The sequence below is a fragment of the Domibacillus enclensis genome (assembly GCF_900156125.1).
In the GTDB taxonomy this organism is placed as follows: Bacteria; Bacillota; Bacilli; order Bacillales; family Domibacillaceae; genus Domibacillus; species Domibacillus enclensis.
This window is the reverse complement of sequence record NZ_FTLX01000005.1, coordinates 57,672-113,517: the sequence shown is the minus strand read 5'-3', so window position 1 is coordinate 113,517 and position 55,846 is coordinate 57,672. Positions and strand designations below refer to the sequence as shown.

64 protein-coding genes and 1 pseudogene (2 of these 65 only partly in view) are annotated in these 55,846 nt (G+C 47.2%); 22 read left to right on the top strand and 43 right to left on the bottom strand.

Annotated elements, in window-relative coordinates; all coding sequences use genetic code 11:
- The 10 genes from BW952_RS11715 to BW952_RS11670 form a co-directional block, all read right to left on the bottom strand.
- Nucleotides 1–1,217: the 5' portion of an amidohydrolase family protein gene (locus tag BW952_RS11715; protein ID WP_045849266.1), read on the bottom strand. 88 nt of this gene lie to the left of the window's left edge; the window shows 1,217 of its 1,305 coding nt (coding positions 1–1,217); it begins with the start codon at nt 1,215–1,217; its stop codon lies beyond the left edge, outside the window.
- 12 nt (nt 1,218–1,229) lie between these two features.
- Nucleotides 1,230–2,477 carry an amidohydrolase family protein gene (locus BW952_RS11710; RefSeq protein ID WP_045849265.1) on the bottom strand — a complete coding sequence of 416 codons (1,248 nt, stop codon included), beginning with the start codon at nt 2,475–2,477 and terminating at the stop codon, nt 1,230–1,232.
- Entirely contained in the window at nt 2,470–3,816 is a 1,347-nt protein-coding gene (locus BW952_RS11705; RefSeq protein ID WP_052698339.1) for an FAD-binding oxidoreductase, read from the bottom strand. The genes BW952_RS11710 and BW952_RS11705 overlap by 8 nt, the downstream gene beginning before the upstream one ends.
- A 13-nt stretch (nt 3,817–3,829) precedes the next feature.
- Complete coding sequence (locus BW952_RS11700) at nt 3,830–4,651, bottom strand: creatininase family protein (RefSeq protein WP_045849264.1); 822 nt, start codon at nt 4,649–4,651, stop codon at nt 3,830–3,832.
- 14 nt (nt 4,652–4,665) lie between these two features.
- Nucleotides 4,666–5,703 carry an ABC transporter substrate-binding protein gene (locus BW952_RS11695; RefSeq protein WP_045849263.1) on the bottom strand — a complete coding sequence of 346 codons (1,038 nt, stop codon included), beginning with the start codon at nt 5,701–5,703 and terminating at the stop codon, nt 4,666–4,668.
- Nucleotides 5,704–5,737: 34 nt separating this feature from the next.
- Nucleotides 5,738–7,084: an FAD-binding oxidoreductase gene (locus tag BW952_RS11690; RefSeq protein ID WP_045849262.1), complete on the bottom strand. Its 1,347-nt coding sequence runs from the start codon at nt 7,082–7,084 to the stop codon at nt 5,738–5,740.
- Nucleotides 7,085–7,346: 262 nt separating this feature from the next.
- Nucleotides 7,347–8,912 (bottom strand): S-layer homology domain-containing protein, encoded by a 1,566-nt coding sequence (locus BW952_RS11685; protein WP_139325444.1) that lies wholly within the window; start codon nt 8,910–8,912, stop codon nt 7,347–7,349.
- Nucleotides 8,913–9,016: 104 nt separating this feature from the next.
- Entirely contained in the window at nt 9,017–9,217 is a 201-nt protein-coding gene (locus tag BW952_RS11680) for a hypothetical protein (RefSeq protein WP_045849261.1), read from the bottom strand.
- A complete protein-coding gene (locus BW952_RS11675; protein WP_045849260.1) occupies nt 9,210–9,902 on the bottom strand; it encodes a DUF3221 domain-containing protein in 693 nt (230 codons plus the stop codon). The genes BW952_RS11680 and BW952_RS11675 overlap by 8 nt, the downstream gene beginning before the upstream one ends.
- Complete coding sequence (locus BW952_RS11670) at nt 9,899–11,125, bottom strand: DUF3221 domain-containing protein (RefSeq protein ID WP_052698337.1); 1,227 nt, start codon at nt 11,123–11,125, stop codon at nt 9,899–9,901. The genes BW952_RS11675 and BW952_RS11670 overlap by 4 nt, the downstream gene beginning before the upstream one ends.
- Before the next feature lie 183 nt (nt 11,126–11,308).
- On the opposite strand from BW952_RS11670, the gene BW952_RS11665 reads away from it, so the two are divergent.
- Nucleotides 11,309–11,782: a DUF2798 domain-containing protein gene (locus tag BW952_RS11665; RefSeq protein ID WP_045849259.1), complete on the top strand. Its 474-nt coding sequence runs from the start codon at nt 11,309–11,311 to the stop codon at nt 11,780–11,782.
- Between the two features lie 293 nt (nt 11,783–12,075).
- Here BW952_RS11665 and BW952_RS11660 read toward each other — a convergent pair whose 3' ends face one another.
- The 7 genes from BW952_RS11660 to BW952_RS11630 form a co-directional block, all read right to left on the bottom strand.
- A complete protein-coding gene (locus BW952_RS11660; protein WP_052698336.1) occupies nt 12,076–12,357 on the bottom strand; it encodes a hypothetical protein in 282 nt (93 codons plus the stop codon).
- A complete protein-coding gene (locus tag BW952_RS11655) occupies nt 12,354–12,665 on the bottom strand; it encodes a hypothetical protein (RefSeq protein WP_045849258.1) in 312 nt (103 codons plus the stop codon). Before BW952_RS11655 ends, BW952_RS11660 begins: the two co-directional genes overlap by 4 nt.
- Nucleotides 12,666–12,686: 21 nt before the next feature.
- The gene (locus BW952_RS11650; protein WP_045849257.1) at nt 12,687–13,277 is read right to left on the bottom strand and encodes a hypothetical protein; all 591 of its coding nucleotides are present in this window, start codon (nt 13,275–13,277) and stop codon (nt 12,687–12,689) included.
- Complete coding sequence (locus BW952_RS11645; protein ID WP_045849256.1) at nt 13,274–13,867, bottom strand: hypothetical protein; 594 nt, start codon at nt 13,865–13,867, stop codon at nt 13,274–13,276. Before BW952_RS11645 ends, BW952_RS11650 begins: the two co-directional genes overlap by 4 nt.
- Before the next feature lie 13 nt (nt 13,868–13,880).
- Nucleotides 13,881–14,297, bottom strand: a complete 417-nt coding sequence (locus tag BW952_RS11640) for a hypothetical protein (protein ID WP_045849255.1) — start codon at nt 14,295–14,297, stop codon at nt 13,881–13,883.
- A 15-nt stretch (nt 14,298–14,312) separates the two neighbouring features.
- Complete coding sequence (locus BW952_RS11635; protein ID WP_045849254.1) at nt 14,313–14,519, bottom strand: hypothetical protein; 207 nt, start codon at nt 14,517–14,519, stop codon at nt 14,313–14,315.
- Nucleotides 14,520–14,606: 87 nt separating this feature from the next.
- Nucleotides 14,607–15,098, bottom strand: coding sequence for a hypothetical protein (locus BW952_RS11630; protein WP_082084518.1), 492 nt, complete (start codon nt 15,096–15,098; stop codon nt 14,607–14,609).
- 176 nt (nt 15,099–15,274) lie between these two features.
- Here BW952_RS11630 and BW952_RS11625 point away from each other — a divergent pair, with 176 nt between their 5' ends.
- The 3 genes from BW952_RS11625 to BW952_RS11615 all read left to right on the top strand — a co-directional run bounded on the left by BW952_RS11625 (nt 15,275) and on the right by BW952_RS11615 (nt 17,463).
- The gene (locus BW952_RS11625) at nt 15,275–16,093 is read left to right on the top strand and encodes a YwqG family protein (RefSeq protein ID WP_045849252.1); all 819 of its coding nucleotides are present in this window, start codon (nt 15,275–15,277) and stop codon (nt 16,091–16,093) included.
- 276 nt (nt 16,094–16,369) lie between these two features.
- A complete protein-coding gene (locus BW952_RS11620; RefSeq protein ID WP_045849251.1) occupies nt 16,370–16,708 on the top strand; it encodes a PadR family transcriptional regulator in 339 nt (112 codons plus the stop codon).
- Nucleotides 16,693–17,463: a VanZ family protein gene (locus BW952_RS11615; RefSeq protein WP_045849250.1), complete on the top strand. Its 771-nt coding sequence runs from the start codon at nt 16,693–16,695 to the stop codon at nt 17,461–17,463. The genes BW952_RS11620 and BW952_RS11615 overlap by 16 nt, the downstream gene beginning before the upstream one ends.
- Nucleotides 17,464–17,519: 56 nt before the next feature.
- On the opposite strand, the gene BW952_RS11610 is transcribed toward BW952_RS11615, so the two are convergent.
- The 7 genes from BW952_RS11610 to BW952_RS11585 form a co-directional block, all read right to left on the bottom strand.
- Complete coding sequence (locus tag BW952_RS11610) at nt 17,520–18,059, bottom strand: hypothetical protein (RefSeq protein WP_169714104.1); 540 nt, start codon at nt 18,057–18,059, stop codon at nt 17,520–17,522.
- Complete coding sequence (locus BW952_RS19475; RefSeq protein WP_169714103.1) at nt 18,059–18,199, bottom strand: hypothetical protein; 141 nt, start codon at nt 18,197–18,199, stop codon at nt 18,059–18,061. The genes BW952_RS11610 and BW952_RS19475 overlap by 1 nt, the downstream gene beginning before the upstream one ends.
- Before the next feature lie 22 nt (nt 18,200–18,221).
- Nucleotides 18,222–18,644 (bottom strand): immunoglobulin-like domain-containing protein, encoded by a 423-nt coding sequence (locus BW952_RS11605; RefSeq protein WP_045849248.1) that lies wholly within the window; start codon nt 18,642–18,644, stop codon nt 18,222–18,224.
- 13 nt (nt 18,645–18,657) lie between these two features.
- Entirely contained in the window at nt 18,658–19,044 is a 387-nt protein-coding gene (locus BW952_RS11600; protein ID WP_045849247.1) for a GNAT family N-acetyltransferase, read from the bottom strand.
- A gap of 10 nt (nt 19,045–19,054) precedes the next feature.
- Nucleotides 19,055–19,366 (bottom strand): hypothetical protein, encoded by a 312-nt coding sequence (locus BW952_RS11595; RefSeq protein ID WP_045849246.1) that lies wholly within the window; start codon nt 19,364–19,366, stop codon nt 19,055–19,057.
- Nucleotides 19,359–19,745: a DUF4830 domain-containing protein gene (locus BW952_RS11590; protein WP_045849245.1), complete on the bottom strand. Its 387-nt coding sequence runs from the start codon at nt 19,743–19,745 to the stop codon at nt 19,359–19,361. Before BW952_RS11590 ends, BW952_RS11595 begins: the two co-directional genes overlap by 8 nt.
- A gap of 217 nt (nt 19,746–19,962) precedes the next feature.
- A complete protein-coding gene (locus BW952_RS11585; protein WP_139325443.1) occupies nt 19,963–20,424 on the bottom strand; it encodes a hypothetical protein in 462 nt (153 codons plus the stop codon).
- Between the two features lie 136 nt (nt 20,425–20,560).
- Here BW952_RS11585 and BW952_RS11580 point away from each other — a divergent pair, with 136 nt between their 5' ends.
- Nucleotides 20,561–21,076 carry a hypothetical protein gene (locus BW952_RS11580; protein WP_045849243.1) on the top strand — a complete coding sequence of 172 codons (516 nt, stop codon included), beginning with the start codon at nt 20,561–20,563 and terminating at the stop codon, nt 21,074–21,076.
- Here the strand turns inward: BW952_RS11580 and BW952_RS11575 are convergent.
- Together BW952_RS11575 and azlC are read right to left on the bottom strand one after the other, a co-directional pair.
- Complete coding sequence (locus BW952_RS11575) at nt 21,017–21,352, bottom strand: branched-chain amino acid transporter permease (protein WP_045849242.1); 336 nt, start codon at nt 21,350–21,352, stop codon at nt 21,017–21,019. The genes BW952_RS11580 and BW952_RS11575 overlap by 60 nt on opposite strands.
- Entirely contained in the window at nt 21,349–22,047 is a 699-nt protein-coding gene (gene azlC / locus BW952_RS11570) for an azaleucine resistance protein AzlC (RefSeq protein WP_082084517.1), read from the bottom strand. Before azlC ends, BW952_RS11575 begins: the two co-directional genes overlap by 4 nt.
- A 102-nt stretch (nt 22,048–22,149) precedes the next feature.
- On the opposite strand from azlC, the gene BW952_RS11565 reads away from it, so the two are divergent.
- Genes BW952_RS11565 through BW952_RS11560 form a run of 3 tightly spaced genes read left to right on the top strand, consistent with a single transcriptional unit; the run spans nt 22,150 to nt 23,162 of the window.
- The gene (locus BW952_RS11565; RefSeq protein WP_045849240.1) at nt 22,150–22,395 is read left to right on the top strand and encodes a hypothetical protein; all 246 of its coding nucleotides are present in this window, start codon (nt 22,150–22,152) and stop codon (nt 22,393–22,395) included.
- A gap of 32 nt (nt 22,396–22,427) precedes the next feature.
- On the top strand, nt 22,428–22,595 hold the full coding sequence (locus BW952_RS19470) for a hypothetical protein (RefSeq protein ID WP_156149402.1): 168 nt from the start codon (nt 22,428–22,430) through the stop codon (nt 22,593–22,595).
- Between the two features lie 36 nt (nt 22,596–22,631).
- Nucleotides 22,632–23,162: a hypothetical protein gene (locus tag BW952_RS11560; RefSeq protein ID WP_045849239.1), complete on the top strand. Its 531-nt coding sequence runs from the start codon at nt 22,632–22,634 to the stop codon at nt 23,160–23,162.
- A gap of 522 nt (nt 23,163–23,684) precedes the next feature.
- Here the strand turns inward: BW952_RS11560 and BW952_RS11550 are convergent.
- The 6 genes and pseudogenes from BW952_RS11550 to BW952_RS11525 form a co-directional block, all read right to left on the bottom strand.
- Nucleotides 23,685–24,494, bottom strand: coding sequence for an HAD-IIB family hydrolase (locus BW952_RS11550; RefSeq protein WP_045849237.1), 810 nt, complete (start codon nt 24,492–24,494; stop codon nt 23,685–23,687).
- Nucleotides 24,495–24,510: 16 nt separating this feature from the next.
- A complete protein-coding gene (locus BW952_RS11545) occupies nt 24,511–25,071 on the bottom strand; it encodes a sugar O-acetyltransferase (protein WP_045849236.1) in 561 nt (186 codons plus the stop codon).
- Nucleotides 25,072–25,091: 20 nt separating this feature from the next.
- Entirely contained in the window at nt 25,092–26,309 is a 1,218-nt protein-coding gene (locus BW952_RS11540) for an MFS transporter (protein WP_045849235.1), read from the bottom strand.
- 228 nt (nt 26,310–26,537) lie between these two features.
- Complete coding sequence (locus BW952_RS11535; protein WP_094031975.1) at nt 26,538–27,542, bottom strand: ROK family transcriptional regulator; 1,005 nt, start codon at nt 27,540–27,542, stop codon at nt 26,538–26,540.
- 16 nt (nt 27,543–27,558) lie between these two features.
- Nucleotides 27,559–27,737 (bottom strand): annotated as a pseudogene (locus tag BW952_RS19680) (cupin domain-containing protein); the annotation flags it as partial.
- Entirely contained in the window at nt 27,738–28,463 is a 726-nt protein-coding gene (locus BW952_RS11525) for a MurR/RpiR family transcriptional regulator (protein WP_045849233.1), read from the bottom strand.
- 210 nt (nt 28,464–28,673) lie between these two features.
- On the opposite strand from BW952_RS11525, the gene BW952_RS11520 reads away from it, so the two are divergent.
- Nucleotides 28,674–30,008 (top strand): 6-phospho-beta-glucosidase, encoded by a 1,335-nt coding sequence (locus tag BW952_RS11520; protein ID WP_045849232.1) that lies wholly within the window; start codon nt 28,674–28,676, stop codon nt 30,006–30,008.
- 280 nt (nt 30,009–30,288) lie between these two features.
- Entirely contained in the window at nt 30,289–31,152 is an 864-nt protein-coding gene (locus tag BW952_RS11515; RefSeq protein WP_045849231.1) for an SDR family oxidoreductase, read from the top strand.
- Between the two features lie 207 nt (nt 31,153–31,359).
- Here the strand turns inward: BW952_RS11515 and BW952_RS11510 are convergent, their stop codons facing one another.
- The gene (locus tag BW952_RS11510; RefSeq protein ID WP_052698335.1) at nt 31,360–33,429 is read right to left on the bottom strand and encodes an amidase family protein; all 2,070 of its coding nucleotides are present in this window, start codon (nt 33,427–33,429) and stop codon (nt 31,360–31,362) included.
- A 197-nt stretch (nt 33,430–33,626) separates the two neighbouring features.
- Between BW952_RS11510 and BW952_RS11505 the strand changes: the two genes are divergently transcribed.
- Nucleotides 33,627–34,469 (top strand): STAS domain-containing protein, encoded by an 843-nt coding sequence (locus tag BW952_RS11505; RefSeq protein ID WP_045849287.1) that lies wholly within the window; start codon nt 33,627–33,629, stop codon nt 34,467–34,469.
- Nucleotides 34,470–34,521: 52 nt separating this feature from the next.
- Here BW952_RS11505 and BW952_RS11500 read toward each other — a convergent pair whose 3' ends face one another.
- The 8 genes from BW952_RS11500 to BW952_RS11465 form a co-directional block, all read right to left on the bottom strand.
- Complete coding sequence (locus tag BW952_RS11500; RefSeq protein ID WP_045849286.1) at nt 34,522–36,453, bottom strand: fructose-bisphosphatase class III; 1,932 nt, start codon at nt 36,451–36,453, stop codon at nt 34,522–34,524.
- 101 nt (nt 36,454–36,554) lie between these two features.
- Complete coding sequence (locus tag BW952_RS11495; RefSeq protein ID WP_045849230.1) at nt 36,555–36,908, bottom strand: hypothetical protein; 354 nt, start codon at nt 36,906–36,908, stop codon at nt 36,555–36,557.
- Nucleotides 36,908–37,075 carry a 2-thiouracil desulfurase family protein gene (locus BW952_RS19150; protein WP_175607579.1) on the bottom strand — a complete coding sequence of 56 codons (168 nt, stop codon included), beginning with the start codon at nt 37,073–37,075 and terminating at the stop codon, nt 36,908–36,910. Before BW952_RS19150 ends, BW952_RS11495 begins: the two co-directional genes overlap by 1 nt.
- A 13-nt stretch (nt 37,076–37,088) precedes the next feature.
- Entirely contained in the window at nt 37,089–37,466 is a 378-nt protein-coding gene (locus tag BW952_RS19235) for a hypothetical protein (protein ID WP_052698334.1), read from the bottom strand.
- A 69-nt stretch (nt 37,467–37,535) separates the two neighbouring features.
- A complete protein-coding gene (locus BW952_RS11480) occupies nt 37,536–37,763 on the bottom strand; it encodes a YczF family membrane protein (RefSeq protein WP_045849229.1) in 228 nt (75 codons plus the stop codon).
- Entirely contained in the window at nt 37,760–38,881 is a 1,122-nt protein-coding gene (locus BW952_RS11475) for a GerAB/ArcD/ProY family transporter (RefSeq protein ID WP_045849228.1), read from the bottom strand. Before BW952_RS11475 ends, BW952_RS11480 begins: the two co-directional genes overlap by 4 nt.
- Nucleotide 38,882: 1 nt before the next feature.
- On the bottom strand, nt 38,883–40,118 hold the full coding sequence (locus BW952_RS11470; RefSeq protein WP_045849227.1) for a Ger(x)C family spore germination protein: 1,236 nt from the start codon (nt 40,116–40,118) through the stop codon (nt 38,883–38,885).
- The gene (locus tag BW952_RS11465) at nt 40,111–41,715 is read right to left on the bottom strand and encodes a spore germination protein (RefSeq protein ID WP_045849226.1); all 1,605 of its coding nucleotides are present in this window, start codon (nt 41,713–41,715) and stop codon (nt 40,111–40,113) included. Before BW952_RS11465 ends, BW952_RS11470 begins: the two co-directional genes overlap by 8 nt.
- Before the next feature lie 147 nt (nt 41,716–41,862).
- Here BW952_RS11465 and hemG point away from each other — a divergent pair, with 147 nt between their 5' ends.
- The 8 genes from hemG to BW952_RS11430 all read left to right on the top strand — a co-directional run bounded on the left by hemG (nt 41,863) and on the right by BW952_RS11430 (nt 51,813).
- Nucleotides 41,863–43,245, top strand: coding sequence for a protoporphyrinogen oxidase (gene hemG, locus BW952_RS11460; protein ID WP_045849283.1), 1,383 nt, complete (start codon nt 41,863–41,865; stop codon nt 43,243–43,245).
- Between the two features lie 5 nt (nt 43,246–43,250).
- The gene (locus tag BW952_RS19465; RefSeq protein WP_156149401.1) at nt 43,251–43,391 is read left to right on the top strand and encodes a hypothetical protein; all 141 of its coding nucleotides are present in this window, start codon (nt 43,251–43,253) and stop codon (nt 43,389–43,391) included.
- A gap of 268 nt (nt 43,392–43,659) precedes the next feature.
- Nucleotides 43,660–44,064: an RDD family protein gene (locus BW952_RS11455; protein ID WP_045849225.1), complete on the top strand. Its 405-nt coding sequence runs from the start codon at nt 43,660–43,662 to the stop codon at nt 44,062–44,064.
- 65 nt (nt 44,065–44,129) lie between these two features.
- On the top strand, nt 44,130–45,242 hold the full coding sequence (locus BW952_RS11450; protein ID WP_045849224.1) for a CdaR family transcriptional regulator: 1,113 nt from the start codon (nt 44,130–44,132) through the stop codon (nt 45,240–45,242).
- Between the two features lie 47 nt (nt 45,243–45,289).
- On the top strand, nt 45,290–46,702 hold the full coding sequence (gene glcD / locus BW952_RS11445) for a glycolate oxidase subunit GlcD (RefSeq protein ID WP_045849223.1): 1,413 nt from the start codon (nt 45,290–45,292) through the stop codon (nt 46,700–46,702).
- Nucleotides 46,699–48,039, top strand: a complete 1,341-nt coding sequence (locus BW952_RS11440; RefSeq protein WP_045849222.1) for a (Fe-S)-binding protein — start codon at nt 46,699–46,701, stop codon at nt 48,037–48,039. Before glcD ends, BW952_RS11440 begins: the two co-directional genes overlap by 4 nt.
- Nucleotides 48,040–48,393: 354 nt before the next feature.
- Nucleotides 48,394–50,046: a sensor domain-containing diguanylate cyclase gene (locus BW952_RS11435; protein WP_052698333.1), complete on the top strand. Its 1,653-nt coding sequence runs from the start codon at nt 48,394–48,396 to the stop codon at nt 50,044–50,046.
- A gap of 114 nt (nt 50,047–50,160) precedes the next feature.
- On the top strand, nt 50,161–51,813 hold the full coding sequence (locus BW952_RS11430; RefSeq protein WP_052698332.1) for a sensor domain-containing diguanylate cyclase: 1,653 nt from the start codon (nt 50,161–50,163) through the stop codon (nt 51,811–51,813).
- Here BW952_RS11430 and BW952_RS11425 read toward each other — a convergent pair.
- The gene (locus BW952_RS11425) at nt 51,803–53,233 is read right to left on the bottom strand and encodes a potassium/proton antiporter (RefSeq protein ID WP_076496293.1); all 1,431 of its coding nucleotides are present in this window, start codon (nt 53,231–53,233) and stop codon (nt 51,803–51,805) included. The genes BW952_RS11430 and BW952_RS11425 overlap by 11 nt on opposite strands.
- Before the next feature lie 137 nt (nt 53,234–53,370).
- Here BW952_RS11425 and BW952_RS11420 point away from each other — a divergent pair, with 137 nt between their 5' ends.
- A complete protein-coding gene (locus BW952_RS11420; RefSeq protein WP_045849221.1) occupies nt 53,371–53,508 on the top strand; it encodes a YvrJ family protein in 138 nt (45 codons plus the stop codon).
- Between the two features lie 57 nt (nt 53,509–53,565).
- On the opposite strand, the gene BW952_RS11415 is transcribed toward BW952_RS11420, so the two are convergent.
- Nucleotides 53,566–53,880 (bottom strand): winged helix-turn-helix transcriptional regulator, encoded by a 315-nt coding sequence (locus BW952_RS11415; protein WP_045849220.1) that lies wholly within the window; start codon nt 53,878–53,880, stop codon nt 53,566–53,568.
- Nucleotides 53,881–54,011: 131 nt separating this feature from the next.
- On the opposite strand from BW952_RS11415, the gene mgrA reads away from it, so the two are divergent.
- Entirely contained in the window at nt 54,012–55,013 is a 1,002-nt protein-coding gene (gene mgrA / locus BW952_RS11410) for an L-glyceraldehyde 3-phosphate reductase (RefSeq protein ID WP_045849219.1), read from the top strand.
- On the top strand, nt 55,013–55,846 hold the 5' portion of the coding sequence (locus BW952_RS11405) for an NAD-dependent epimerase/dehydratase family protein (protein WP_045849279.1). It continues 15 nt past the right edge of the window; only the first 834 of its 849 coding nucleotides appear in the window; the start codon lies at nt 55,013–55,015; its stop codon lies beyond the right edge, outside the window. Before mgrA ends, BW952_RS11405 begins: the two co-directional genes overlap by 1 nt.

The window sequence follows — 55,846 nt, the reverse complement described above, 5'->3', positions numbered from 1 at the left end:
GTTTGCGGCAGCTGGGCGAAAAGCTCTGCCACTGAATAGGCTTTAATGAGCATAAAGCTTGCTTCCTGACCGATCTGAATACCTTTATTCGTTTGCCCGATAATGGCCGCCGGCTCGTCTGTGATCATTCGAAGCAGGTCAATGACGTCTTCCGTTCCGCCCATATGTGCCGCATAGCCGGTAATTTGAGCAATCTGCAGCAAATCGCCGCGGCCAAATGGATGAAACGGGTCACAGACGTTATCGGAAGCGGTGGCAACCGGAATACCCGCTGCCCGCAGCTCCTTTACACGCGTGACGCCGCGCCGTACCGTCCCTTTATCACCACGGCCCTGTAAGTACAAATTGGCGGCCGGCAATGTGACAGCTGTTAACGATGCCTGCTTCATTTTCCCGATTACATCATCCGCCTGCTTCTGATTCATTGCGGCAAGCGAGCACAGATGACCGACGTTGACCCGTCCTTCGTAGCCGTGCTTAATGGTTTCATCCACAATCGTTAAAATCGTGTTGGTCTGCGGGTCGTCACTTTCATCCGTGTGAATATCGAGCGCCAGATTGTGCTTTACCGCGTAGCGGAAAAGCTCGCGCACTCCTTCATGGGGATCAGCGCTAATATGCGGAGCACCGCCAATGCCGTCGATATCCATCGTGAGAAGCTGTTCAATGCGGGTGCGATCCTGTGCGTCGTACGGATAATACGGCAGCATCGGGAACACTTGAATATCCACAACTGATTGGAACTCTTTCCGCAATTCCAGCGCCATTCGAACTCCACGAAACGTTACGTCTTCCTCCAGACGGGTGTGAAAATCAATATGTGTGCGGATCGAGCGGGTGCCATGCGCAAGCGCTGACAGCACCGTTTTTTTCATTCTCTCTTTCATGTTTTCATCTGTAACGGACTGAGAGGCCCGTCCATAGCTTTCAATCGCCTCTTGAAGCGTTCCGCTGATGTTCCCTGCAAAAGGAAGAGAATGTGATTTATCCAGGTGCATATGAATGTCAGAAAAGGACGGGAGCAGGATCACACCCTCCACATCCACGACCGTTCCCTTCCTTTCTTCATCTGCCGCTGCAAACGAAAATGGCTCACCTCCGCTTTGCAGATGTTCATGGCCGTCAACCGACACGATTTTCCCGTCCTGTATAGCCACGTTGTAATACAAGTCCGCATTCCAAATCGGAACACGAGCATTTAAAATCGTCATCTCCATCCTGTTCACTCCTTATGTACAAGTCTGTCCAATCAAATACGTTGTTTGCGCCGGCACCGTTTCACAAATGATTTGTCCATTTGAAACGACCAGCTCTGTGACCGGCTGACGCCGAAGCAGGTCGTGGGCACTTTCGGCCGAAACTAAAATAAAGTCAGCACGATGGCCTTCCTGAATGCCATACCCTTCGATGTTCATCACACGCGCAGCATTCGCTGTCATCATCTCATACACCGATTCAAAATCCCGCGCACCGGTCATATGAGCCTGATGAAGCAGCATATGGCCGGCTGATAAAAGAGAGCCTGTTCCAAGCGGATAAAATGGACTTAAAAAATCATCATGGGCCACCGCCACATTTACTCCCGCTTCGTGTAAATCCTTCACCCGCGTGATGCCGCGCCCCTTCGGCCACGCATCGAGCCGCCCTTGAACAGCTGTGCTGATCAGCGGACACGTCACTACGTTGATGTCTGACGCCTTGATCAAACCGATCAGCTTGCGCACGTACGCTTCCGGATAATACGCCATCGCATTTAAATGGCTGACCGTGACACGGTTCCCCATGCCATATTCAGCTGCAAGCAACGCTACTGTCTCCACAAAACGAGAAGCACCGTCATCGATTTCATCGCTAAAAATGTGGATGTCTTTATCGTATTCATTGGCCAGCTCAAAGCATATATACAGCGATTCGATCCCTTTTTCATGTGTCGGGTCCAGGTGCGGTACGGCGCTGATGCCGTCTGCGCCGAGTTCGATTGCTTGCCGCAGCGCCTCACCTCTATCTGCCGTGAGTCCATTTTGCGGAAAAGCGATCAGCTGAAGCGTCAGAAAAGGCGCAACCGCTCTCTTTACATCAATCAGTGCATGCAATGCGGTCAGCTGAGGATCTGATACGTCGACCATGCCGCGCATATACAGGACACCATGCTTTACCATTTCTTCAATGACGGCATGCGCCCGTTTTGTGACGTCCTCTTTTGTTAAATAACGTGTTCGGTATTCATTCCAGAGCTCAATGCCTTCCAACAGCTCCCCGGACTCATTCAAGCGCGGCACCCCGCTTGTAAGCGCCGTATCGAGATGAATATGCGACTCGACGTAGGGCGGAAGCACCGTCCTGCCTCCTCCCTCCATTACGCGGTTTGCAGGAGCGGACAGCTGGCCGATTTTCGCTATTCGTCCATCTTGAACGGCAATATCACACATTGTGTCCGAAAACGCAGGCCGCACATTTCGAAGCAGCAGATCATACATGCTCCGCCACCTCCATTCGTTTCGTCTTGCCTGGATTCAGCAAGCTGTAAGGATCATTTTCCCGCTTCGCCTGGCAAATATGATCAATCCAGTCATCCTTCCCGCCTTCTTCAAGCAGGAACGTATGCGGATTGCTGACGCGGACGCCGGTCCTGCGGCAGTGATCCATAATCGCAAACAAACGCTCATCGGTCGTGTAACGAATGACCGGCTGAGAGCTTGGCACAATGTGACCGCCCGATTTGATCCATTCGACGTGCATGAGCACTTCCCCTGGAAAAGACCGTGACAGCTCCTGCATTTGAACCTCATACGTGTCCGGATGAAAGCGCGCCTGTATATACGTATCATCTGGATGATCCTTCAACCGCCATAGGGTCACATGATTCCAGCTGAAATCCGTTGCCCGAAGCCTCTTGGATGCGGTGAAGGCTTGAAAACCATCAATCCATCTGGCACCGCAGGACAAGCCTGATTGATGGATTTCCTCTACATGTGAGGGTGCCGCTTGAATCAATACAGTGTGCTTATCGCCGGATAAAACAGGACGAAGCGGCTGAAAAGAAGCCGAAAGCGGTGCTTCACAAACAGAAATGAGTCTTTTTCGCACCGTTTCTTTTTTAGCCATTTGTTCAGAAAAAACAAGCGCATCCCGCCAGTCGTCAAACTCAGCAAGCAAGTCCTGCCAATCGGTTTTCGGCGCCAGCGCAATGGTCGCATCTATAATCACCCCGGATAAGCCGTAGTTATGAATGTATTTTGCGAGCTCTTCCTTGCCGCGGACGTCGAGCCGTTTCGGTTTTTCTTCCATCGTCATGATCGTCAGCTCAAGCACATTGCCTTCGTCCCAGAGCGTGCCGTACTCGATCGAGCCAATCCCGCCCGTTCCTCCGGCAATAAACCCGGCAAGCGTTGACTTCATATACGTTGATGGGAAAAACCGCAGCTCCTGACCGCTTCCCTTTAAAATGCGCGTCAATTTGCCAAGAGTGATCCCCGCTCCGAATGTGCCGGCGCCATCGTCGATTCGTTTAACCGTATTCAGCTTCATCGTATCCAGCACAATTCCGCCGTGTAACGGAATAATCTGTCCGTAGTTGCCGGTACCTCCTCCTTTTGGCACCAAAGGAATCCGGTGACGGACCGCAAACGAAAGAATAGCCGCCAGCTCCTCTTCATCACGCGGAATCGCCACACAGTCTCCCGCATAGCCGTCCAGCTGTTTTTTCAAAACAGGAGAATACCAGTAATAGTCACGCGATCTTTTTTTCACATACGCTTCGTCCAGCCGAATCACGTCTTCGCCGAATGTCTGCTGCAGTTCAAGTGCACGGGTCATTCTCGCACCTCCTTTATGTGGTTGATGGCACCGGCTTTGAGCGGAAGGAGTCCATTTCAAATGAGCTGATCTCCTGAAGCGTGCCGGCCATTTTTTGGCTGAGCCGATCGATCGTCTCCATTCCTTTTTCCTTTGTCGCAAGGGCAGCTTCACCGGAAATGCCGGACGCGGACAAATCATCGATGAGCCACGCCGCATAGGGACCGCCTTTTATATCCACCGGCTGGTTGTAGCTGTAATATTCTACTGGCGCTTTGTCCATCTGCACCCAGCTTTCTTCAATCGCAAGAATCATCGACGTCTCCACATCCCCGCCGTGAATCCCATATTGCAGCTCTTCTGCAGAATACAAGTCCTCAAGCTCCGCTTTAAAATCCATCGCATTCATACGAAAAACCATCAAGCCTGTTTCAATTCGAATTTCCCTCGCCATCATATTTAACACATCGATGTTGCCCCCGTGCGTGTTAAACAGAACGAGGCGGCGAAAACCGCTTGCTTTCACGCTTTTACCGATATCGAGAATGACCTGCTGCAGCGTCTGTGCGGACAATGTCATCACACCTGGCTTGCCAAAATGCTCATTGCTTTTCCCATAAGGCACCGGCGGCAAAAGCCAGATGTTATCCTCCGGTGTGAAATGTTCAAATATACTCGTGACCATCCCTTCCGCAATCAATGTATCGGTATAAACCGGCAAATGCGGACCGTGCTGCTCTACAGCACCGATGGGGAGAACAACGACTCCTTTTTCTTTATCCAGCGCTTGAATATCTGTCGTGGCAAGACGCGGCAGGAAATAATCCTGCCACGCCTTGTTCTGCTGCTTCCTCATTTGCACCGCTCCTTTTACTCTGCGTTTTCCAGAAATTCTGTTGTATACACGTCAGACGGCTCCATTTTGTTTTCAATTAAATCGAGCTCATACACCTGGTCAATCAGTGTCTGCCAGCGTTCTTCTGTCATCGTGCCGACGCCGCTTTCCGCTGCATCGCCGCCGAAGACAAGCTCCTCCATTTCACCTGTTGCATATTCCATCTGCTCATCTGTTTTTTCCGGATCTAATTCTTTAATGTAGTCGTATACCTTTGCTGGTTCTTCATGATACGCATCCCAGCCTTTTTTCGTCGCATTCACATAGGCCTGGACCATTTCCGGGTTTTCTTCCATAAATTCTTTTGTTGTAAATAGAACGTCGCCGTAAGGAGAATAGCCGGAATCCGCGATTAACAGATGGCCTGTTTCGATGCCCTCCTGTGCTAAATAATACGGCTCAGACGTGACGTACATTTGTGAAGCGGCCTTTTTGTTCGACATAAAAATCGTGTTGTCTCCTGTATAACTGCGTGCCTGCGACTCGTCAATATCGTACTCGTTCACAAGATATTTCCAATACCCGGCACCAGGAGCTGAATAAATCTCGTAATCCTTCCCTAAATCATCGAACGTTTCAATCGGCTGATCTTTATGGAACATGATGCCCTGCGGTGTCTTCTGGAAATTGGCGAAAACGGCGACAAGCGGAATGCCTTCATCAATCGCATACAGCACCTGATCGGCCTGCGCCATGCCAAACTGCGCCTGGCCGGAAGAAACGATGGAGATAGAAGAAACCTGCGGCCCGCCCGGCTCCGTCGTCATCTCAATTCCTTCGTCTTCATAAAACCCTTCCATTTGCGCGTAATACTGCCCCGCATTTTCCACCTGGGGGAACCAGCTTGTAATCTGCTTCATTTCAAACAGCTCGGCGCTTTCTGCTTCTGCTGTTTCTTCCTCGCCGGATGAACTGTCTGACGCAGTGCCGCTGCATGCGGCAAGCGCACTGATCGACAGAACCGCCACCGCTGACCGTAATGATTTCCACTTTAAAAATGATAAATTCTCCATTAATTCATCCTCCTCTTTCTCTCTTATGTAGGGTTTAAACGTTCGTCGTGCCGCGGATAGATGCCGCATCCGGTATTTTCTCCTGATTCAGCAAGCCAAAGGGATCGTTTTCCTTCTTTTTCTGCGCAATGGCTTCCATCTGCATATCCCATCCGCCCGCTCCAAGCAAATACGTATGCGGATCATTGGTTGAAGCACCTATTTCGTTGAAAAAGCGGATCACGTCATACAGCTGCTCCTTCGATGTGAATTTCACGAGCGGCAACGCAGCCGGAACCAGGCGCCCCTTATCACGCAGCCATTCAAAATGAAGCAGTACGTCATCTCCGTAACGATCTTTAATTTGCCTCACCTGATGATGAAGATCATCAATCGAAAAGAAATTTTGCAGGTACGTCCACGTCTTGTCCGACTTCAGTGCCCACAGCGTCGTGTGATTCCAGGTAAAGTCCGAGATGCCGATGCCTTTCCGGTACTGATCGGCTGATACCGTATAAATAGCTGCTCCCCGGTAAGCGACCGCTTCTTCCTCCAGCCGTTCTTGATTGCTTTCGTCAATTTCAATGAGCACAAGCGCCTGATCAGCTGCGCCAATCTGCTTTTTCAACGGCTTGAAAAAAGCGGAAATCGGGGCTTCCATCACCGAAACAAGCCGTTTCTTCCATTTGCCCTGCTCTGAAACCGTCCGGGAAAAATCAAGTGCATCCGTCAAATTGTCGAATGCATAAATTTGCTGCACCCAGCGGGATTTTGGCTTGATCGGAATGGTCACTTCCGTCATGATGCCCGTTGTCCCGTAGCTGTGGATATATGGCTCCAGTTCGGGGCCTGACACTGTCAGCTCGCGAAGCTCATTTTCCATCGTGATCATTTTGGCGCTGATGATATTGCCATCCCATAAGTTCCCCCATGTAACAGACCCGATGCCGCCTGATCCCCCGGATACAAATCCGCCGACTGTTGCTTTTACAAATGTAGAAGGGTAAATCGTCAGCTCCTGGTCCGTTTCATGAATCGCTTTTTCAATTTCACGCAGTCTCGCTCCTGCCTGCACCCGGACAAAGCCGTCACCGATTTCCAGAATCTCGGTCAGCTTGCTTACATCCACAACCAGCCCGCCCGTCATCGGAACCGCCTGTCCGTAATTGCCCGTTCCGCCGCCACGTACGGTGACAGGGATTTTTTCGATGACCGCTGCCATCACTGCTTGCTTTAACTCCTCTTCCGTTTCCGGGACGATCACATAATCCGCCGTTTTGCCAGCAAGCTCCTGCTCCAAAACGGGAGAGTACCAGTAGTAGTCCTTTGACAGCCGGGCAATGGCGGCTTCCCCTTCTACAAAGGCCGATTCACCGACGGCCTGGCGCAGCTTTTCACTCATACACCTCACCCCTCCTTTATAATCTAAACATTCAGAAAATAAGTTAGTGATCTCTCCCTTCATTAATGTTACTTCTATTAACATCATAGATTCCCACAACTCCTCTCTCAATGGTTATAATCACTAAACAATAAAAATGACTATTAGAAGAATCGCCAATTTTTTTAAAAAATCTGCCATAAATCCAATGATTGCTGAAGATTTTCTGTCATATTTTATTACATAAAAAAAGCGAGGACGTATGAACCGCCCTCGCTTTTTCTTATTCTTCTGTATCGAAGTAAATGACTTCTAAGCCTGTAAATGGAACAGTTGATTTTCCTAACTGAACAGCAGTAAAAGCAAGCAGTGTATTGCTGTTTGGATCGTAGAACATTTTCTTCACATTCCCGTATGTGGTAAACTGGCCGCTCGCTTCCATTGTTTGATAATCATATGCTTGAATGAATTTCTGGCTGTTCGCCGTATACAATTCACCATAATTAACATCAAACGCAATAGATGAATAGGCACGGTCGAGCTTTCCAACATAAGTCATATCTGATGTCACGCTGGCCGCTGAGCGGAAGAAGCGTCCTGTGCTGTTAAAAATGTATTTGCCATCAGGTGATAAAGTCAAATCTTTGCCCAAATCGTATTCTCCATGATACGGTGAATCCTTCTCAGGACCAAGAACACCATCTGTAATTGAATACACACTTAAATCCCGTGGGGAAACCAGCGTGGTGATGGAATAAAGCTTTGTTTGTGCTTCGTTTAACTCAATTAGGTTCTGATCATTTATACGCTGCGAACTCAGCACAGCACCCGTGCTGCTGTTATAGCTCTCGACGCGTGTATGCTGGCCCGATCCGGATGAAATATATACAACTCCTTTATCGTCTGCTTCGATATCATATGGATCAAGCGCAATTTGAATTGTTTTTTCGATTTTTAATGTCGATGCATTCACAACTGTAAACGCACCTTCCTGATCTTCATCCCACCAATATGGGCTATGCGGCTTTTTGTGCTGCGTGACATAAATCTTTCCATTCGCATAAGCCATCCGTTCAGCAGGGAGTGCCAGCTCGTCCGAAGAAACTACATCGAATGTTTCATAGTTAATCGCTGATACATCATTCGTCGCGCCATCTAATACAAAAATGATCGGTTCTGTAGGGTGCATCTTATAATCAATGATGTCCATATCAAAAAGTGCTTCTAAGTACGTGTCAGCAACCTCAGGATTTGACGGCTGGAATGACGGCTCAATAATTCGTGTCATAAATGCCGCAAAATGTGCGCGGCTGATCGTTAAGGTCGGCTTAAATGTACCGTCTTTATATCCAATGGTAATATTATTCGCTGCAAGTGCTGAAATATAGGGAGAACCCCAGTAATTCAAGGATACGTCTGTGAAGCCTTTAGGATAAATCCCAGTTAAGTGATATGTTCTCACGAGCACTGTCGCCATTTCCGCTCTCGTTAAATTTCCATTCGGGTCAAACACATTGCCAGGCTTGCCGGAAATGATGCCGAGTTCCACGGCTTTCGCTACTTCATCGTACCCTTTTGATCCGACAGACATGTCTTTAAAGTTCGGGTTCGGCGCATCGCCAAGCGGCTCTTGCAGTTCGCGCATAATCATACGCACTGCGTCTACACGCTTAATTGGCAGGTCCGGACGGAAAGTGCCATCGGGGAATCCCATAATGATACCGGCGTCGGTTAAATAATCAATTTCTTTACTAAATGTGCCGGCATCCTTAAATGTAGCGGCAGAGGCAGATGGAACGAGAGACAGAAGCATAATTAGAGCGAGTACACTCTTAAACAATCTTTTCAACTAGTGCAGTCAACCTTTCATTGTAAAATAGAACTAAATTATACAATAAAAGAAAGGCGTTTCCTATATAGAAAAAGGCCAAATTTGTCTTATTTTAGAACTTTTTATTTTCGTTTTGTAAAATTCCCCTTTAGCTTTCCTGTCGGTCTTTCAGCTTCCCTAATAGTTAAGACACTTCCACCATTCATCGGTTCAGACAGCCCCAGCATCTCGTGCTCTACTTTCACATATTCTCCAACATCAAATTCCTGACTGCACGAAGCCAGGAATAGAAAAGCGGCTGCTACGTAGATTATTTTATTCATTACTCCCTCCAAATTCTTCTCCATTCAATACCTTTACCGCCTCCAGCGTTAAGATTCCTGGTTCCGAATGCGGCTTTTCCGCATCCCACCAGACCGTCATGAACTCACCCTTTTCTCTTTTTTCAAATTCCATGTTTTCACTTGTAAACCAAATGGCATCGGTGATTTCGATCGTTTCAGTGACCTTCCTGTAGTTCAGAGTACGTGCCTGCTCTTTCGAAATGCCACTCACAATAAGCGCTTTGGCCATTCCATCCTCATTTGTTTTTTCAACCAAAAACCCTTGAAACGCTTCGAGCGACTGGGCATTTGGCTGGTCGTGAAGCGGGTAAATCTGCCGAATGGTTTCAACGGCTTCCGGGTCTTCTGTTCTGTAGCGCTTTCCGTTATGCTCAAACATGACGCTTTGATCATCCAGCCAAACAGGATAGGCCTGTTCATCTCCTTCGTCTGAATATACATACAGCTTAAACGTTTCACCAATGGCTGTAACAGGTCCTTCTAGCTTTTTAGCGTCATTCAAAACAGCTGCTGTCCGGTGGATTAGCTCGTTCTCCTCAATTACCCAGCCATTTCGCGACTCTCCATTTTGCACGCGCATGCTTTCCGGATTTTCCGGAAGTAATGCAGCACGTTCAGTGCATCCTGCCAGCAGCAATAGAATCATAAGGAGTAATTTTTTCATTGCTTCTTCTCCTCCTGATCAGATACACGAATTTCAACAGCAGTCGGCTCAGCTTCCATTGAATCCACAAACGTCACCGTCCATTCACCTGTTTCTTTATCAAATAGGATGTGACGGATACCTTCTATATGCCCCGTGTCCCCGCGTTTCTCAAGCGCTTTGCGGACCACTTCTTCTTCTGTCAGCTCTGCTCCGTCCGGCTGATAAGCAGGCAGCACAGTGACAAACTTGGCACTTCCCTGTCCCGGATAGGATTCCATAATGGGTCCCGACGCCTCAACGATGACCCGCTGGCCGATCTTCAGTTTTTCCTCTGCATTTGGAAATGAAAAATATGTGGCGCCATAATACTCACTATCTCCACCATTTTCTGAAAAGTCCTTCGAAACCGCACTGACAATCAGCATGCTGTCCGCAGAAACGTCCATCACCCAGCTGCCTTCATTTGTCCGTTCATTTGTGACAGGCTCATCCGGGTATTCCACATCCGGTTCTCCCGGCAACGGCAGCATCCGGCCTTCTTGAACAAACGCAATCTCGTACTCGTTAAATTGATTCTTCAGCTTTTTCATTTGCTCCTCTGTTAAAAAATCATGACCAATCTCAATCGTTCGTGTGATCGTATCGACACTGATGCTGTTGGCCACACGGTCCGGCTCCGGCATCGCATCTCTCATCGGCTTGATTGCTTTTGACACCTCATACATCAAGTCCTGATTATCTTGATCACTATATTCACTGACAAACAAGTGGATGTATTTCGCGACTATTTTCCCTTCATCTACATACACCTGAAGGCGGCGCGCCAATTCATCGGCCCGTTCATCCGGGTTTTTAATGCCGACCCAGACACCAGGCTCTTCTGCACCATCTGCACTGTTTTTTAAATACAAAATACCGTCATCATGAAAATCACCATAAATGCTTTGAATGGCTTCTGTCACTGTATAAAACTCAATAGACTGCACGCCAAAATCCTCTTCCAGCTCCGGTGTGATCTCTCCCAAATACCCGCCCGTCAGCGTCTCGCTTTTTAGTGCTTCTTCGTAAGCGGCATTGCGCAGTGCAGGGTCATCCGTTGTTTGCTCAAGCGTCACGAAAAAATTCTTTTCTTGTTCAGCTGTTTGTTCCTTTTTCTCAGGCTTTTCCGGAACAGACGATGTTCCTTCTCCACAGCCCGCAAGAATGACCGCTGCCGCTAACAAAAGCAGAATCTTTTTCATTCGAAGCCCCCCTTTTTTTCCAGCTTACCACCAAAAAATGAGAATTTGTTGAGAACGCATTCCTTTTTTCTTTCTAAAAGATAACACCGCTTTCAAAATTGTTCACAAAATGGTCACTTATGAAAAAAATTCCGAATCGATATAATGACGTGTATCTCAAAAAAAAGGAAGGGTGTTTTTCATTTGCCTAGCAATAAGAAAGAGGGCATTATTTTTGCTTTATTCATGTGTTTTGGAATGGTGTTTATTATGACGTTTTATAATACGGCACTGCACGGATTCGAGTCTGTTACAGCAGGAGCGCTGTTCATTCAATTTATTGTGACGCTGGTCGTTGCCTTTATGATTGAATCCATTGTGGAACCGAAAGCCCGCAAGCTGGCGCTGTCTTTTCCTTATGACCACTCCAAGCCGCGCAACATCATTCTTGGGATTGCGCTTTGCATGGTCCCATCCATGGTGCTCATCATGTCCGTTTACGGTCTGCTTCTGACGGCTTTTATGGGAAGTATCGAAGGACCGCTTTTAGCCGCTTACGCGAAAACTGTCGGACTGAATCTGATCGTCGCCCTGCCAGCACAGCTTCTCATTGTCGGTCCGATTTCCCGCTGGCTGCTCGTGAAATTCGTGAAGCCAGCTGCACCATTGAATGCATGACAAACTTCATCCCTTTTCTATTAGAGGATGCAGAGTTGCGTAGATCGCCGATATATTCTATTTATCGCTGATACGACGCAGTCTAACGCCGGTATAGGTCATTTATCGCTGATATGCAACATGCTAACGCCGATATTCTGGAATACCGGCGTTAGCCGGATGGATATCGGCGTTATGTTCATTTTACCGGCGATCGGCTTTGTTAACGATGGAATTAAATGGATATAAGCAGCTGATTTAACATGCACTTCTTTGAAACAAAAAAACGAACAGCCAAATAGGTGTTCGGTTTATTAAATCATTTTTCGCTTCCAGTATATCCATATAACTCCACTACACAAGGCGGCGACGGCAAGATAAGAGAAAAGTAAAGACCAGGGAATACCCGTTGCAATAACACCAAACGCCACCTCATTTTGCAGGTACTGTACATTCGTCCAGCTCTCACTCAAGTCTGGCACATAAAGGACTGTCAAAATATAACCATACAAAAACTGCAAACCGTAAAAAGAAACATGCAGCAAAAACGAACCCGCTAAAGCAAGAACGACAAGCTTCCATTTCTCATTCTTCACTTCGTGTTTTCCTCCCCTAAAATCGTTTCCCTATCCATTCCAATATACACGATGAGTTCGCCCAGTGACTCCGTTTCCGTATGATGAAACGTCACCTTGTGCGCCCACTCTCCTCCATACCATTCGCGCTGTACAGTGGAATCTTTCGGACTAACGGTAATCCGGTCTTGATCTGCTTGTGATAGGCTATTTACCGCCGTCAGCTCCACACGAATATTATGCGCCTTCACATATACCTGACCGTAATAGCCGGCGACGCCGATGAACACAGCTGCAATAAAGATGATGCCAAGCCAATTTTTCTTCATTTATCCCACTCCCAAACCAGGTTATTGAACAGCTTCAACATACACAATTAATGCCCAAGGTGACTGCTTTAGCTCGTCTTCACTACCCGGAGACGTTTTTCCTATTTCAGTAGCCGCGTATCCCCATACCGCTTTTTTCTCTCCCGGCTGAATAATGGCTTCATCAATTCCGAGCAGCTGCACTGCTCCATGGGCAACCGGTTCGGGTTCGGTTGGCAGCCCCGGCAATTCTGTCGTCATCACTGCACTATCCGGAAAAGAAATAGAAAAGGTTTGCTTGCCCAGTTCTTTTGCACTTGGCCGCAGAGCAAACGAAACACTTTCAGCTGGATCAACAGAAGGAAAAGTACCTCCAGGGTCAATGGCCGTTCCATTTTGCCAGAGTTCATAAGACATCACCACACTGGAGGGCTCCGCAAATGTCACAGCCCCGCTCCCAGTCCAGTTCAAGTGAAGTTTCAACTCCGTTTGGTCGGGGTCCAATAATGAACTTGCCTGTACGCTCACTTCTTTCGGCGGACTGCTCTCGTTTCTTTCATTCTCGTTATTTGAGCAGCCAAACAGGAGCAAGAATAAGCCCCCAACCGCGATCAATCGGTTTCGTTTCATCATTCCTCAGGCTCTCCTTTTTGAATGAAAACAAGAACACCGTATTCCGCTTTCTGAACGTCTTCTGGTTTTCTTATTAAAATGGTGTCTTCATCTGTCGCAGTGTACCCCCACACCGGTTTTCGTTCATCTCTGGACAATGTATCTTCTTTCTCCACTAGCATCGTTGAACTTCGAAATGATTCCGCTTCCGGTTCAGCAGCAATGTCGTTCGATGACGCAGATTCGTCATTGTACACAAAGGTGAGCGTTTTCTTTCCAATTTCCATAGAGGATTCACGCAAGGAAAAAGAAATAATCTCGATTTCTCCATCTTGAAAATGTCCGCCCCCCCCTTCAATCAACTTGCCGTTGCTCCACACTTCATAAGAAGCTGAAGCTTGCACAGGCTCGCTTATTCGAACAGCACCGCCATCCAGCACATCCATATGAGACAGAATCAATCGATTTTTCTCATCGTTAAATAAAGGATACTCACTTACTGTCACTTCATCTGTCGACTCCACTTCCTGCTCATCTGGCGGACTCGCTTCTTCTGAACACCCGGCAAGCAGCATCCCGGTTACAAAAAGGAGCATTCTCCATTTTCTCATCCAAACTCCCCCGTTATTCTACTTCAATTTGAAAAAAGGAACTGGCATTTCCCTGTTCCCAGCTTCCGTTAACATAATAAACATAAACCCCGGGCTCTTCCGGAAGCGTGACAGCGGCTTTGCCGTCTTTTAGCTCCAGCTCCATCGTTTCTTCCGTCCCATCTCGGTAAATACTCAGTGCATCAGGGTCACCCCAGTAGGAAAGAACGGCTTTACTTCCGGCCTGTACCGTTTTTGGCTGATCGTCTCCAATGACCATGTCAGGACCGCCCGAATCGGCACATTCTCCCCGCCCCATCATCTCCCAGCAATAGCTTCCCTGATACGTTTTGAGCGCTTTTCCATCTGCTTTCACTGACAAAACCGGTGGATTTGGCTGGCAGGCCGACAACAGCAGAATGAATGGAATAAAAAGCAGTATTATTTTCATCTACATCACCCATTTCTAAAGGCGTTTATCGTTCTCGTTCTCAGGTCGTTGCTCATATTGCACCTCATGCGTCGGCTCCTCGCGCTTGGAATCAAACGGACGCCCAAGCTCAATATCATCGTGCGGTGTATACTGATTGTTCGGAAGTGATTTCTTTCTGAACGCTTTAACGATTAAAAAAAGGACGATGCCAATGATCATCGCAATAAAAAAATAAGGCATAATGGTTCTCCTCTCTGACAGTTAAGTTTATTGACCATATAGTTGGTAAAACAATCATTTCCCATTCCGAAAGAGTGATTTCTTTTTCTAAGCAGCAGAACTCCTTTTCCGTTCATCCCCTACATCAAGCAGCACATACAGAACCGCAAAAAGAAGAGATGCGGTGAGAAACATGAAGAACGTATTCACATTAAAAAACTGGTTATTAATATGGATCGACATACCGGTTGTAATAGCCTGCACGTAATTTTCCTCCACTACTCCGCCCCGATCCATGATGGCCTGGCGAATCACATTTCTGTATTCTTCGAGCCGGTGATATTGATAGAGAAACGCTAAAATGTGATGACCGGCAATGACCAGGATGCCAATGATAAGCCATGCGGCTGGAACCATATACACTTTTAACAAATGTACCCAGTGAAAAACGATCACAAGAAAAAGCGGCACGAGAAGGAGAAACAACAAAATAGCAGGATTCCCATTACCTGAAGAAGTTCCCGGCGCCGGAGTCATTTGATTTCCTATCCAAAAAAGAAAGGAAACGATCCCACTCAAAACTAACAGTGAAATACTCACTCTCTTCACCTCATCACCTCTTTTTCATTTTACCATTTTGTACAAATAAAGAAAAATTATTCTAACAGATCGTCGTCTTTTGTTACAAGAAATTAGGTTCAGGTAAATAATTGGGTTTATACTGCGAATTTGATATGATTCATATAGAAAAAATACCCAAAATACGAGGTGTTCTCATGGACAATATTGAAAAACAAGTAACAGAGCTTTTCCCGAAAGAGTGGCAGGAGCCATTTTTGGCTACGAAAAAAGAAGTGATTTCTTTTTCTTTTCAGCCCGACGGCGAGCTCCCTTTGTCCACAACGAAGGCAGGCGGTATTGGCTATGTGCCAAAAACCATGCTCTTCCCAGTAAACCCCGACGGAAAGCCACTTTCGCTTTTGGCACAGATTAATTTTGCGGAAATGCCTGCGCACGAATTGTTCCCAAAGCACGGTCTGCTGGCATTTTATGTGGATTATTACGATGATTTAATCGGAGCTGACTTCGATGATTACAGCAACCGTGACGGCTACCGCGTTTTTTATTTTGACTCCTTTGACGAAGAAAGCTATTCCAGAGACGAACAGCTGGCCATGCTGAAACCATTCCACGATGAAGAACAGTATCCGATTGTGGATTCCGAGCTGGCGATGCTTCCAGCCCTCCAGCAGGAAATTTTAATGACTGACTCCATTGAATTTGAGCGGACATTTGGTAAAGGCAAGTATGATTTTGAAGGCTTTGATGCATACGAAGAAAAATACGAGGAGTTGGTCAGCAGCGGCACGAAGCTCGGCGGCTACCCCTTTTTCACCCAAACCGATCCGCGTGAATACATGCAGGATGAAAAGAAAAATGACATATTGCTGTTTCAGCTTGACTCCTCTTTTGGACGCGATCAAGACTGGGAAATCATGTGGGGTGACGCTGGCATCGGCAACTTCTTTATTTCGCCGGCTGATTTAAAAGCGGGGCGTTTCGATAAAGTCTGGTACAACTGGGACTGCTCCTAATACAAATACCCCCTGCGATCATTCGGGTCGGAGGGGGATTTTCTTTAACAACTTTTTCTTCTTCATTATGACATGCCATTATCCACTATTCCAGGTTGTCTTTTTTTGCCAATTCTTCACTTTCTTCATTTCTACAAATAGAGATATTTCCTATTAAATCTCTTTCAAGCTTTGTTTTCGCCTTCCAATTAATATAATTTATTCCATCAAACCTTGTTATACGATGCACATTGTAATACAATGTATTAAGCATTTAGTACAAGAGGAGGGAAAACAATGGACAAGGAAATTATGAAAGGCAGTATCGATATTTTACTTCTATCTCTATTACACCAAAAAGATATGTACGGGTACGAAATGGTCAAAGCGCTAAAGAAAAACAGCAATGAACTATACAATATGAGTGAAGGCACACTATACCCTGCTTTAAAGAGACTTGAAAAAAAGGGCTGGATTCAGTTTTACTGGGAATTATCAGATTCCGGAACCAGACGGAAATATTATCGAATGACTGAAGAAGGTAAAAAAGAATTAAATAAAAAGCTACAGGATTGGCAAAAAGTCAGTGAATTAATTAAAGCGAATTCGGAGGGGCTAATATGGATAAACGCATAGATACTTATATTAATAACATTGTCGCTGAAATAGACTGCGGCAAGGACGAAAAAGAAGAGATGGCAGAAGAAATGCGGGATCACTTGATTCTTTTAACGAACGAATATAAAGAAGCGGGACATACAAAAAAAGAAGCTGTTCAAAAAGCGCTCGAATCCTTTGGTGAGTGCAAAAAAATCCGCGACCAACTGCAAACGTCGATTTCTCCGTTCCATAAATTATTCCGGTGGGCACTTTGGACGTCTTTTGCTTCTTATCTATTTTTAATGTTAGTCGAATTGTTATTCAATCGTTTGTATCGAAACGCAAATAGCGATTACAATGAATACCTTACTTTATTGGCTCATCACAAAGACAGTCCATTCATTATTTTTAACAGCGAAGTTTTTTCGTTAAACACAAATTTCATTCCTTTTGGAAATATATACATGTATCTCACTGGTTTTGATAGTTTTAATTCAGATATTATTTGGTCGAATATGTTTGGAAACATCCTCATTTTTATTCCGATCGGTTTATTTGTTTCATTGCTGTTTGCCAAAAAAATCGCTTATTTTAAGGGAATCGCGTTCTTTTTCTCACTTAGTTTAATCATTGAAACGTCCCAGTACCTTCTGAGAGTAGGACAATTTGACATAGACGATATTATTCTTCATGTAGCAGGCGGAATTGTTGGCTCCATTACCGGCCACTTTTTAAGAGAAACTGTATTTTCTTCACGGAGAAGGCCCGCCCAGCTCGGAATGAATAAATAAGTGATGAACAATTGAGTTTCTTTCTAAATTCCGTGAGATCAGAATACCCCCCGCGATCAATTCGGATCAAAGGGGGTATTTGTATCGTCGATTAAGGTTATATCTGCAAATGTCTGCTCGTTTATCTCCTCAGGCAGCTTTTGGACAAGAAAATAATACGGGCCGGGTGAGACCTGTTCCTCAAATGAAAATGGAGCATTTTGCAGCTCTACTTTCACAGCCTGGACCCGGCCATCCGTATTCTTCCCCCGGACAATCCCATAGCTGCCTTTGCTCGTTTCAGTAGAATCATAGCTTGCATCACTATTCCCTGAACTACTTCTCACCAATTTCAGCCTGCCACTAATCCCTTCTTTTAAGAATGCAACAGCCGTATCTTCGCCTTTCAAGTAAAAGATCGCATATGTGTCCGATTTTCCGAGCTGGAGAATATCCATTAGCTTTGGCTCAGGGCTGTCAGGATCACGTGCTTCCCACTCAACCAAAGCTTCCTTAATATCCTCCTCGGTGTTTTTTACCGGGTATTCGTACCAGCTGTAAAAAGCGAAAGTCAAACCAGCCATTAATAGGAGCGAAACAGCTTTTTTCCACTTCATCATGCATGATCCTTTTCGCTAATTTCCCCTAGCAATTCAATGATTTTTTCATTTTGCTCAATCATCGTTTCATTTTGCTTGCGGAGTTTTGCGAAATCGAATAAAAAAACAAGTAAGATAATAAGCACTAAAATAATCATAAGAGAATCCTTTCTATTTCTATCATTCCACCTTGAACGGTGCAGCCAGACTGCTGATTCTGCCTCTGTACTCTCCAGGCGTCAGCTCATTTTTCAATTCATCCATCGACACACCGACTCCAGATGATTCTCCTGGCAGTACTGCTATCGCTGCTTCTGTGAAATGGTCCCGGTCGTACGGAAACTCATGCCATACACCGTCTATTTTTTTTTCTAAAAACAAGTGAGTGCCCATCGTGAATTCTTCTTCACTGTCATTTTGAACAAGCACGACCACCTTTTCTGTTTCGGTCGAGTAAACCTCTCCCTCTGCCGTAACAGTGATTCCATTTTCCGACTGCGGCATGTCTTGAACGTGCGCCTTTTCTGTCAGCTTCTCCTCCTGTTGCGATTGGCATGCGGTTAAAAGAGCCAAAAATGCTAAAACCACTGTCCACTTTTTCATGACATCCTCCTTCTTATTCCTTTCTCCAAACACCACCGCCACTTATATGAAATCCGCATTTTTCATAAAATCCGGCTTTTTCCGGCTCGAAGGTTAGCGTAACGATGTCTATCCCGCTGCTCGATGCTTTATCCAACAGCGCCTTCACAATCTGGCTTCCGATGCCCTGACCTTGATACGCAGGGTGCACGAGAATATCTTCCATATATCCATGCTGCAGCCCCATGCCGCATACGTAGCCAAACGCAATAAGCCCGCCTTCATCCGAGCGCAGACCCGCCCAAAAATTGCACCGCTCAAATAAAACCGGGTAGTCTTGATCGCGCCGGTCCCATCCTACCTTCTCGCGCAAGGCTGGGACTTCATTATGTTCAATAAATAGATTGAGTTGGACGTTCATCAATGCTGCCTCACCCTCCCATTACCTTCGCAAATCCATAAAAAGCGAACATTGCGATGAGCAGACTCGTGCCTGCTGCCAGAATGCCGATGGCTAAAATAAGCGTTCGAGCAGGTTGTTTTTTCAGTGGAAAAAGAGCGGTCAAGGCGACGACCAGACTGCCAGAGACCCACCCCGTCACAAGCCATCCCTTTCGAAAAACAAGAGTGCTGTCGAAAATGAAAAGCACAATGAGCAAAGACAATACACCTAAGAGCAAAGTGAGCAGCCCATTCTTTCTTTTCTCTGACTTATTTGAGTGGACATCTTCCCCTTTACTCATGCTCAATGATCCCCTCTCCTGTCAACTCATCTTTTTTCTTCGGATCAAACGAACCTGGAGACCAATTAGCAAGAGATCCTGAAGCCCCAATGATGTTGTTGTCAATGACGTAAATGGATAAAAAGAGGTCGTCCCCACTGACTTGCTTCTCCTTTAATTTATACGTTGTGACTTGTGCTTCCCTTCCTTCATAAGGCGCTGTGTCAAAAAAGGATGTCGAAATTCCCTGTGTATCCGCTTCTTTTTGTATAACAACTGTTTCTTGACCTTCCAGTGATTCAATTTGCCAGCCATATGCTTCAGCGTATTCTTCGTGCTCCATTGGTATGGCCGGGCTGCAGCCTGCGAGAAAGAAGATAACCAGAAACCAATTCTTCATTATTGCTATGCTCCTTTTTGAATGTACTATAGAGCCCTCCCCTCAAGCGATACAGCTCGTGGTAGATAAATTTTATATCCATGTAGCCTCATCTTATTTTTTATCATCGAAATAAGAAAACCCCTGAACAGCTAAAGCAGACACAACTTCGCCAGCCAATTTGAAAAGTGCCACTAACAGCTCCATTGTCAAAACCCTCCTCTTCTTTTCATGACGGTTACGGTCTCGTTTCCTTTACACTTGCTAAGGGGCTTCCTGTTAGCGCCTGGAAAAGAGCATTCGACTCTTCACTTGTTAACTGGGCGTATTTAGATTCACCGTTCACCACGAGCTCCACCTTGTCTTTAAACGGACTGATCCAAAACGAGTAAGTCGGCGATGGTGCTTCGGCTGATCCGGCTTTTCCAAAATGAAAACGCCCATATGGAAATTCCGCCATGCTGACTTCCGCCTGCTCCCATTCAATTCCATCCACTAATTCCTGAACCTGCTCCACCGTTGCATCATTTTGGATCACATGCAATAATTCAAAATCCATTTTGATATCGACATACTGCTCAACAACTACCTTATCATCGCTTTGCTCCTGTGCTTTTGGAGCGGGCTCCTCCGCACATCCTGTTAACAGAAAAAGTACTGCGGCAGTTGGAAAAAATCTTTTATTGAAAAGAACCATCATTCTCTCCCCCTTTCCATTTATTTGTATCACGGAAAAATGAGAATACCATGAGAGCTTCTGGATTGTACGCCCTAATAATTCCTATGTTAAACTAAATTGTATCATTTTGGAATGTATATGGAGAGGAGAATCTTTCATGCGTCCCCTATTTTCTTTTTTTCTTATCTCGTTAGCCGCGATTGTTTTGTTCGGTTGCTCCGATGATGCTCATTTAAACCAGCTCACAAGAATCGATATACAGGAATTAAACGCAGACTCCGACAATCCATTGATGATTACGGAAGAAACAGAACTTGAAAGAGTTCAACAGGTCTTTCAACACATCGACTGGCAACCAAATACGCTGGTGGATATTAAAGGTGAAAAAATGATAGAAGCTACTTTTTTCTATCAAGAGGAAGAACAGTTGCCAGAGCGGTTATCCGTGTATGACGTGTATTTGATGGAAAACGGAAAAGTGGCGATTCAAAGTGATCGATCTGAAGAAGGGTTTGGAGAATTAAGCAACGAACAGGCTGAAGCCGCTCAGCGAACTTTTCTTTACACAAAAATGACCGGTAAATCAGCTTTACCAGTCATTTCGATATATATTTTAGCTGAAAACAGCTTGTACAAGGACCATGTAAACGACGGTCCCAGCTGCCATCGATAACATCATATTTCTTTTCCAAAGGTGAAGCACCGCGACAACTGTCACGCCGATCAGCTCTGGAATGCCGAACGTTCCTGCTGTGAACGTGACATCTTTAAAGCAATAAATAACGAGCAGCCCCAGTACTGCTGGGGGCAGAACTCGTCCGAGGTATTGAACATACAAAGGAGTCGTTCTGTTTGCCGGGAACAGAAGAAACGGCAGAAAGCGGGTCGCCATCGTTCCGAAAACGACCATCGCAATGGTAATGATCTGCTGTGTAAGTGTCATCGTCATGATACTAGCTCATCCTTTCGTTCAAGCGGCTGCCTCATGACGGTCAGCGCAAGCAAAATGGCGATCATCGCCGGAATGATAAAGTGGCTGCTGCCGAAGATTATCAAGCTCAAAGCCGAGAGGGCAAGTCCCGTCATCGCACTCGTATGATGCTTATCGTTCATCCACTGCTCCATAAACAACACGACAAACAGCGCAGTCATCACAAAACCGAGCCCTTCTGTGTTGAATTGGATGTAAGAGCCAAACAGCGCACCAATCGCGGAGCCCGCCACCCAGTAAAGCTGATTTAAAGCTGTCACGAAAAACATAAACCAGCCCTTGTCGATCCCCGCCGGCACCTTCGCCGTATAATTAATCGAAAACGATTCGTCACAAAGCCCGAAGATTAAATAAGGCTTTAAGCGGCCTGTTCCTTTATACCGGTCAAGCATGGACAGCCCGTAAAACAAGTGCCGGGCATTAATCATTACCGTCAGCAGTATTGCGCTGAATGGATTAAAAGCGGCAAGCAGCATCGCCGCTGCCACAAACTCCATCGAGCCCGCAAAAATAAACAAGCTCATTAAAATTGGATAGATTGCGCTGAATCCGAGTGAATGCATATAAATGCCATAGGCGATGCCTAAAAACAAAAATCCCGCCAGAATCGGCAGGGTGTGCGGGAATGCCGCAAGAAACGCTTTCCTTTTCAACGGTGTCACTTCCTGTACCTTTACTTTCTTTTACTTTAGCACAAAAAATCCATACAATTAATAGCTGAAACGAATATAGTAATGTAGACAGGTGGGAATCGAATGGTAAAATATTTCATCGCCGTAACGTACGAGGTTTGTGAGCATAATCATATTTGTTTAGACATGAACGAATATAGTGTAGACCCCTTGAAGGGTTTAGATGAACAAATAAGGGAATTTGCCCGGATAGATGTTGCGCCGCTGGTTAAAGTATACGAATCGAACACAGACGGCTTCAATGAGTGCAGTTTGTACAAAGAATACACGTTTAAAGAGTATGAATGCGGCTGCAACGACCATCAATGAACTAAATATAAGAAAGTGCAGAGAACATTTTTATGTTGGTGGACCGAATTATTCGCCAAATAGACCGGAATCCAATGGCCGATGACCGGAAAACGATGAATCCGGTCATTGCACTGTCTAATCCGGTCCACTTCTCTCTTTTTCCGGTCATTTCTCGTTCAAAATACATAATAAATTCAAAAGCTACTTTTACATGGTAAAATAATGGTAATAAATTTTAATCAAGGAGTCTTTTTATGAAAAAACAAATCCTCTTCTGCGTAGTGGCGTTATCGCTTTGCCTCGCAATGGGCATTGCCATGCTCTGGCAGCATCAGAAAATAAAAAAAGAACTCATCCGCGATTTCGCGCTGGAGCATGGCGTAGTCGAATACAGCTTGCGGGAGGCGCTGAATGAATACGAGGCATCTGGAAACCAATCATCGCTTTCGGACAGTCTTTATAGCGTGCAGCGTCAAGTTCACAGAGCCTCTGACTGGCCGCGAATCACCCAGTTGAATGGCACGGAGTATACAGAGACGATTCCATATTTAGAAGAAATCGGAGCAAATCTGGACTTCAGTCTGCACATTGTCCTCGGCGATGCCGCCTTGAGCGCCCGCCACGGAACATTAACGGACCGTCATCTTCAAGAGCTGTCTGATTATTCGACGCTTTTCACTGATTTCACGAAAGACATGATCACGAAGGATTTTGAAGACAAAAGCTTGAGTGAGCTCGAGAAATCGCTCGCTTCCTTCTACTTAGGTTATGAACAGTTGCCATAATGCTAGAAAAAGCTTAGGAAATAGATTAATTCCTATGACTCTTCCTGGCGTAAAAAAAATTCGTCAAGAAAAACCCAGCGAAAAACGAAAGACCAAAACTGGAAATCAGTCTCAAATAACTTCCGCCTAACCCATAATTATAATAGGTGTTTTCTTTGAAGAATAGGAAACGGGTTGTTATTTCTAAAACCAGGATAGAAGATAGTAGAAACACCAGGAACCCTGCGCCTATGGATGGACTAGATGATTTGTACTTTCTTGCAAGCAGAAATGTCGTGAAGAGAACAATCGTTACGAAAAACAGCCCTATTATAATTGCAGCTGTAATATTATTAGATTGATTTAGTAGGCTTAAAATACTTACCACCCCTTTTTCCTTATTATACCACCAATGCTTCTTTGGAAGTATATTAAACAAACGAGAATTTTCCCAGTTTGTCCGATAGTATATTCACCAGTCTTTTCTCTCCGAAATTAAAAAAAGCAAGGGGAAATGCCTTCTCCCCCTTGCCAGAAATAATGTTAAACAGGAACACTCTGCAGCGATAACAATTGAAGAATCGTTTTCATGACCGCATCGTCGTCGTTAGATCCCGTAATAAAGCGCGCGGCATCCTTTACTTCTGGAAATGCATTGCGCATTGCGAAGCTGTAGGTGCCGGAAGCAAGAAGCTCCAAGTCATTGTAGCCGTCTCCGAATACCATTGTTTCCTCAGGTGCGGCATGCAGGAGCTGCTGCAATTGCGCAATGGTTGTGCCTTTATGCACATTGGCGTTTGTAATGTCGATCCAGGCTGCTTCTGACGCAACGATGTAGGCTTGATTAAAAAAGAACGATAGCTTTTCACGTGTCTCCATGCAATTTAGTGCCGGATCGTGAATGGTAATCTTCACAAAGTCATCAACAATTTCACTGAACTCTTTGACCTGCCCTACCTTTGCATAGGAGCGGCGGACGATGGCATATTCCTCTGCAGGAATCGTTTCTTTGACGAATGCACCGTTTTTCGTGCAGGCGATAATGGTGTGATCAAGACTAATGTCTTCCAGCTTCTTGATGATCGACTGCCCTGTTGCATTGGCGAGCAGTGATTCATACTTAAACTGGCCTTTGTGCTTGATCCGTGTAGCGCTGTCTCCTAGAATCCATAGATCGCGGGCATCATCGCCGAACAGCTCCTCTACTCGTTCACACTGCTTGCCCGTGCACGCAGCAAATACAGCTCCCTTTTTTTGTATTTCTTGTTTCGTTTGCTGAAACAGCTCCCGGTTGAATTCTCCCTGACTGTTTAAAAAAGTCCCGTCCATGTCGGTAATAATCAGCTTAATCATTTTTCTTCCTCCTGCTTTATAGTTCGATTCGCTTAATGATTTTTGCCGGATTGCCGCCGACCACTGTGTTCGAGGGCACATTCTTCGTCACAACGGCACCCGAGGCAATGACAGCATTGTCGCCGACCGTGACGCCCGGGTTGATGATCGCTCCGCCGCCAATCCATACGCTGTCCCCAAATGTAACGGGTTTTCCGTACTCCTTCCCCGAGTTTCGTTCTGCCGGATGAAGCGGATGCGTGGCGGTGTATATATGAACACCAGGGCCGAGCATGCAGTTGTCCCCGAACCGGACTTCACAAACGTCCAGAATCGTACAGTCGAAATTGGCAAAAAAGTGCTGGCCGACGTGAATGTTGCTCCCGTAGTCAAAGCGGAGGTTCGGCTTCATATGAATGTGGCTGCCGGCTGTCCCGAGCAAATCCTTTAATAGATTCGTCCGAAGCGCCGTTTCGGTATCTGCGGTTTCATTAAACATCCGTAAGAGCCGCTTTGTTTTTTCTCTATCCTTCACCAGCTCCGGATCAGCCGGATCGTACATTTCTCCTGCAAGCATTTTTTCTTTTTCCGTTTTCATGTTCATCAGCTCCCGCCAGATTAATAAGAGGATGATCCTGCTTCATTGTGCGCCATAAGCTGTTTTTTCTTGATGATCCGGTTTAACTTCTCCGAGCTGAACAGCATGAGTGCGGTAAAGGCGAACACACAAATCGGGAAAATACCCAGTGTAAACGTCGCAGCCAAAAAGCCGATCAATGGCGGCATAAAGGTGCTGCCGGTATAAGCAACGGCCATCTGGTAGCCCATGATCGATTGAGCATGCGTTTTTCCAAATCGCGCCGGTGTTTCATGGAGCATACATGGAAAGATAGGCGCTAGACCCAGCCCGATCATGATGAACCCAGCTAATGAGACCGCCGCTGGAAATGGCAGAAGCAGAAGCAGTGCACCCGTGATCGCAAGAAGCTGTCCGGTCCGGATTAGGGTACGGTTGCTGATTTTAAATGTAACAAAGCCGGTGATGAAACGGCCGACTGTAATGCCGGCATAATAAAAGGAGACCCACTGGGCCGCCGCTGCGACTGGCACACCTTTCGTCTCGACCAGGTAGCTGCTTCCCCATAGCCCAACTCCCGCCTCCACGCTGCAATAAAACAGAAAGGTTAAGAGAGCAAAAGGGACACCCTTTATTTTCAACGGCGAGACGTTCTTTTGGTCCGAAATGGCCTCTTCGTCTGTCATATCCTGTTCAAACAAAGGCGACTTCCGCACCTTGCCCCATAACGGCAATGTCAGCAAAAGAATAATGACTAATGAAAATTGAAGGCCTGAAATTGCCATGTAACCGCTCGTCCATGACGACTGTCCGGCGATGTAATGAGCCATCACAATCGGTCCGAGAGTGGCCCCGACTCCCCAAAAGCAGTGCAGCCAGCTCATATGATGTGCTTTGTAATGAGAAGCCACATAATGGTTCAAGCCCGAATCAACTGCACCTGCTCCAAGTCCAAGCGGAATGGCACAGGCAAACAGCCAGATGAGGGAAGGGGCAATGGAAAATCCGAGCAATGCCACAGCTGTCATCAAGCAGCTGACGAGCGTGACTTTCCCCGTGCCGAACCGTTTCAGAATGGCTCCGCTGGCCAGACTGGAAATAATCGTACAGCCTGCAATCGTCATAAATAGATACCCGGCTGCTTCGAGAGGAACGCCAAAGTCCGGCTGCATCACCGGCCAGGCTGCACCCAGAATGGAATCCGGCAGTCCAAGGCTGATAAACGCTAAATAAATGATGACTAATAGAAATAAAGCCATTTCACACCCCACTTTTTCAACATTAATAGACTCCCTGTTTTTTAGAGCAATTATGGCGAGTACGACGCAATTAGCAGCTAATTGCGCCAAACTCCTTTTAATTGCGCCGTAAAATCGCTAATTGCGCCCTATCTATACTTTTTAAACGCATTTAAAAAGATCACCGTTACTATACCATATCTTTTTTCGGACAACAATAAAAAGGAGAAAGCGTCAAGCCTTCTCCTTTTACGACTGCTCCAGCATCATAACCAGCCCGAGGCACTGTAATCCGTGAAGATAATCCCTTCTCCAATTGCTTGCAATCAGCTTCGGCAAATGCTCAGCCGGAATATAGCGCTCGCTTCGCAGACGGATGTCCTCCAGCATCTCTTCCCCGATTTCTTCCGCTGAAAACAAAACAGCATACGGATTTAAGATCGCCGCAAAAGTGGCCACCATTCTGCTGATTGCATCTACTTTTTTTTCGCCGAGCTCCGGCTGCTGTTGAAGGGCCTGCTGAAAAGTAAGTTCATCATACTGCGGAACAAACGAAACCTCTCCTGAAAAAAACGTCCCGCCCCGCACAACGTCCCCATTAACTAATATTCCAGCCCCTGGTCCATTTTTGCCCAAATACAGATACGCTAACGAATGCTCTTTTTCTACCTTTTCGGTCTGCTGATAGCCGAGCACCGCTGCATTCATATCATTTTCGACAACGACTGGTATTCCACAAGCCGCCTCTATATATTCTTGTAACTGAACATGTTGAAAATCCGGATATTCCGGCATAAAAAAAATGCGTCCATTTTCAACAGATCCCGGTACACCGATTGCAATCGACTGAATGCGGGGATCATCCAAACAGATTGACTGAATCCGGCCTGCGAGCAGCTCCAGTCCGCCGCCAGCTAAAACAGTGGGTACTTGTTCTTGTTTCTTCACTTCCCCCGCACAGTTAAAAACCGTATAGCTCGTCTCGGTTTTCTCTAAAAAAATGGAAAGACCCCGGCGGAAGTCCACATTGTATTCATACCGTTTCGCTCTCCTGCCGCCACTGGAATCATCCATGCCGACCAATCGGACTTCTTCCTTCTCTTCCATTTGCTTCAGAAACTTCGTCACAGTCGGAAAGCTGATGCCAAGCCGCTGACTAAGCTCTGCTTTTGTGGAACTGCCGAGCTCCAGCAGCGTTTTGCGGATGCCAGTTACAATGGCCTGCTGAAGCTCTTTCGGTGTCGCTTGCACCATTCATCTCCTCCATTCATTAAAAAGAAGGCGGCGTGACGGAAAACAAAATGCTCGCCTCGCGCGCTCCCCTGTTTTCCCATCTGTGCTTTGCATAAGCAGGAATTTTCACACTGTCTCCGGTTTCTAATTCATATTCATCCTCAAGCAGCGTTAAATGAATCGGTCCTTCTAAAAAAAAGCGACTTCTTCTCCTTTTCAAAACGACTGAAGGACCTTCATTTCTCTCGCAATCGCTTCGATAAAATAAAGAACCGGCAGCTGAGTGGTAATGTTCGTGTACCGGTAGCGCTCCTCTGTCATGTAATACGAAATATTCACTTCGGACATTTTCGCGAGGGTACACGTTTTGTTGTTGGTTATGCTCACAAGCCGGCTTCCTTCGTTTTGCAGCTTGGCCGCCAGCTGAATGATCTGCCTCGTTTCACCGGTATTTGACAGCACAATTGCGGTCGTGTGGCGCAGATCGTCATACACGGGAAAGTATGGGTCGCTAATATAGGTTGAAAACTTCCCTACACCCGAGAAATAATGAGCGCCGTATTGAGCAAGAATGCCCGAGCTGCCACCACCGGCAAAAATAATGCTTTTCGAAGCAGCCGCAATTTCCGCCACTTCTTTAATAATATCCCGAAACCGTCCGTCCAATGTTTTTTCGGCAAACTCGGCGAAAATCTGCTCCGGGCTGGTCAAGGCTGTTGCCCGCTCCCCTTCGCCCGCAAGCTTGATTTTCACCTTTAATTCCGCAAATCCTTCACAGCCCGCTTTGCGGCAAAAACGCAAAACGGTCGAAGGAGACACGTGGGTAGCATCAGCCACATCCCGAATCCTCATGCCTGTCACCCGATCGCGATTATGAATGATGTATTGATAAATACTTGTTTCTAATTCGTTAAAGGACGCTATTTGTTCCTGCGTAAACACGTGAACCACTCTCCCCTGACACCATGCTAGAAAAAGTATATCACGCCTCGCTTTAATGAGCCGCTTCCTCTCCCTTTTCATTGTAACACTACGTTTCACTTATGTAACAAATCTCTTTCAGCGGTACGTTCACCGAAACGCTTCCAGTGTATTTACCCGATTCCTGTGAGCCGATATGATAAAAGCATCAACTGACGGAGGTGCTTTAAGATGGAAAAAGGCATTAAAATTGCAACAATTGGCGGCGGGTCCAGCTACACGCCGGAATTAGTGGAAGGATTCATTAAGCGGTACGATGAGCTGCCGGTGCGTGAATTATGGCTGGTCGACATTGAAGCCGGCAAGGAAAAGCTTGAAATCGTCGGCAACCTGGCGAAGCGGATGATTGAAAAAGCCGGCTTGCCGATTGACGTTCACTTGACACTCGACCGCCGGGAAGCCTTGAAGGATGCAGATTTCGTCACAACGCAATTCCGGGTCGGTCTTCTCGATGCACGCGCGAAGGATGAACGTATTCCGATGAAATACGGCGTGCTTGGACAGGAAACGAACGGACCGGGCGGGCTGTTTAAAGGACTGCGCACAATCCCGGTTATTCTAGATATTTGCAAGGATATGGAGGGGCTTTGTCCAGATGCATGGCTGATCAATTTCACGAATCCAGCCGGAATGGTAACAGAAGCCGTTCTCCGCTACTCCAATATTACGAAAATCGTCGGCCTTTGCAACGTGCCGATCGGAATGGAAATGGGCATTGCGAAGCTGCTTGATGTGGATCATTCCCGCATCCGTGTCGACTTCGCCGGTCTGAACCACATGGTATACGGGCTCGACGTCTATGTAGATGGGACAAGTGTGAAGGATAAAGTCATTGAGCTGCTGACCGATCCGAACAACTCAAGCTTTGTGAAAAACATTGAAGGTCTTGGCTGGGAGCCTGAGTTCCTTCGGTCACTAAATGTTCTGACATGTCCGTATCACATGTACTATTACAAAACAAAGGACATGATCGACAAAGATGTGAAAAACGCGAAAGAAGAAGGCACGCGGGCTGAAGTCGTTCAACAGCTGGAAAAAGAACTGTTCGAGCTGTATAAAGATCCGAACCTGGACATTAAGCCGCCTCAATTGGAAAAACGCGGCGGTGCGTACTATTCAGATGCAGCGGTCCGCTTGATTACATCGATTTACACCGACAAAGGGGACATCCAGCCGGTCAATACACGCAACAACGGCGCCATTGCTGGCATTCCGGACGATTCAGCAGTAGAAGTCAGCTGTGTGATTACAAAGGACGGTCCGAAGCCGATCACGATGGGCGAGCTGCCGGTTGCGGTTAACGGCCTGATCCAGCAAATCAAATCGTTTGAACACACAGCCGCAGAAGCAGCCGTCACAGGCGATTACGCAAAAGCCGTACTGGCGCTGACGATCAATCCACTTACACCGACTGATACAATTGCTAAAGAAATTATCGACGAAATGCTGGAAGCACATAAAGAACACTTGCCACTCTTTTTCCAAACGGCAGAAGCCTATTCATGATAAAAAAAGCTGGGGCTCTTGCTTCAGCTTTTTTTGCTGCCTCATTTGGCGCATTTCCCAGAATTACGGCGCATTTCCCAGCATTAGCGCGCAAATATCGGCTAATTGCGCGTTATTGTTCATTATTGCGCCATTGCCAATATGAATGGTGCAACCAGGCTTGCTGCTAGTCTCTTCATTTCATTTCTTCCCTGTCAGCAAAATAATTGACAACACCGTTAAATGTAACTAATATAGATACAGGTTAACTTTTCACCAAAATGAAGGAGGATGATTGATTATGAAACGATTGGTAACAGGTGCAACAGGCAAATTAGGTTCAAAGATTGTGGAGTCACTGTTACAGACCATCCCGGCAGAGGAGCTGGCTGTTAGTGTGCGCCACCCTGAGAAAGCGGAGCATTTGCGTGCGCTCGGCGTAGACGTCAGACATGGTGACTTCGATCAGCCCGACACGCTGGACGCTGCGTTTGCAGGAATTGACCGTTTGCTGATTATTTCGGCAGACGGCGATAACGAAACACGCATCCGTCAGCATACACATGCGGTAGAAGCAGCGGAACGAGCCGGTGTGCAGTTTATCGCTTACACAAGCCTGGCAAACGCCTCAGAAAGCACCAATCTGATGGCACCGCCTCATGTAGCGACGGAAGCAGCTATTCTCAAAACAGGCATACCGTATTCTTTCCTGCGCAATAACTGGTATTTAGAAAACGAAATGGGCAGCATTCAAGCTGTTCTTGCGGGGGCGCCATGGGTCACATCAGCCGGCTCAGGAAAAACGGGCTGGGCTTTGCAGCAGGATTACGCGGATGCTGCTGCTGCAGTTCTCGGCGGAGAAGGCCACGAAGGAACGGTTTACGAGCTATCCGGCCCTCCATTAACTCAACAACAGCTGGCAAATGCAGTGAGCCAGGTCATCGGCAAGGATGTACCCTTCCAGCAGGTAGATGATGAAGCTTACGCGGGTATTATGAAACAAGCTGGTCTACCGGACTTTGTTATTCCGATTGTAGTCGGCATTCAAGAAAGCATTCGGAATGGATCACTGAATGTCGAAAGCAATGATTTCGAAAAAGTGCTCGGCCGGCCGGTCACGCCCCTCCATCAGGCATTGACGCAGCTTATCCAACCGTTGTCCTAATACGTAAAAGGAGGCTTGCGCCGTGACGCGCAAGCCTCTTCAATTTGTTTTAAAAGAACAATATACTAATACCAACTAAACGCTGTATTGTATGTTAATTAATTCACTAACAGCTGTGTGCAATGATATGGAACTGTTTATTTATCAAAAAAAAGGCAGTCCTCAAATGCTCTTGAGAACTGCACATATTTCCTGCTACAGGTTAGGTTATTCAAAATCGGGGGCCATTCGGTGATCGGTGCCCTCCTGATACGAGTAGGCAAGCTTGATCAGCGTTGGTTCGCTGAACTCGGTGCCTAAAAGCTCCATTCCAATCGGCAGGCCGCTTTCACTGAAGCCAATCGGCACAGACATGGCTGGATAGCCTGAGAATGGGCTCAATTTCGGATTTGGTCCGCCGCCCTGCGATTTATTCTCAATGTTTTGCGGCAGAAGGGCTGATGTAGGATACAGGAGTGCATCGACATCCTGCCCATCAAATACGTCCATTAAGCTCGTTTTTGTGATAGCCGGTCGGGTCTCAATAATGTTTAAATACTCTGGATCATTTTCAAGAGATACCTTGGCTTCACGGGCTTTCATGGATGCTTCCATTGCCGGATGATATTTGCCGCTTTCAATGACTTCCGCCAGTGATGTCACTGGTGCATTTTCTCCAAGTGACGCCAGATAATCATTTAGCTGGAACTTAAATTCAAATCCGCTTAGACTTGGATAAGCAATGATCTGATCCAGATTCGGAATCGTCACATCAATGACTTCCGCTCCAAGCAGCTCCATGTCGTCAATGGCTTGTTCAGTTGCTTTAATGATATCCGGATCTTCTCCGAACAAGGCTCTGACAACGCCGATTCGAGCACCTTCAAGTCCGTCCTCATCCAAATAATTCGTATAGCTTTCCGGAATATTCCCATTGCTTTCTTCCGTGACAGGATCGGCTTCATCATAACCGGCGATCGCATCAAGCACAACGGCCGCATCTTCTACTGTACGGGCAATCGGTCCACCGACATCCTGTGTCAAAGCAAGCGGGATAATGCCGTCACGGCTCGCAAGCCCCATCGTTGGTCGGATGCCAACCAGGTTGTTAAAGGAGGATGGGACTCGGATCGATCCACCCGTATCCGTTCCAAGCCCTGCTGCCGCAAAGTTGGACGTGACAGCCGCGCCAGTTCCACCGCTCGAGCCGCCCGGAAATTTTGTCAGATCATATGGATTCAGCGTCTGTCCGCCAAGCGAGCTGTATGTTTCAAAGCCAAATGCGAATTCATGCAGATTGGCTTTACCAATAATAATGGCCCCTTCCTCACGAAGTTGAGCCGTTTGGTACGCGTCATCTGGTGCCATAGAACCCTCAAGTGATAAAGAGCCCCCTGTTGTTGGCATATCTACAGTATCATAGTTGTCCTTCAGCACAATCGGAATGCCGTGCAGAGCACCTCGGATTGTGCCCGCAGCACGCTCTTTATCGAGCTGCTTAGCCGTTTCGATTGCATCCCTGTTCACATAAAGCATGGAGTTAATCGATGGTCCTTGCTGGTCAAACTGATCAATGCGGTCAAGATAAAAGCGAACCAGCTCTTCAGATGTCAACTTTCCTTCTTCCATGGCTGCTGTCATTTCTAAAATCGTTGCTTCTTTAATATCAAATTGTTCCGTCAGTCCGTCTTCGAGGTAACGGAAGAAGCGCAGAATAGTGGCTGCGGACTGATCACGCGTGATTTGAAGAGCCGGATTAAACTTTCCATTCGTATCTCCATACATTAAATTCGCGTTTTCAACCGCTCCGATCGAACCGGCAAAAACACTGTCATCGGGTACATCCCCGAATGGCTCCGCTTTTGTTCCGAGCTCTGCAGCTTCCGCTAGAATTCTCGCTGCCTGCTCTCGCAAAACAGGTTCGTTCGGTCGGAAGGAGCCGTCACTGTAGCCCGCAATCCAGCCTTTTTCAGCTGCTTTTAAAATAGCAGGACCCAGCGTGCTCGAAGCAGAAACATCCTTGAACCGGCTTGTTGTCCCGGCTGAAAGGCTTTCCTTGGAGGAGGATTCATAGGCCGCCACGACAAGGCGGGCAAATTCCCCTCGCGTCACAGCTTGAATCGGCTTAAAGGTTCCATCTTTATAGCCGCTAACCAGCCCCATTTTTTGGGCTTCGTTTACTTCATTTTTCAAGCTCCCGCTCACATCGGAAAATTCCGCGCTGGCCGAACCTGCAAAGAGGCTTACCCCCATCGTCACGCTTGCTGCAATGGCACTTCCTTTTTTCATCTTACTCATATGTATTCAGCCTCCTCTTCTCTCCTCTTTAAATTAGCAGATTAGTAGAGGAGGCTTTGCTTTTATGTCACATTTCATGACATGTTTTTTATGAATGAACTGTATGATTCTACAGATTGAGCCTACTTTAATGTAGCGATTTATGACCAAATACGCTACGATATCATTATCAGACGCAAGAGAGGGATATGGCATACATGCAGAAGAATGTGGAATTAAAGGATTTTTTATTGGAAAAGGCATGGGATTTAACGGAGCAGTGGTATGATTCTCTCGATAAAAGTGATCCGACAGGTGTTTACTCGACGAAGGACCCGGCTGCCATTAAAGTGTTAAAAGAGCAGAATTACAGCTTTCACCTTCTGTTTTGCAATCTTTTTGTGCAGGATGAAGACGAATTTTTAAGGTCTCTTGAGAAATGGGTGCACGCTGTTGCTTCCGATGATGAGCATTTATCCACACCTGGCCATTTTATCATTCGGGAATTTTTCCGGACGCGTGAGCAGTATCTCGGCTTTATTCAAGAATTTATAGCAGACGGCACAAAATCCTTTTCTCATGAAGACGTCAGCCTGTTGAATCGGGAGGTTACCAATGCGATTGACAAAATCGTTATCTGGTATATGGAAAAATTCCACGAATTTTCTTTGAAGCGTCTTCGCTCCCAGCAGGAAATGATTAACGAGCTGAGCGCGCCGGTTATTACACTAAATGGGGACATCGCCCTGCTTCCACTTGTCGGTGACATTGACACCATGCGCGCTAAATACATTTTGGAGCAGACACTGCATCAGTGCTCTGAAAAAAGTGTCAGCACACTCTTAATCGACCTGTCCGGCGTTGTTATGATTGATACGATGGTCGCTCATCAGCTTTTCCAGTTAATTGAATCATTGGAGTTGATCGGAGTAAAAGCCATTCTGTCCGGCATTCGTCCGGAAATTGCCCAGACCTCCATTCAGCTCGGATTAAATTTCGACAAAGTGGACGTTTCCTCCAATTTATCGAGATCCATCCAAACGCTTTTCCAAACGAAGTAAAGGAAGAAAGAGACGGACGCGGGTTGTTGACACCCCACGCCTGTCTCTTTTTTTAATTCATATAGCGGTATTCTCTCAAACTGTTTAATACTTCGATTTCCTGCTGCAGTTCTTCCCCGACATTTGTTTCTCCGACGGTTTTCCGTTCCAATTCCTCGTCTACCAGTCTCTTGACGGATAATACATCTGTTCCGTTGCAAAGAACGTCTTCCTTTGAGTTAAAATGCTTATGGGCAACAAGCTGCATGCCGTACGAGTTATAAAGCAGCGTGTATCCCGCAATGCCTGTTGTCGACTGATACGCTTTTGAAAAGCCGCCGTCGATCACGATCATTTTGCCGTTTGCCTTTACTGGATTTTCCCCGTTAATTTCCTTTACAGGCGTATGTCCGTTAATAATGTGGCCCTGGTCAGGACTCAAATCGAATTCAGACAAAATTTTGCGGCAAATGTCTTCGTCTTCACGCAAATGATAATAGGGGTTTTTCCGCTCCTTATGCGTCGCTTTATCCTGAATAAAGTACCGCTCGAAGGTTGTCATTTCTCGTTTGCCAAAGAGCGATGAATATTCTCCGGTCCATAAATACCAGACCATATCGGTCGCCAGATCATCCGTTTCCTCCGGGTGGGAAAAAGCATGCCGTAAGTAATGCTCAAAAATATCAAGCAGGTCACGACCCGCATACGTTTTTTCTTCAATGGTCATGCTTTCCATGTTTCCTTTTTCATCTAAAGGAATGCAGCCGTGTATTAATAGATTTCCGTTGTATTTCAAATACAGGCTGCCTTTTTTCATAAGGAAATTCATATGCCGCGCCAGCTTCTCGGAATGCTGAACCGAAAACAGCAGCTTTTCGATGACCTGCTTTTCCTCTTCCAGCAATTGATCCGGCTGCTCCGGGTTAATGGTACCGAAGCATGTGTTTTGAAGCGGATAAGTGGCACCATGAATCGTTACTTCATTTGTCGTATAATCAATTTTTTCCAATAGAAGCCGGTCAGACATATCGAAGCACGGACGCCGTTTGATGATAGGGCTTTCAAGTTTAAACTGGATGATCGAGATGGCCTGATGAATTTTCGTGATTTGCTGCTCCTCCTGCTCAGACAGCGGTTCGCCTGAATGCCTCTTTGGTCTGAAGGCTGGATTGTCATCGTAATACTTCTCTGCCAAATTCAACAGCGGTCTCAGGTTGATGCCATATACATCTTCAATAATATCCAGATTGTTGTAGCGGGCACAGATGCGGATAATGTTAGCCAGGCACACCTTGGACCCGGCAAACGCACCGATCCATAATACATCATGGTTTCCCCATTGAATATCAACCGAATGGTATTTAATAAGTGTTTCCATAATTTTATCCGGCTCAGGGCCCCGGTCGTAAATATCCCCTACAACATGCAGGTGATCCACAACTAGTCGCTGTGTCGTATACGCAAGCCCGATAATCAGCTTGTCTGCTTGATCGAGGGAAATCAGCTGCTGGATGATTTTCGGGTAATAATCCTTTTTGTTCGTGAATTCATCCGTTTTATACAGTAATTCCTCCACAATAAACACAAACTGCTTCGGCAGCGCCTTGCGCAGTTTTGAGCGTGTATATTTTGAGGACGCATACGAAATGAGCTTCATCATCCGCTCGATGACTGCTTTGTACCACTCAGCCAGCTCCTTTTCGTTGCCAAACTGATTCTTGATTAATTGAATTTTTTCTTCCGGGTAATAGACAAGTGTCGCAAATTCATTAATTTCCTGCTCAGATAATTCTTCTTTGAACAGGTCTTTGATTTTCACTTTTACATTGCCCGACCCGTTTCGCAGCACGTGCTGGAAAGCCTGATACTCCCCGTGCAAATCACTGACAAAATGCTCTGTTCCTTTAGGAAGATTGAGAATCGCTTCCAGATTAATAATTTCAGTCGCTACTTTTTCTTCACTATTGTATTTTTGAGCTAATAAATCTAAGTATTTTGAATTCAACATCTATGTATTCCCCCTTCATACCCGTTCCTTTTTCAGTTTAGCACATCGGTTATGAAGCTTCTATTCGATTTTTCTTAAAATCTAACAGAAGCTTTCGTCTATGATTTCAGCCGTATCCAAAACCAGACAACACCGCCGATACTGATGAAAACTGGAATTAAAAACAAAAAACCTATATCCAGTTTCCGGCCAAATACGATCCAGGCCATCAGCTGAAACGAGACTATACCTGTACATGCTGCCGCCCCGAACATTTTAGCTGCTCCGCTCGTGTCTTGATCGTTCAGCCAGACCTGGTATTGCGGCCAGCTGAACAAGCCGCCAAGCACGAGAAAGACTGCCGCAGGAAATACTAGCAGGTCCCCAATATCCGCCTTCCCCCGAAATTGCAGCCACTTGGACACGATCGAAAGAGCCACCCCAGCTGTCAACAGGATCACGTTCGCCTTCATCAACAGACGTCACCAGATTTGACAGCGTCTTCCTCTGACAAAACCGTTATCCCATGCCGCCGCAGCAGCGCGGCTGTCACACCGGCTCCCGCTATTTTTGTGCCGGAAAAGGTTCCATTGTAGATGGCACGGCTCCCATCTGCCAGGCATGAGCTGACGATCATCATACAAACACTCCCTTTATTCGCCTGGCATATAACCGGCGACCTTATTTGATTCTGGGTCCACATACACAACGGGCACGCCAATGACCGAGGATTCTTTTTCTAAAAAGGACACTGCCACTAGCTCTCCTTTTGCCGGATGATCCACCCACTCTGCATATTGCGGGTCCTCTACAGTTTGTGCCAGCGCAATGTCTGTTGCCTGCTTGTCCCAGCCTTTTTCCTTCAAAAAAGTTTGAGCTGCTTCCTTTACTTCATCGTTTGCTTTCATGATCACGAGCCCATCCGCTTCTGCCGGACGTGTTTTTTCGGTTCTAATCACGTCATTCGCATTCGAACATCCCGCTATAAATAAGAGGATCGAAACACTCATTGCCTTTGTCAGTCTACTCATGTCTCCCCTCCTTCTCTTTTCCATAATATAACACAAAAAGAACTGCGTATGACAACGCAATCCCATCGTTTACTCCTTTTTCTTTTTAGAATTATTCTTCCTGAACACCGCTTTCCCGATCACAAGAACGAGCAGCAATACAAAAATATACAGCTCCGGTCTTTCCATCACGTGAAATGGATTCATAATGGTCTGAAGTGATGTGTTCAAGGTTACGTTTCCGATCAACACATCAAGGGCACTCGAAAAAATCATCAAAAACAGCAAGCAACAAAGGGCAATGACGATGGCTTTCATAATGAATCCCTTCCGTCTGCCCCAGCTTGCTTTTTCCTCCTGTGCTTTACAGCCGCCAGAAGAAATAATAAAAATGGAAACACGACTTGAAACGGCAAGTGCGTAAAAAGGGTGCTTTTTATTCCTTCTGTTAAATGCTCGGAAAAGTTGCTGGCAGTCATCATGGACAGGACAAGAATGACCATGCCGATTGGGTAAGCAAGGCGAATCGGCTGCTGCTCATTAAAAAGGATTGCCAGCGCTCTTACCGCAATGTAAAAAAATAAGCTGATTTTAAAAAAGCCGCCAATGACGGACGCAAGCATAAAATACACGTCCAGCCGCTCGATAAAATCAAACACCTCGATCGTTTGAATCGTCGACAGAAGAGGAAAAAGCGACCGGGAGACGAGTTCGATACCGAGAACGCTCGTGTTTGATGCCATCATCAGAGCCAGCGTAACGCCGCTGACCAGGACGGCCAGCAAGCCCGCTTTTTTCGCTTCCTTTGCATTATTCACATATGGAAAGATCATGGCGAACGCGACCACTTCGCCAAAAGGAAAATAAAGCGTTTGAGTAAAGGCTGTTTTCACAACGGGCGTCAAGCCATTTTCAAACGCCGGTCGCAAATTGGATACATCGATGATGCCCGCGACGGAAATAAGAAAAAATGCGCTAATGAATAAAAAGCTAAACAAAACAAACAGCAGCTCTCCCGTCCGCGCTATCGTTTCAATGCCTTTTCGCACTGCATAAGCAGCAGCAGCAATCATAATCGTATTGATAATAAACAGCGGCGTTTCCGGATAGGCGACCGTTACGAGCATTTCGCCAAAATCCCTCAGCACCCGGGCGGATAAGTAAAGACAAAACAAAATATACGCAAACACTATGATACTGCCCGGGATTTTGCCAAGCAGTGCTTGAATATACTCGACTGGCGACCGGTCCGGGTAATATTCATACAATCGAAAATACAGCCAAAACAAACAAAGGCCGCCAAGGGTGCTGATTAAAATCGCCAGCCACGCCTCTTGCTTGGCATCAATCGCCAGCGGAACCAGAATGGCGCTTCCCAGCTCAAATAAAACGATGAGGACGAACAGCTGATAAGCGCTGATTTTTGCGTTCTCCACCTTATTCGCCTCCCTTGCTTTGTTTTTTCTCCAATTCGGAAAGGTGATCGTTCGTTCTCAGCCCTGTTCGGCGCACAAATGCTTCAACCTCTATGTTTACCTTGACCTGCGGAAAGTATGTTTCATTCCAATTTTCTTGAAGGCCCTTCCACTTCTTCGCGTTCTGGCGGTAAATGGCTTGCCCAAAACCGAAAATATCGGATTGATTTTTTTGAGTTCGTTCAACCGTTTTTTGGAGCTGCTGCTTGATTTCCTTTTCGGCTGCTCTTTCAATTTCAGCAATGATGTTCGGGTCGTCGAGTTTCACAGGCTTGGTCACTTCGCGAATAGCGCCTTCCGCACGGACGTGAATGGTTATCTCCGGGATGTCCTTCTTTGTGTCTGCTTTGATTGTTGTATTTTGACGCATCACCTGGTACACGACCGCATCTTTTTTCCCTTCCCATTCAAGGTCTATTTCCGCCTGCTTCACTCGGTCTAAAATCCAGACAACGCCTCTTGCGGTCTGGCCCTCATACCAATCAATCAGCTTTTCATCTTTAAAGACAGCGATTCCGTTTGCCTCTAGGTTGGCTGCAGGGTCCATCTGCATGACACTTTCCTGCTTATTTGCTTCTGCAAGATTTCCTTCTACGCGAAATCCGCTTAAAATGGGTTCTATACCGGGCGCTGTACTCCATTTAATGAAATCCTGCAAACTGACAACGACATTTTCCCCGCGCATCTTTTCCGTGATTTTCAATGTGTTATTCACTTTTTCAGCAGGGATATGATCAATCGCTGTCAGCATTTTCATCATGTCCCCTGCTTTCATATCACGAGAGATAATCAGCTTAGTCGTCGAGCGGACTTCCGCGTTTCGTTCAAACACGTCGAGGAGCACGTTCACTCCTTCTGTTCGGGCCAGCTCTTCTCCGATCACAACCAGGTTGGCGTGAGGGTGGTATAGCTGCCTGGATACTTTTGCTGATGAGTTAATATGTGCTTCAAACACCGTATCGCCTTCAGCCGTATAAACCGTCACGGCCGGCCCCTGTCCGCCGCCTCCGCCTTGAAGACCTCCCGATACGTTGCCTGGATTTACAAACTGAACAGTTTTGACATATTTGCCTTCCTCGTTTTTATCAATGCCCATTGCGGAAATTATGGCGAGCTCTGACAGCTCCTTTTTGCTCCAGCAGCCGGACAATCCCGTTACACTCATCATCAGAAGAAAGAAAAGAAGCCATTTACGCATCTCGTCCGCCTCCTTTCTGATCCTTTACGGGCGGATGGGGTTTTTGGTCATCTGCCTGCCGCACTTGATTATTTGATACGAGCTGATTTGGTCTCCGTTTAAACGCCCAGAGCGGCTTTCTGAAAATCGTGTCGCCTACTTCAGCCGGAATCAGCGGTGCCATCGGGCTCATATAAGGAACCCCGAAGGAGCGAAGGCTGCACAGATGGAGAATAAGCATAATAAACGCGAGAATCATGCCGTAAAAGCCGAACGTTGCTGCACTGAACATGAACAAAAAGCGAATCAGACGAGCCGAGATCGCAACTGCGTAAGAAGGTGTCGCAAAGCTTGCGATGGCCGTAATCGATACGACAATCACCATCGCCGGCGAAACGATGCCTGCCTGCACCGCCGCCTGACCGATGACAAGTGCGCCCACAATCGAGACAGTCGATCCGATCGCTTTTGGCATCCGTATGCCGGCCTCCCGCAAAATCTCAAAGGTCACCTCCATGATGATCGCTTCTACAAACGCCGGAAATGGAACAGATTCCCTTTGAGCCGCTACAATGATTGCAAGCTCCGTCGGAATCATCTCCTGATGAAAGGTCGTCGCCGCAATGTACACGGCTGGGCCGATCAAAGAAATGAAAAAAATAAAAATGCGCAAAAAACGAATAGCTGTGGCAATATCAAAGCGGGCATAATAATCCTCTACCGATTGAAAAAATTGAATAAACAGAGCTGGCACTACAAGAACAAAGGGCGTTCCGTTGACAAAAATCGCGACTCTGCCCTCGAGCAAATTGCCTGCAACGGCATCTGGCCGCTCCGTATGAAAAACCGTTGGAAACGTCGTCAATGTTTTGTCTTCAATCAGCTGCTCAATATAGCCCGATTCCAAAATAGCATCGATATCGATTCGCTTGAGCCGGCTGCGGACTTCCTCTACAATTTCCTCCTTGGCGATGCCTTTCAAGTACATAATCGATACGTCCGTTTTTGTTACTCTGCCAATTTTCATCGATTCCGTCCATAGATTTTCGTCATTAATGATGCGCCGAATCATGGCAATATTCGTTTCATTCGATTCTGTGAACGCTTCTTTCGATCCGCGAACCGCTACATTGGTCGTTGATTCCTGAATCGTTCTTCGCTCGCCCCCCTGCGTACTGGCTGCCAGCGCTTCAGCAATACCGTCCACGAGAATAAGGGCATTGCCCGCCATCACAGACGTAAACACCTCTTCCCAGCGTTGCTGCCTTTGGAGGCCGCCAATGGAAATCGCCTCCTCGGTCAGCAGCTGCACAGCTTCTTCGGGCGTCAGCTTGTCATGCAAGGATGGGTTTGTCATCATCGATTCAAGGATAAAATCATAAATGGTCTGGCTATCCACCATCCCTTTGACGTATACCACTGCGGCACGCATCTCTCCGCGGCTCCCCAGCTTCAGCATGCGGATGACAATGTCCTGGCTGTGCCCTGTTTTTTGCCTGATATGATCAACATTCGCTGCAAGAGACACTTCCAGCAGCTGCTCCTTCTTTTTTTCTGGTCCGCCACTCCGGGTCTGGCTTTCTTTTGCCCGTTTCTTCCGATGAAAAAAGGAAACCATTAAAACCCTTCCCCTCACGTTTCATAATGGTTTCAGTATGTGCGGGCATGGGAACTTTATGCACAAGCATCCGTTAAAGGAACTGTCGAATTTCCATCCGGGATTCCAGTAAAAAACGTGCTATGATCGTGTGGAGGAGATGACATGATGAAAACAGTTGTAATCATTGGCGGCGGCATCACGGGCATGACCACGCTTTATCACCTGACAAAACAGCAGCCCGGCTGGCAAATCGTCTTAATCGAGCAGGACGAGCAGCTCGGAGGCAAAATCCGCACCGTGAAAGAAGATCACTTCACCATCGAGGCCGGTGCCGATTCGATCGTTGCCCGAAATGCAGGTGTTCTGCCGCTCATAGAAGAAATCGGCTTGATGGATCAGCTCGTATACAACGAAACCGGCGTGTCGTATCTTTACACAGAAGGCGTGCTTCATAAAATCCCCGAAGAAACCGTGTTCGGCATTCCAACAAGCGTGGAATCGTTGTACGAAAGCACCCTTTTAAGTGAAGAGGGAAAAAAAGCCGCACTGGCTGATTTTGACAAAACCGATTTGCCGTTTGGACCAGATGATGCGGTTGGTGATTTTTTAACCTATTATTTAGGCACTGAAATCGTCCAAAAGCAAATTGCCCCTGTTCTGTCCGGCGTTTATTCCGGCAGCCTGGACAATTTGACGATGAAATCGACCCTCCCTTTTTTGCTTGATTACAAAAAGCAGTATGGCAGCCTTATGAAGGGATTTGAAGCAAACAAAGAAGCCTTTCTTGGCGACAAAGCCCGAAAGAAATTCATTTCATTTCAAGGCGGGCTCGGCACCTTGATCGATCAGCTTGAATCAAAATCAGCGGGAGCACGGATCATAAAAGGAACCGCTGTAACAAAAGTCGAAAATGAGCGGGTCACCCTTGCAACAGGCGAAACGATGAAAGCAGACGAGATTGTGCTGGCGATTCCACATGATGCCGCTCAAAGGCTGCTTGGCGAGCCGGCGCTTGATCCAACATTTGATCAGCTGAAAAATTCGTCGCTGATCAGCTTGTATCTCGGCTTTGACATTCCGGATTCCAGACTTCCGGCAGATGGCACCGGCTTTATCGTCACAGAAGGCACAGATTTGCTGTGTAACGCCTGTACGTGGACGAGCCGGAAATGGACTCATACGTCTGCCCGGCGCAAGCTGCTCGTCCGGCTGTTTTACAAAAGCAGCAGCCCGCACTACGAAGCGCTTGCCGCCATGACCGAGGACGAATTAGTGAATGCGGCGCTCGGGGACTTGCAGAAAAGCCTCGGCATAACCGAGCGTCCAGAAACAGTTGAGGCAACCCGCTGGACCAACTTAATGCCGAATTACCATTTAGGCCACGGGCAAGCAACCGCATCGCTTCTGCAAACGTTAGGCGAGCTGTATCCGAACATTCACCTCGCCGGCTGCTCCTACTTCGGCGTCGGCATCGGCGCTTGCATGCAAAATGGACAGCAGATTGCGCATACAATCGCCGGAAGCGGGGACACTTCTCATAAGGGGTGATTTCTGTGAAAGACGAGCAGTACGATGAAAAATTCGTGAAAAACACACAGCAAAGGCAAATCGAAGCAAACGAGCGCAAAAAAGATAAAAACCGTGAACTTGATGACCAGAACCGAATGAAAAGTGTTGAAAACCGCCGCATGTAATAAACAGCAGAGGAGCCGAACGATCCCGTCGTTCGGCTTTTTTCCACAGTTATACACAGCAGCAGCTAACGCCGGTAAACGGAAAATAACGCTGATATCTACCTGTGCATCGCCGATAAAACCAGAATATCAGCGATAGAAAGAATATATCAGCGATAGATCGAACATACCGGCGATAACTGCCCTTCTCCTTCAGCACACTACCTTCTGCCGCTGTGTTTTTTCCTTCAGCAAAACGGGAAGCAGAATGGAAAAAGGAGGAGATCAGATGAAGGATTTAACGAAAAAACGCAGCAAGGCCGTTTTAATTGACCAGATTGTTTACAACACCGCCATTATGGGCGCTGAAATGGTGTACCGCCAAAAGCGGCAGGTGAAAAGCGAAATGCTTGCTTCTTTCCTCCTTCCCACCCTTGCCACATGGGCGCTTGAGTATGTTCAGCTCCGTAAAACCGGGCAAACGATCGGCTACAAGCAAATGGGCCTTGTCCTCGAAAGCGAAGACGGTGCACCGCTTTCGTCAAGCCAGATTGTGAAGCGCATTCTGTACCGCGATGCGATCAGCACCTTTGACTATTTCAAGAACCGCGATGCGTTCGAAGCTCACGAAGGTGCACAGCTTCCACATGACACCTATGCCGGCACCATCGTAAAGGACGCAGCCAACCGCTAAGCTGAAGGTTTTCCACTTCAGCTTTTTTCTTATGCTACACTGAAAAGAAAAAAGCAGGTGACCGGATGCTTTCTCCTCTTCTTTCCAAAAAAATCATTCAGGATGTGAAAAAATTCATACAGGAAGACATCATTATCGTTGGAACAGACGGAATGATTATGGCAAGCTCCGACGAATCCCGGATTGGCGCTTTTCATGAAGGCGCTCTTCTTTGTGCGAAGGAACGGCAGACGATGATTCTGTATAAGCAGGACGAGCAGCGGCTGAAGGGTGTGAAAAACGGCTTGAACCTGCCCATCTTTTTTTCTGACCGTGTGATCGGCGTCATTGGCATAACCGGTGATCCCGATACGATCCAGCCATATGGGGAGCTGCTGCGTAAAATGACCGAGCTGCTCGTACAGGAAAGCTATTTCTCCGAGCAGCTGCAGTGGCGCACACGCGGACTGGAATCGTTCGTTCATGACTGGCTTCAGTCCGGCTTGCTGACACCTGACCTTCAAGAGCGGGCGGCTGTATTTCAAGTTGACCTTAAACAAGACAAGCAGTTTATCTTAATTGAATCAACGTTCAGCTATCAAAGTGTCACGGATTTGATTCGTTTATGGGATGACGAGCGCAGCCTCGACTTTTTTGTTCACCGCAGGCATAACCTGGTTCTGCTCGTTCATTCGGTCTTGAATGAAACGGCAGCACTGCCTTATAAGCTGGACAGGCTTCTGGCACAAACTGGCGGACGCATCGGGGTGAGCCGCATTATTTCTCCTGAGCAGGCATCGGCCGGATATGCCCAGGCAGAGCGGGCGCTTCAGGCAGCGGACCCCGGCGCCATCGTTTTCGAGGAAAGCCTGTGCCTGTCTCTTTGTCTGCACGATATTCACCCCGAAACAAAAGTGGAATTTATGAAACGGCTGCTCGGCGGTGCCGCCGGTCAGGACGAACTGATTTTAACGATGCACACCTTTTTCAAGCACAACATGTCTTTAAAGCAAACAGCCGCAGCACTGAACATTCACATCAATACACTCCATTACCGGCTGAAAAAATGGCAGGAGCTTACCGGTCAGGACGTACGAAAAACGGAAGATGCTGTCTCTACTTATTTGGCCCTTCGGTTTTTAGATGAACATACAAAAAACGAGTCAAATAGTCCGTTATTTTCTCATCATTCTCTATAGAAACCACTAGAAGAAAACGCTATCTTTAATAAAAAGGAGCGAAAATTATGATTTCACCTCAGCTTATTGAACAATTCACAGCCATTGTCGGTCCCGAAAATATGATTACATCAAACGCCGGCCGACTTGTTTATTCTTACGATGCAACGCCCAACTATCAGTCCATGCCGGATGCAGTCATTGCCCCGCGTAATACAAATGAAGTATCCAGCATTATCAACCTTTGCCGCCAGCACAAGATTCCGCTGGTACCGCGCGGCTCCGGCACCAACCTTGCCGCTGGAACGGTTCCATCGGAAGGCGGTATCGTTCTCCTGTTCAAGCATATGAACCGCATTCTTGAGCTGGATGAAGAAAATTTAACGGTAACGGTTCAGCCGGGTGTTGTAACGCTCGATATGATTAGAGCCGTGGAGAAAAAAGGCTTGTTTTATCCACCGGACCCGAGCTCAATGAAAATCTCAACCATCGGCGGCAATATTAATGAAAACTCCGGTGGCTTGCGCGGGCTGAAATACGGTGTTACGCGCGATTATGTGATGGCACTTGAAGCGGTGCTGCCGAACGGCGACATCATCCGAACCGGCGGTAAACTGGCCAAGGACGTAGCTGGCTATGACCTGACGCGTCTGCTCGTTGGCTCAGAAGGAACGCTCGCCATCATTACGGAAGCCACACTCAAGCTGATTCCACAGCCGGAAACGAAACAGACGATGCTGGCCCTTTACAACAGCATGGACGCTGCCGCAAAATCCGTCAGTGACATCATTGCAGCCAAAATCATTCCTGCGACGCTTGAATTTTTAGACAGGCCGACACTTGTCGCTGTTGAAGACTTCGCAAAGATCGGTCTGCCGACAGATGTGGAGGCCGTTTTGCTGATTGAACAAGATGGTCCGCCGGAAATCGTGGCGCGCGACACGGAACAAATGGCGGAGATTTGCAGACGTGAAGGCGCGGTATCTGTTCAGATTGCCGCAACAGAAGCGGAGGCACTGGCGCTGACAACCGCACGCCGCTCGGCTCTCTCGGCGCTTGCCCGCTTGAAGCCGACAACCATTTTAGAAGACGCGACGGTTCCCCGCTCTGAGATCGCCCGGATGGTAAAGGCGATTAATGAAATTGCTGAAAAGCACCAGGTCCGCATTGCAACGTTCGGCCACGCCGGCGACGGCAACCTGCATCCGACCTGCCCGACTGATGCACGAGATCATGACGAAATGGAACGTGTTGAAGCGGCCTTCGCGGATATTTTTGCGAAAGCGATTGAACTCGGCGGCACGATTACCGGTGAGCATGGCGTCGGCATGATGAAGGCACCGTATTTAGAATGGAAAATGGGCCCGGAAGGCATCGCGATTATGAAAGCGATCAAACAGGCCTTTGATCCGGATAACATTATGAACCCAGGCAAAATATTCGCAAAAGAAACGAGAAAACGGGTGGTGGTGACGCAATGACAACAATGACAGCACGGGAAAAAGCGATTCAGGAGCAGTTCAGTCTGCGCATGGATGAAGGCGAGCTGCTGAACTGCATGCGCTGCGGCTTCTGCCTGCCCTCCTGCCCGACTTACATCGAAACGGGCTTTGATGAAAGCCACTCCCCGCGCGGACGCATTGCATTAATGAAGGCGGTGCACGATGGCTTGATTGCACCGGACGAGGAAGTCGAACATTCGCTAAATGTATGTCTCGGCTGCCGCGCATGTGAGCCGGTGTGTCCGGCAGGAGTGAAATACGGCCACCTGTTAGAAGAGGCGCGCGATATTTTCGCGGATTATAACGAATACAAGCCGCAGACAAAAGCGATGCGCAAAACCGTCTTTGATGGACTGTTTCCTCACCAAAACCGGATGGAGCATGCCGTGACGCTGCTCGGCATTTACCAGCGGAGCGGCCTGCAAAAAACAGCCCGCAAGCTCGGATTTATGAAGCTGTTTCCAGACAGCCTTCAGGCAATGGAACGGGCACTTCCGGAAGTACCAAAACGAAGCGAGATGAAAAAGCGAGGCTCTGCGTTTACCACACTGGCCGAAAAGCAGGCGTCCGTTGCATTTTTCTCCGGCTGCTTGATGGATACGATGTTTTTAGAAACGAACAAAGCGACCATTACCCTGCTTCAAAAAGCGGGCTGTGACATTGTGATTCCCGATGGACAGAATTGCTGCGGCGCCCTCCACGGCCATAGCGGCGAAAAGGACGGCGCCAAGGAGCTTGCCCGGCGAAACATTGATGCCTTCGAACAAACCGGTGCGGATTATATTATTTCAAATGCTGGCGGCTGCGGTGCTTTTTTAATTGATTACGACCATTTGCTGAAGGATGATCCCGCTTATGCCGAACGTGCCAGGGCGTTTACGGCGAAGATCAAGGATATTACACAAATCCTGTTTGAGCTGCGCTTCCATGAACGGTTCCCGCTGGCCATTGATTCGCAGGTCATCACCTATCAGGATTCGTGCCATTTGCGCAACGTGATGCATACGCATATAGCCCCACGTGTGCTCATGCAGGCGATTGACGGCGCTGATTACCGCGAAATGGAAAAGGCAGACTCCTGCTGCGGATCAGCCGGTATTTACAATATTGTCGAGACCGAGATGTCCATGCAAATTCTCGATCACAAAATGGAAAGCGCCAAAGCGACAAACGCTCATACCATCGTCACCGCCAACCCGGGCTGCCTGCTTCAAATGAAGCTTGGCATTGAACGGGAAGGCCTGTCAGAAAGCGTCAGAGCTGTCCATATTGTCGACCTGCTCCTAGAAGCTTCATTAAATGATTCTGTAGAATGAATGGAATGGCTGGATTCATGCGAATGACGGCTGGATTACGGTAATCACAATCCAGCAGTTACCTACTAAAATCCAGCCGTTAGCACACCCTTACTATCCTGGCGCAAGCACGGTCGCTTCTTGAGCAACAATGATTCATCCAAAAGTAAGCCAAACGCGGCATGTTTGGCTTTTCTTCTGTTGATAACCTTTTGCTCCATGCTCTTTTTTGCTCCCCCTTTTGTCAGTTTCTCCCCCAAACTAGCCCGTTGATCGACTTCCTTTTTACACGTACAAAATTTGGAGAAAGTTCGGTACTTAATTCCGAATTTTGTTACAATAGATGGATGGATAGAATGCGTGGGGGAGAAAAGGATGAAGCTAGCTTCACAGGTTTATAATTGGATGTCGACCACCTTAAAAGGGCGTTACTTCACCGGCATTGCGGCGCTTATTCTGTTTGGAGGGCTGCTGTCGATTTTGCCGCTGCTCATTTTCGTTCAAGAACAGCGGGAAGACGATGCGCTGATGAATTTAAACGAAGTGCTTCATATGCAAAACGAATTAATTGCCGACTGGCAGGATGAATTAACACGTGATATTAATTATTTAAGTGAATTGCCCGAAGCTTCCTCGGACGACAAATTAAGTTTTTATGAAAAATTGGAGCTGCTTGGCAATAACCGGACTCTTTTTTATGATTTATTTTATGCCGACGAAACCGGAAGTATTTTATACAATACGAATGACGATGCGGCTACACGAAAGATTAGCGTATATGACACCCCGTACTTCCAGCAGGGCATGGAATGGCATACGTATACAACCGGGATACGCCTTATTGGCGATGAAGACATGCGCTCCGTGATTTTTTCCGCTCCCGTCACGAACGGCGACGGCCGGTTTGGCGGTATTCTGGCGGGCATCGTGCTGGCTGATTCCATCCGCTACGTCGTCAGCGACTTTGCTTACGGAGAAACGGGTGTTGTGTATCTAGTGGATAAAAGCGGAACTGTTTTGAGCTCATCTTCCAAAGAGTTCCCCTCCTCTATGAAGGAAACCGACATTTTTCAGCGTGCCCTTAAAAGAGAAAAGCAAACCGAAACGTATCAAAGTGCAAATGGTGTTGAATCATGGGGACAGTACACCTGGATTAACCAGGATGAGTGGGTGCTGATCAGTGAAGTATCCGCAGAGGAAATCGCCAAGCCCTTTCACGATACCGTTCTTTTTATGAGCATCATTTTGCTAGTCATTTTTATTTTGTCGTATTTTTTCACCAAACAGCTGATCAAGCAGATGACCAGACCGATCGGTGCTCTTCTTGAAGGTACATCGATCATCAGCAAAGGCAATTACAAGCACCGGATTCAGGACCATGTATTCGATCGTACAGCAAAGGAATTCAAAGAGCTGTTTAAGGCATACAACAAAATGGCAGAGGATTTGGAGCACGAGCAGTTTCTTCGGCTTCAAGCAGAGGAGGACATGCGCCGCTCTCATGAACAGCTGCGCCTTCTCTCACTGAGTGACGGCTTGACCGGCATCGGCAACCGCCGCTTTTTTGATGAAGAGCTGGCGGTTCAGCTAAAAACAGCAGCCCTAGCAAACCAGCCGCTTTCATTAATCCTGATCGATATTGACTTTTTCAAAAAATATAATGACCAGTATGGACACGATGCTGGAGACCTTGCTTTAAAGCGTGTCGCATGTGCGCTTGATGACATCGCTGCATCAGCGGACCTTTCCGCAGCCAGGTACGGCGGGGAAGAAATGGCCGTTCTCGTTCCATCCTCTTATGAGGACGGCTTGCATCAGCTGGGCAAGGAGATCATTCAAGCAGTGAAGGAGCTCCGAATCGCACACGCGTCTTCTCCAACAGGCTGGCTGTCCGTCAGCATCGGGATGGCTTCCATTCAGCCTACCCTGTCAACACCCGCCCGACTGCTCATTCAAGAAGCCGATAAGGCGCTTTACTTATCCAAGCAAAATGGGCGGGATCAGGCAACCATCTTTTCGGGAATATGAATCTTTATTCTCATTCCCTTTTTCCTGTTTTACTTACTATTATGGAAAAAATATAGATTAATATTCATAATAATTGTAAAATAAAGAAATCCGTACAAAGAAGGAGGGGCGTACGTGCTGGAGCTGGTCAGACGGTTTCATTCCTGGTCTTTGAATACCATTCAAGGCCGTTTTTTAGTGATAACGGTTTTTTTGCTTCTCGTAGGCGGTCTTCTAGCAGTTTTGCCGCTCGCCGCTTTAATTTATGACGAACGTGAACAAGAAACGTATAAACACGTAAATGAAGCGCTGGATCGGCAGGAGCAGGCTTTGTCCAGCTGGAAGAAAGAACAGATGGAGGAGCTCTCTTCTCTCGCTTCTTTTCCACAGTCACGCTCTTCCTTACTTGCACAAATCGACCATGTTATTGAAAACAATTCTTCCTTTTTCGAAGATCTGTCTATTATTGATGCCGACGGGCGTATTGCTTATTCAGTAAACCGCTCCATGACGGCGGAACTGGGAAACGTAGCGGACCGTCCATATGTGCAGTTTTCTTTAAAAGGCGAGCCATTCACAAGCGATGTGATTCGCCGCCAGTCAGATGGGGAGCCTGTGATCGTGATGTCAGCCCCTCTATTGAATGAACGCGGCCAGACCGTCGGGGTCCTTTCCGGAACCGTGCCGCTTGATCGCGTTTTGAATGCGATGAATGCATTGTCATTCAGTGAAACAGCTCAACTTTACGTAGCAGATGAATCAGGCATGCTTTTGTTTCCTGATGCAACAGAAGATGCGGTTTCACTGGCTCAAACAGAACTGTTTCACCAGGCGAATAAAGGAACGGCACAGACTGCCCCCTATGAAAATATAAACGGCGAGCAAGTAATTGGCCAATACCGGTGGGTGCATGACGGCCAGTGGCTGCTGGTTGGTGAAGTATCCACAAAAGAAATGAGCGCTTCTTTTTGGCGGACGATTGGCATGATGGCCGCCATTTTGCTGTTTGTGTTTGGACTGGCTTGCTGTGTGATCCGGCTGCTTGTCCGGCAAATTATGCAGCCGATTCATCAGCTTCTTGAAGCAACTGTTATTTTGCGGCTTGGAAATTACTCGCACCGTATACCGGATAGCAGCGTTGAAGAATCACTTGGCGAATTTAAAGCGTTAAAAGGAGCGTACAATGAAATGGCCCGCTCTCTTGAACAGGAATTCTCTCTTCGCATTCAAGCGGAAAAAGAGCTTCGCCAGGCAAATGAAATGCTTACGCGCCTTTCTCTCAGTGACAGCCTCACTGGCATCGGCAACCGTCGATACTTTGATGATGTGCTGGAATTAACGTGGGAATCCGCTATCGAGCAAAAAAAGCCGATGTCCCTCCTGCTTCTGGACATCGACTTTTTTAAAAAATATAACGACCGCTACGGCCACGATGCAGGTGACAGAGCTCTTCGCCGCGTGTCGGAAGCCGTTGACACCATTGCGAAGGAAGCGGGAGCTGTTGCTGCGCGGTATGGCGGCGAAGAGCTGGCGGTCATCATTCCACCCGGCATTTCGGCTGAAAGCTTTGGCCTGGCGGAAAAAATCCGCCGCTCGATTGAGCACCTTTGCATTATGCATGAAGAAACGAAGTCTGGGATCATCACCGTAAGCGTTGGCGGAGCAACCATTTTGCCAAAGACGGACGATGCCTCTGCTCTTTTAATCCGAAAAGCGGACGAGGCCCTTTATTATTCGAAACGAAAAGGCCGCGCCCGCAGTACAACCTATGAATCCATTACACCGTGAACACTTTCTTCACGGTGTCTTTGCGCATTTTAGGCGTTAACACATAAAGCACATCATCCTCTAATAATACCGTGCCGCCATACGGCGTAATCAGCTTGTCTCCACGAATGACAGCGGTAATCAGCGTTTTATCCGGCAGGTCCATATCCTGTATTTTTTTCCCGACAGACGAACCGCTCACGGTGACTTCAATGATTTCACTGTTTGTTTTCCCAATAGAGATCAGCTCCAGGCTGTGCGGCGGCTGAACGACCTTGCCCTTTCCTTCAACTTTAAAAAGTGAAGCAGCCGGTCCGATCAGTGCGCCCTGCACAAGCGCCGATAATAATACAACGAAAAACACCGCATTAAAGATCAAGTGGCTGTCGTCAATGCCGGCTACGAGCGGATAGGTGGCCAAAATAATCGGCACTGCCCCTTTCAAGCCAGCCCAGGAAATAAACATCTTTTCATTTAAACTGAACGTTTTTCCCGGCAGGCTGAGAAGGACACCTGCTGGACGCGCAACAAAGATTAATATAATAGCAAGCAGCACGCCCTGCCAGGCCACATCAAGCAGCTGATTTGGAAATACGAGAAGTCCAAGAAGGGTAAACATGACGATCTGCATCAGCCAGGCAAAGCCTTCATTAAATCGGACGATCGTGTGCCGATACGTTAAATCCTTGTTCCCGAGCATCACGGCCATCACGTACACTGTTAAAAACCCGCTTGCTTTAAACACGGTCACGAGACTGAACGCCAGTACGGCAAGGCCGATTGTCAGCACCGGATAAAGACCGGAGGAATCGAGGTTAATCCGGTTGATCAGCCAAAGCGACATTTTGCCGAAAAGAAGGCCAAATGCAAACCCGGCACCCATTTGCCAGAGAAAGAAGAATAAAAGCGAGAATGGTTCAAACGAAGGAACTTGAATGAGGCCAATTACGGTAATCGTTAAAAAAACAGCCATTGGGTCATTTGAGCCTGATTCCGCCTCCAGAACACTGCGGAGCCGCGGCTTAATGTTTTTCCCGCCGAGTACACTGAAGACCGCTGCTGCATCGGTCGATCCGACAATGGCACCGAACAAAATCCCTTCAAGCCAGCTGACATCTAAAATATAAACGGCGGCTGCACCCGACACAAATGTCGTGATCAGCACACCAAGCGTCGCAAGAGACAGAGCCGGTTTCACAACCGATTGAACGCTTGAATATTTTGTTTGAAGACCCCCTTCAAACAAAATAATAATCAAGGCAAGCGTCCCGATCAGCTGCGTCAGCCATGCATCATCAAAATAAAAAAACTGGTTCATGACCATACCGGCCAGAACAAAAAATACAAGGGACGGCACGCCAAGCTTCGATGAAAACTTTGCGGTCATAACGCCTGTCAACAGGAGTGCCGCAAACACTAAAATAATGTATTCAACGTTCAATAAGCAAATCCTCCTTAAACTTAGTACCTAATCATAAGCTTACATTATAAGAGCGCTTTTTTCCAATGAAGTGCCCGGTCCCATTTCACCTTCCCCGCATTCACTATCTATAACAACCAGAAAGGAGGAGGAGCTTGATGGAACTGATTTTACCGCTTATTCAAGAGGTTGGCTTTCCGATCGCCGTTACCTTTTACCTGCTGTACCGGATTGAAACAAAGCTTGACAGTGTGATTCAAACCATTCAGAATCTGCCGGACAAGATGAAGGAATAGTGCCATCAAAAAAACAGACTCTGCTTGCCGAGTCTGTTTTTGAAGCTGAAGGTATCGTTAGCCCCACTTCGATCCCCAAATCTTCATTTCTTTTATTATTTTATGAAAGTCCTGCCCTTTTTCTGTCAGTGTGTATTCCACTCGAAGCGGCACCGTCGGATACACATCCCGGACGAGAATATCGTTCGCCTCCATATGGCGGAGTGTGTCCGTTAACGCCTTTGGACTAATGCCCTGCACAGCTCTCTCCAGCTCCCCAAACCGTTTTGTGCCGCAGAATAATTCCCGCAAAATTAAAAAGGACCATTTGGACCCAATAATATTAAGTGCCTTTTCGATGGAGCATTCAATGATGAGTTCGTTCTTTTTCATGTTGACCACCCTTACTATCTTTTTTAAAGTACCTACATCGTACCATACTACCTTTTAAAAAATTCACTACTTTCCAACTAAAAATGAAAGCGTTACACTGAAGATAGACTTTCATACAAAGGAGCTTTTACATGACCTATCTAGCAAACCCTGATCGATATAAAGGCAACATGCAATACCGCAGAACCGGAAAATCTGGTCTTTTGCTGCCGGCGATTTCTCTTGGCCTCTGGCACAACTTCGGCGGTGTGGATACCGTTGAAAACGGGCGTGCGATGCTGCGCCGGGCGTTTGATCTCGGCATTACTCATTTTGACCTTGCCAACAATTACGGTCCGCCCGCTGGCTCTGCCGAATTAATGTTCGGCGATATGATGAGGACGGACTTTGCCCCGTACCGGGATGAGATGATCATTTCCTCCAAGGCCGGCTACTTTATGTGGGACGGCCCATACGGTGAGTGGGGCTCGAAAAAATATTTAACCGCAAGTCTTGATCAAAGCTTGAAACGGATGAACCTCGATTATGTCGATATCTTTTATTCGCACCGTCCGGACCCGGATACACCGATGGAGGAAACCATTGGCGCGCTTGATTTGTTTGTCCGCCAAGGAAAAGCGCTGTATATCGGCATTTCCAGCTATTCTGCAGAACAAACAGCGGAAGCCGTTAAAATTGCACGCGATCTCGGCACACCGATCCTGATTCACCAGCCGTCCTACTCGATGTTTGAGCGCTGGATTGAGAACGGCCTTCAAGATGTGCTGCAGGAAAACGGCGTCGGCTCTATTGCCTTTTGCCCGCTTGCTCAAGGACTGTTAACGAATAAATACTTGAATGATGTACCAAAGGATTCCCGTGCCGCAAGTGAGACCGGCTTTCTCCAGGAAGACCGGATCACAGACGATGTACGGGCAAAAATCCGTGCCCTCCATGATTTGGCCGCAGAGCGTGGACAATCACTTGCTCAAATGGCGCTTGCCTGGGTGCTGCGCGGCGGCCATGTGACTTCTGCGTTAATTGGCGCCAGCAAAGTGAGCCAGATTGAAGAAAACGTCAAGGCACTCGACAACCTTGATTTTTCCGAAAAAGAATTAGCCGCCATTGAAACGATTCTAGCAGGTACATCATGATGAAAAAAGTCGTGATTACAGGCGGGACTGGTCTGCTCGGCCAGTCTGTTGTTCAGGAATTTGTCGATGCAGGCTACCAGGTCGTCAACGTGGATCGCGTAAAGCCTTCACAAAAAGGAGCACAAAATGTCACCGCTGATTTAACCAACCTTGGTGAAGCGTATGGCGTGCTTCAAGGAGCAGATGCGGTTGTGCATTTAGCCGCTATTCCGCAGGCGTACATTTTCCCTAACGAAGTGACGTTTCAAAACAATGTGATGACAACCTACAATGTGCTGGAAGCAGCAGCGGGTCTTGGCATTCAAAAAGCTGTCATTGCATCCAGTGAATCGTCGTACGGAATCTGCTTTTCCAAGCAGCACCTGAAGCCGCAATATGTACCGATGGATGAAAACCATCCACAATTGCCGGAAGAAAGCTACGGCTTATCCAAAATCGTTAATGAGCAAACGGCAGATATGATTCACCGCCGCACCGGCATGCAGATCGTTTCTCTTCGTCTCGGCAATGTGATTGCGCCGGAGATGTATGAAAACTTCCCGAGTTTTATTCACGATCCCATGCAGCGGACAACCATTTTATGGAGCTACATTGATACCCGTGATGTTGCCTCCGCCTGTATGAAAGCAATTGAAGTGGATGGTCTCGGCTCTGTTGCGCTTAATCTTGCTTCCGATGAAACGAGCATGGACATTCCAAGCCGTGAGCTGATGAAAACCGTTTACCCAAATGTTGATATTCGCGGAGAACTTGCCGAATACGGCACACTCCTGAGCAATGAAAAAGCGAAAAAACTGCTGAACTGGTCGCCTGTTCATCATTGGCGGAACTAC

What these genes read in the sequence shown, in the direction of transcription:
- BW952_RS11705 (WP_052698339.1), bottom strand. Translation starts at nt 3,816, where the DNA reads ATGACCCGTGCACTTGAACTGCAGCAGACATTCGGCGAAGACGTGATT.
- BW952_RS11465 (WP_045849226.1), bottom strand. Translation starts at nt 41,715, where the DNA reads ATGGTTTCCTTTTTTCATCGGAAGAAACGGGCAAAAGAAAGCCAGACC.
- BW952_RS11455 (WP_045849225.1), top strand. Translation starts at nt 43,660, where the DNA reads ATGAAGGATTTAACGAAAAAACGCAGCAAGGCCGTTTTAATTGACCAG.
- BW952_RS11575 (WP_045849242.1), bottom strand. Translation starts at nt 21,352, where the DNA reads ATGACGATGACACTTACACAGCAGATCATTACCATTGCGATGGTCGTT.
- BW952_RS11420 (WP_045849221.1), top strand. Translation starts at nt 53,371, where the DNA reads ATGGAACTGATTTTACCGCTTATTCAAGAGGTTGGCTTTCCGATCGCC.
- BW952_RS19470 (WP_156149402.1), top strand. Translation starts at nt 22,428, where the DNA reads ATGTTGGTGGACCGAATTATTCGCCAAATAGACCGGAATCCAATGGCC.
- BW952_RS11690 (WP_045849262.1), bottom strand. Translation starts at nt 7,084, where the DNA reads ATGAGTGAAAAGCTGCGCCAGGCCGTCGGTGAATCGGCCTTTGTAGAA.
- BW952_RS11625 (WP_045849252.1), top strand. Translation starts at nt 15,275, where the DNA reads ATGGACAATATTGAAAAACAAGTAACAGAGCTTTTCCCGAAAGAGTGG.
- BW952_RS11520 (WP_045849232.1), top strand. Translation starts at nt 28,674, where the DNA reads ATGGAAAAAGGCATTAAAATTGCAACAATTGGCGGCGGGTCCAGCTAC.
- hemG (WP_045849283.1), top strand. Translation starts at nt 41,863, where the DNA reads ATGAAAACAGTTGTAATCATTGGCGGCGGCATCACGGGCATGACCACG.
- BW952_RS11440 (WP_045849222.1), top strand. Translation starts at nt 46,699, where the DNA reads ATGACAACAATGACAGCACGGGAAAAAGCGATTCAGGAGCAGTTCAGT.
- BW952_RS11710 (WP_045849265.1), bottom strand. Translation starts at nt 2,477, where the DNA reads ATGTATGATCTGCTGCTTCGAAATGTGCGGCCTGCGTTTTCGGACACA.
- BW952_RS11545 (WP_045849236.1), bottom strand. Translation starts at nt 25,071, where the DNA reads ATGAAAACGGAAAAAGAAAAAATGCTTGCAGGAGAAATGTACGATCCG.
- BW952_RS19475 (WP_169714103.1), bottom strand. Translation starts at nt 18,199, where the DNA reads ATGATTATTTTAGTGCTTATTATCTTACTTGTTTTTTTATTCGATTTC.
- BW952_RS11655 (WP_045849258.1), bottom strand. Translation starts at nt 12,665, where the DNA reads ATGAAGAAAAATTGGCTTGGCATCATCTTTATTGCAGCTGTGTTCATC.
- BW952_RS11640 (WP_045849255.1), bottom strand. Translation starts at nt 14,297, where the DNA reads ATGAAAATAATACTGCTTTTTATTCCATTCATTCTGCTGTTGTCGGCC.
- BW952_RS11695 (WP_045849263.1), bottom strand. Translation starts at nt 5,703, where the DNA reads ATGGAGAATTTATCATTTTTAAAGTGGAAATCATTACGGTCAGCGGTG.
- BW952_RS11635 (WP_045849254.1), bottom strand. Translation starts at nt 14,519, where the DNA reads ATGCCTTATTTTTTTATTGCGATGATCATTGGCATCGTCCTTTTTTTA.
- BW952_RS11700 (WP_045849264.1), bottom strand. Translation starts at nt 4,651, where the DNA reads ATGAGGAAGCAGCAGAACAAGGCGTGGCAGGATTATTTCCTGCCGCGT.
- BW952_RS19150 (WP_175607579.1), bottom strand. Translation starts at nt 37,075, where the DNA reads ATGATGATCGTCAGCTCATGCCTGGCAGATGGGAGCCGTGCCATCTAC.
- BW952_RS11470 (WP_045849227.1), bottom strand. Translation starts at nt 40,118, where the DNA reads ATGCGTAAATGGCTTCTTTTCTTTCTTCTGATGATGAGTGTAACGGGA.
- BW952_RS11610 (WP_169714104.1), bottom strand. Translation starts at nt 18,059, where the DNA reads ATGAAGTGGAAAAAAGCTGTTTCGCTCCTATTAATGGCTGGTTTGACT.
- BW952_RS11480 (WP_045849229.1), bottom strand. Translation starts at nt 37,763, where the DNA reads ATGAAAGCCATCGTCATTGCCCTTTGTTGCTTGCTGTTTTTGATGATT.
- BW952_RS11650 (WP_045849257.1), bottom strand. Translation starts at nt 13,277, where the DNA reads ATGATGAAACGAAACCGATTGATCGCGGTTGGGGGCTTATTCTTGCTC.
- BW952_RS11535 (WP_094031975.1), bottom strand. Translation starts at nt 27,542, where the DNA reads ATGGTGCAAGCGACACCGAAAGAGCTTCAGCAGGCCATTGTAACTGGC.
- BW952_RS11675 (WP_045849260.1), bottom strand. Translation starts at nt 9,902, where the DNA reads ATGAAAAAATTACTCCTTATGATTCTATTGCTGCTGGCAGGATGCACT.
- BW952_RS11565 (WP_045849240.1), top strand. Translation starts at nt 22,150, where the DNA reads ATGGTAAAATATTTCATCGCCGTAACGTACGAGGTTTGTGAGCATAAT.
- BW952_RS19235 (WP_052698334.1), bottom strand. Translation starts at nt 37,466, where the DNA reads ATGAGTAGACTGACAAAGGCAATGAGTGTTTCGATCCTCTTATTTATA.
- BW952_RS11670 (WP_052698337.1), bottom strand. Translation starts at nt 11,125, where the DNA reads ATGAAAAAGATTCTGCTTTTGTTAGCGGCAGCGGTCATTCTTGCGGGC.
- BW952_RS11580 (WP_045849243.1), top strand. Translation starts at nt 20,561, where the DNA reads ATGCGTCCCCTATTTTCTTTTTTTCTTATCTCGTTAGCCGCGATTGTT.
- BW952_RS11620 (WP_045849251.1), top strand. Translation starts at nt 16,370, where the DNA reads ATGGACAAGGAAATTATGAAAGGCAGTATCGATATTTTACTTCTATCT.
- BW952_RS11540 (WP_045849235.1), bottom strand. Translation starts at nt 26,309, where the DNA reads ATGGCTTTATTTCTATTAGTCATCATTTATTTAGCGTTTATCAGCCTT.
- BW952_RS11605 (WP_045849248.1), bottom strand. Translation starts at nt 18,644, where the DNA reads ATGAAAAAGTGGACAGTGGTTTTAGCATTTTTGGCTCTTTTAACCGCA.
- BW952_RS11510 (WP_052698335.1), bottom strand. Translation starts at nt 33,429, where the DNA reads ATGAGTAAGATGAAAAAAGGAAGTGCCATTGCAGCAAGCGTGACGATG.
- BW952_RS11560 (WP_045849239.1), top strand. Translation starts at nt 22,632, where the DNA reads ATGAAAAAACAAATCCTCTTCTGCGTAGTGGCGTTATCGCTTTGCCTC.
- BW952_RS11505 (WP_045849287.1), top strand. Translation starts at nt 33,627, where the DNA reads ATGCAGAAGAATGTGGAATTAAAGGATTTTTTATTGGAAAAGGCATGG.
- BW952_RS11415 (WP_045849220.1), bottom strand. Translation starts at nt 53,880, where the DNA reads ATGAAAAAGAACGAACTCATCATTGAATGCTCCATCGAAAAGGCACTT.
- BW952_RS11645 (WP_045849256.1), bottom strand. Translation starts at nt 13,867, where the DNA reads ATGAGAAAATGGAGAATGCTCCTTTTTGTAACCGGGATGCTGCTTGCC.
- mgrA (WP_045849219.1), top strand. Translation starts at nt 54,012, where the DNA reads ATGACCTATCTAGCAAACCCTGATCGATATAAAGGCAACATGCAATAC.
- BW952_RS11600 (WP_045849247.1), bottom strand. Translation starts at nt 19,044, where the DNA reads ATGAACGTCCAACTCAATCTATTTATTGAACATAATGAAGTCCCAGCC.
- BW952_RS11615 (WP_045849250.1), top strand. Translation starts at nt 16,693, where the DNA reads ATGGATAAACGCATAGATACTTATATTAATAACATTGTCGCTGAAATA.
- BW952_RS11435 (WP_052698333.1), top strand. Translation starts at nt 48,394, where the DNA reads ATGAAGCTAGCTTCACAGGTTTATAATTGGATGTCGACCACCTTAAAA.
- BW952_RS11515 (WP_045849231.1), top strand. Translation starts at nt 30,289, where the DNA reads ATGAAACGATTGGTAACAGGTGCAACAGGCAAATTAGGTTCAAAGATT.
- BW952_RS11450 (WP_045849224.1), top strand. Translation starts at nt 44,130, where the DNA reads ATGCTTTCTCCTCTTCTTTCCAAAAAAATCATTCAGGATGTGAAAAAA.
- BW952_RS11585 (WP_139325443.1), bottom strand. Translation starts at nt 20,424, where the DNA reads ATGATGGTTCTTTTCAATAAAAGATTTTTTCCAACTGCCGCAGTACTT.
- BW952_RS11595 (WP_045849246.1), bottom strand. Translation starts at nt 19,366, where the DNA reads ATGAGTAAAGGGGAAGATGTCCACTCAAATAAGTCAGAGAAAAGAAAG.
- BW952_RS11495 (WP_045849230.1), bottom strand. Translation starts at nt 36,908, where the DNA reads ATGAAGGCGAACGTGATCCTGTTGACAGCTGGGGTGGCTCTTTCGATC.
- BW952_RS11550 (WP_045849237.1), bottom strand. Translation starts at nt 24,494, where the DNA reads ATGATTAAGCTGATTATTACCGACATGGACGGGACTTTTTTAAACAGT.
- glcD (WP_045849223.1), top strand. Translation starts at nt 45,290, where the DNA reads ATGATTTCACCTCAGCTTATTGAACAATTCACAGCCATTGTCGGTCCC.
- BW952_RS11590 (WP_045849245.1), bottom strand. Translation starts at nt 19,745, where the DNA reads ATGAAGAATTGGTTTCTGGTTATCTTCTTTCTCGCAGGCTGCAGCCCG.
- BW952_RS11680 (WP_045849261.1), bottom strand. Translation starts at nt 9,217, where the DNA reads ATGAATAAAATAATCTACGTAGCAGCCGCTTTTCTATTCCTGGCTTCG.